Raw genomic sequence first — 57,671 nt, forward strand, 5'->3', positions numbered from 1 at the left:
CCACTAATCAACACTATACGGTAAATTTTTCAAGAAATCTATTCTTTTTTACCCTCTTTATTCGACGTTTTTGGAAATTATTAGATTACATTTATCGCTTATAAATGTAAATAATTTCTACAAAATAAATAAACAGCCGATTGAATCGGCTGTCTGTATTAGCGATTTATTCGATAAACTCTCGCTTCATAAGGCTTTAAATTGATCGAATCATTTACTTCTTGCACAACAGGATAGTTATTCAGAAGCAATTGATCTTGCTCTAGAACCAGTCTTGTTTCAAATACAGCTGGCTCTATTGATAGGTTCGTCACAACAAGAACTTGATCTTCTTCTGTTGTTCTCGTATAGGCATAAAGCTGCGGATGCTTTTCAAGAAGCAAATCATAGGTCCCGTAAGTGAAAACTAGGTTTTCTTTCTTCAGCTGAATCATTTTTTTGTAGAAAGTTAGAATAGAGTTGGCATCATTCTCTTGCTTTTGTACATTAATATCTACAAAATTCGGATTGACTTTTAGCCAAGGGGTCCCTGAAGAAAACCCAGCATTATAGTCGCTGTTCCACTGCATTGGTGTACGACTATTATCACGAGAAGAAGCCCAAATTACTTTCATGATCGATTCGTGTGATACACCAGCTTCACGTTGGATGCGATAGCGATTTTTATCTGCAACATCGTCATAATCTTCAATAGAAGGGTATTGAACATTTGTCATGCCGATTTCCTGTCCCTGATAAATGAAAGGCGTTCCTTGCATGAGGAAGTACATCGCTCCCATTGAAGTCGCACTTTCTCGCCAGTATTCCTTGTCGTTCCCCCATGTTGATACTACACGTGGCTTATCATGGTTCTCAACAAACAATGCATTCCACCCTTTGTTTTCAAGCCCCTTCTGCCAGCGTGTCAGCACCGACTTGAGAGATACGATATCAAGTTCAGGTTTATCTACTGCATCCCATAATCCAAGATGCTCAAATTGAAAAATCATATTCATTTTCCCATTTTTTTCGTCGACCCATTGATCAGCTTCATCAATGCTTACACCGTTGGCTTCTCCAACCGTCATCACGTCATAATTAGAATACGTTTCATCCTTAAATTCTTGAAGAAATTCTTGAATACCCTTCTGATTCATATGCATATCAAAGGAAGAGACGTATTTTTCATTTGCAGGATTGGGCATATCCGGAAATCCTGGGCGTTTTTTAATGTGACTAATGGCATCAATACGGAAACCATCAATCCCCTTATCAAGCCACCAATTCACCGCATCATAAAGCGCTCCACGAACAGCGGGATTTTCCCAATTTACATCCGGCTGCTTTGTTGAGAAAACATGGAGATAGTACTGATCTGTTTTCCTATCGTATTCCCATGCTGAGCCGCCAAAGATACTTTCCCAGTTATTCGGTTCTTTGCCATTCTTACCGTCACGCCAAATATACCAATCACGCTTCGGATCTTCCTTCGAGGACCGTGACTCGATAAACCATTGATGCTCATCACTTGTGTGATTCAATACGAGATCAATAATCAGCTTCATATCTCGCTTATGCACTTCCTCTAGAAGCGCATCAAAATCTTTCATTGTACCGAAATCTTCCATTATATCCTGATAATCAGAAATGTCGTATCCATTGTCATCGTTTGGAGATTTGTACATGGGACAAATCCAAATCACATCAATACCAAGATTTTTTATATAATCGAGTCTTTGAATAACACCTTGTAAATCACCTATACCATCACCATTTGAATCCTGGAAGCTACGAGGATAAATTTGATAGCCTACTGCTTCTTTCCACCAAATTCTATTCATGTCTCTACACCCTCATCTTTTAGTTAAAGTTAGTAAAGTGCAAACGTTTGCCTAATTTTCGATAAAAAAACGCTTTCTTTTGTCTATTTAGATGTTCTTACTTGTAGTTTACTTGTATTCCACCCATTTATCAATATGAATATGAAAGTATTTTTTCGAGATGATGACAGATGCTATTGACGAGAGTTCAAGAGATCTATAGAATACGCTAATAATGCGTACCAGGTTTCGTATAAATTTGGAGATAAGGTCCAAAGGTTTCTACCAAACTACCGTAAATGGTTTGACTACGATGACAATTCTGGCAATGTGAATATGTCATCCTCTGTCTAAATGAGAGGAGAATAATAATGGAGAAGTTAACCAGAAGAGTTCAAGCAGCTGCGGGGAAACGCCCTGCAGATCTTGTGATTAAAAATGGAATTGTATTAGATAGTTACAACCTAGAGCTGATTAAGACAGATGTAGCTATTGTTGATGGTGTGATTGCTGGACTTGGAGATTTCGAAGGTCATCATATTATTGATGCGGATGGGAAATACATCGTACCATCACTAATCGATGCTCATGTTCATATCGAATCCGCAATGGTCACCCCTTCCGAATTCGCCAATGCTGTTCTTCCTTGTGGAGTAACGACAATTGTCACTGACCCCCATGAAATAGCGAATGTCTGCGGATCCGAAGGTATTTCTTATATGCTTCAGGATTCTGAAAACGTTCCGATGGATATATTCTTTATGCTTCCCTCAAGTGTGCCTTCTACCTCCTTTGAGAATTCAGGCGCCACCCTTTCTGCCGAAGATCTCAAACCTTTCTATGAGCACAGCCGCGTCCTTGGCCTAGCTGAAGTGATGGACTATCCTTCAGTCGCTCATACTTCACCTTCTATGATGCAAAAGTTATTCGATGCACGAAACAAGAAAATAGACGGACATGCCGCCGGGCTCCATACCAATGCTCTAAACATTTATAAATCGGCAGGAATTACGACGGATCATGAATGCATCACGGCTGAAGAAGCGCTCGAGCGGATAAAACGTGGGATGTATGTATTCATTCGCGAAGGGTCCGTAGCCAAAAACTTAAAACAACTCATTCCTGCTGTAACTGAACGAAATGCTAGAAGATTCATGTTTTGTACAGACGATAAACATATCGATGACCTGATCAATGAAGGAAGCGTCGATCATAATATTCGACTTGCTATTCAAGAAGGTGTAGATCCACTTCTAGCCATTCAAATGGCATCATTAAATGTGGCTGAATGTTTTGGGTTATCAACGAAAGGGGCTATTGCGCCTGGTCTTGATGCTGATTTTCTTGTGCTCGATGACATTGAGTCCTTTTCTATCTCTCACGTTTATCGTGCTGGAGAACTTGTTGCAGAGTCTGGAAAGACAAAAATGGGATCAAAAGTTACTCCTTCGAATCGGATTACAAGCTCTGTTCATCTCCCCACACTAAGAAAAGATCACCTGAAACTAGCCGTTTCGAAGGAAGTAGCGAATGTTATTGAACTCATTCCTAATCAAATAGTTACAAATGCCAGAAAATTAACAGTTGATCATGATGAAAATGGTGGGTTTGTTTCTTGTTCTAGAAAAGACCTTATGAAGCTGGCTGTGATTGAGCGCCATCATCATACAGGCAACATTGGCCTTGGGGTTGTGAAAGGTTTTCAATTTCATGATGGGGCAATAGCAACAACCGTCGGTCATGATTCGCACAACTTAATTATGGCAGGAACGAATGATGAAGACATGATCAAGGCTGCAGAAGTCATTCAGGAAATGCAAGGTGGGTTGGCTGTTATTCGAGGAAAGAAAGTGATTGGTAAGCTACCGCTGCCAATAGCTGGACTACTTTCGGATAAAGACTACCCTACTGTCATAGAGGAACTTAAAGAAATCGAAAAAGCATTAAAGGAAATTGGTGCTCCAGATCACTTCAATCCTTTTCTTACCCTTTCGTTTTTAAGCCTCCCTGTTATTCCGGAGCTAAAATTAACGGACCTCGGACTTTTCCATGTAGGAGAGTTTCGCCATATTAATATAGATGAATAGACGATATGAAGAAAGCAGCATGGCAAAATCGCCATGCTGCTTTTGAATTATAGAGAACGTTGTAAAATATCTCGAACGCTCTCACGATCCAGTTCTTTATAAGTGCCAACGCCTGGTTTAATAAATGTTTTCTCAACCATACCATCAAATTCAGTCTCGTCAATTTCGTAATCAGCAAGACGTGATGGGGCGCCAAGTGAATTCCAGAACTCACGAAGCGCTTTCGCACCTTCAATTGCTACTTCTTGATCACTTTTCCCTTCTGATGAAACGCCAAGAACGTTTACCGCTAGCTGTTTCACGCGGGAAGGATCTTCTTCAAGAACATGTTCTAACCAGTTCGGGAATAGAATCGCCAATCCGCCCCCGTGAGGAATATCGTAAACAGCAGATACCGCATGCTCAATTCGATGTGTTGCCCAGTCCCCACCATCTGTACCATTGCTTAATGTTCCGTTAAAAGCTGTTGTACTAATGTACATCATCGTTTCACGATGTTCATATGATTCAAGATCATTTAGTAGCTTAGGACCAGTTTGAATTGCCGTGCGAAGAAGTGATTCAATAAATCCATCGATCATTGGTGTATTGTTTGTACGATGGAAGTAATGCTCTAGCGCATGTGACATACTGTCAACAATGCCATACACCGTTTGATTCTCCGGAACAGAGAATGTATAAGTAGGATCTAGTACTGAAAACGTCGGAAATACATGAGGAGAACCCCAACCGAGCTTCTCTTTCGTTTCCCAATTTGTAATAACTGAAACTGAATTCATCTCAGATCCAGTTGCAGCAAGGGTTAATACCGTACCTAGTGGGAGTGCTGATTCAATTGGCTCCTTCTGAGTGATTAAATCCCATGCAGAACCTTCGTAATGGGCACCTGCCGCGATCGCTTTCGTACAGTCAATTACACTGCCACCACCAACGGCTAGAAGGAAGTCTATTCCTTCTTTCTTACAGATGGCAGAACCTTTTTCAACTGTTGTTAAACGTGGGTTTGGTTCAACACCAGAAAGCTCATGCACCTCTGCATTTACTTTTCTAAGTTCTGTCATGACAGCATCATATACGCCGTTTCGTTTAATACTTCCTCCACCATAAACAACAAGAACTTTCGCACCATATTTAAGTTCACCTTGCAATTGGGTGATCTGATCTTTCCCGAAATAAAGACGAGTTGGATTGTATTGTAAAAATGTATTCATAAGACACCTCATTATCGTTAGTCGAAGTTAGTGTAACACATTCACTTCCTAAAAACGTACGTTAAACTATCGGTTAGTGATGACGACTTCACGCCTTTGCTCCTCTGCACGATAAGCAGCCTCCATCAGCACTGTTAATTCAAGGGCAAGTTCTAGGTTTTCATCAGTTTTGATATCCTTTTGAATGTGGTCGATCCACTGAAAGAATGGGGATGGGCGGTCATCTGGAATCGCTACCTCTTCCCACTGATCAGATACTTTCTTTAGTAAAACCTTCTCTGGCATGCCATATACCGCTGATCCTTTAGTTCCATTTATTTCAATGGTAAATGGAGAGTGATCATTTACAAACCCTGTTTCTGCAATACCGTAGGAACCGCTTTGATATCCAAATGTCACGACAGCATGGTCCTCTACTTCTTTCTCTGTTACATAACCGAACTGAGCTGTGACACGTTGCGGCATTCCTTGGAATAGCCTCGTTAAGTACACTGGATGACAGCCAAGATCGATTAATGCTCCGCCCTGACACTCTTCTTTCTGATAGAAGTGCTGTGGAAGCCAATCAGCAGTCGCTCCATTATGAGCAAGGCGTACACGTGTCTGTGTGATGTCGCCAAGATCACCTGATTCAATCAACTGCTGAATAGCTTCCGTATATCCATCATAAACGCGGGGTAATGAAACAAATAACTTTACCCCAGTCTCATTCATCGCTTCTAGAATCTCCAGCGCCTCATCTTCTTTAGCCGCTAGGACTTTTTCAGTAAAAATATGCTTTCCTGCCCTCGCTGCTCGAATGATGATCTCCTTATGCATGTTTGTAGGTGTGCTCACTACAACAGCATCGATATCTTCTCGATTAAGAAGGACGTCTAGATCACTTATGTACTCCACCGCTCTTTCCTGCGCTTCTTTTCTTCCACGTTCTTCGTTCTCATCCCAGATCGCTTTTATATCTGTATCAGGATGAATCTGCGCATCTTTGGCATAATCTTTTGCATGAACGTGCCAGAAACTAATCATTCCAATCCTCATTTTGTAAACGCCTCCATTATTAGTCAAACCTATATATGTCTATTATTGTAATGGAGTTTACACTGATCAATCAAACATACCGCACAACGAAAAAAATATTACATTCGTACAAATTAATTGTTTATGTTATAATAGTAGATGTGCTATAATTTATAAATTTGGGGGTGGGCGCTTGTTTGAGGTAGGCGATAAGATTTTTTATCCCATGTACGGTGCAGGTATAGTCGAAGCAATTGAGGAAAAAGAAATACTGGGCGAAACTCAGATCTATTATATTCTTAATATGCCTTTTCGTGATATTCAGGTGATGATTCCAAAAGGTAAGACGGAAAACCTGAAGATTCGTGAAGTGTCTGATGTCAGTACGATGGACGAAGTGCTAACTTCTTTTAATGAAGAAGTTGACGTAGAAGAGCCCAGTGCTAATAGGAACCAGCGTTACCGGGATAATATGAACAAGCTTAAAACGGGAGACATCCACAATCACGTGGAAGTGATCCGTGAGCTCGTTGCCCTTAACAAGAAAAGACCGCTCGGAACTGACGATAAAAAACTACTGGAGAATGCCCAGCAGTTTCTCATAAGCGAGATCGTTTTGACGAAAGACGTCGAGTTAGATCAAGCAACGGTAATATTGAAGGAAGCCATTAAGCATTAATGCTCGATGGATAACAAAAGACAGCCCAATCAGGCTGTCTTTTTGTGTGGTGTTGAAAGGCTCCAGCGCCTGCCGGTCCTAAACGGTGTGTTTCCGCTTTAGTTTTCATCCAGCTCCTGTGCCACAGACCCTCGGTCACTTCGGCATTCAACCTGAACACAAAGGGCGTGTTCATTTTGAATGCCTCCAGTGCCTAACGGGTCTAAGCGTGGCACATACGCTTTAGTTTTTCCCCAATTTTTTATTTTGGTAGTTGGCTATGGCTGTGTATTCTTCGGTTAGTTTTCTTGAGATTCTAATGTAGATTGGTAGTAGTTCGGCGTAGGTTTCTACGTTTTCTTTTTTTGGTTGATGGCTGAATGTGTCTCCGACGAGGTCGGATACGATGCTTAGTGAATCGATTTCGCCAAGTGCTTTTTTACCGAGAACGATTGCACCGAGGCAGGAGCTTTCGTAGCTTTCTGGAACGGTTACTTCTTGGTTAAAGATATCAGCCATCATCTGACGCCATAGTGCGGATCGTGCAAAGCCGCCTGTTGCTTTAATTTGTTTAGGCTCTCCAATTAGTTCTTCTAATGCAAGAAGAACGCTATATAAGTTATAAATTACGCCTTCTAGTACTGCTCGAATCATATGTTCTTTTTTATGGTGCATGGCAAGACCAAAGAAGCTTCCGCGTGCATCAGAATTCCATAGTGGTGCACGTTCACCCGCAAGATAAGGATGGAAGAGAAGTCCATCGGCACCTGGGTTAACCTGCTCTGCAATTCTTGTTAGGATTTCATAAGTATCAATTCCAAGTCGTTTCGCCGTTTCTGTTTCGGATGCGGCGAATTGATCACGAACCCAGCGGAATGTGATTCCTCCATTGTTCACAGGTCCACCAACTACCCATTTATCTTCTGTTAATGCATAGCAGAAAATTCGTCCTTTAGGGTCTGTTACAGGGCGATCTGTTACCGCTCGAATCGCTCCGCTTGTTCCAATTGTTACAGCAACGACACCTGGTTCAATTGCGTTAACGCCAAGGTTTGAAAGCACACCATCACTTGCACCAACTATAAAGTTCGTTGAAGAAGTTAATCCTGTCTCTTCAATATACGGCGCTTTTAAACCAGTCATCATATGAGTAGTTGAAACGGGTTTTGATAGTTGATTTGCTGTCACTCCAGCAATTTTTAATGCTTCATCGTCCCAGTCGAGCTGCTCCAAATTAAATAATCCTGTTGCTGAAGCAATGGAATAATCAATGACATACTCCTGGAAAAAGCGGTAGAAAACGTATTCTTTAATGGAAATAAACTTTGATATTGACTGAAACAATTCTGTTTCATCATTTTTTAGCCAAACAAGCTTGGACAGGGGAGACATTGGATGAATAGGCGTTCCTGTGCGGCGGTAAATTTCATGACCGTCCATCTCATTTTTAATTTTCTCTGCCCACTTCGCACTTCGATTATCTGCCCATGTAATGCAGTTTGTAAGTGGTTTTCCTTTTTCACCTACCCCAATTAAGCTGTGCATCGCTGAGCTAAATGAAACAAATTTTACCTGTTCTCCTTTTAATGAGTTATCTTGAATAACTTTTCGAATCGACTCCACTACAGCTAACAAAATTTCTTCAGGATCTTGCTCAGCTGTTGCTGGTGTTGGTGTATACAATGGATATTCCACGTTATGTTTTGAAACGGGTTGCCCATTTTCTTTATATAGAACGGCTTTTGTACTTGTTGTACCGATATCTACACCGATCATATATTGCTTGTTCATCGTCATGAGCCATTCCTCCTAAATCGTTATTGTAATCGATCTATTCACTGACTAGTATAGCTTTTCGTAGTCCTTATTACGAACTTGCCTATGATGAAGACCTGTAAGCGCGTTCAATTAACGCAAGATGTTTTGGGAAGAAAAGATCAGGAAGCATGTTTATATAAACATGCTCCCTCCTTTATCTTCTAAATTAATTGCTTTTTTCAGTTGCGTGACCGCCAAACTCATTACGAAGCGCGGCTACAACTTTACCTGTAAATGTATCGTCTTCTAAAGAGCGATAGCGCATCATTAATGCAAGAGCAATAACAGGCGTTGCTGTCTGAAGATCAAGAGCTGTTTCTACTGTCCATTTCCCTTCACCTGAAGAGTTCATAACACCACGAATCTCATCAAGGTTAGCATCTTTAGAGAATGCCTGCTCTGTTAATTCCATTAACCATGAGCGAATAACAGAACCGTTGTTCCATACGCGCGCCACTTTCTCGTAGTCAAAATCATATTCGCTTTTGCTTAATAGATCAAAGCCTTCTGCAATGGACTGCATCATACCGTATTCCACGCCGTTATGAACCATTTTTAGGAAGTGTCCACTACCTGATTCTCCCGCATAAAGGTAACCATCTTCTACACAAATATCTTTAAACAGTGGTTCGATCGTTTTGAAAACTTCGCTATCTCCACCAATCATTGTACAAGCGCCATTACGAGCTCCTGACTTACCACCGCTTGTACCAACATCAAAGAAAGAAATTCCCTTTTCTAGGAGCATCTCACCTCGGCTTTTTGAATCTTTGTAGTGAGAGTTTCCTCCATCAATGACAATGTCACCACGATCAAGAAGTGTCGACAATTCTGTTGTCACAGCTTGAGTAATCTCACCTGCAGGAACCATCATCCAAAGAATACGAGGCGTTTCTAGTGCTTCTACAACATCCTTAAGAGAAGACTTACCATTAAAACCTTCTTCGTTCATTTTTTGTACTTGCTCATCATTAGCATCATTTACAACAACGTTATGTCCATGATCACGTAAGTTTAAAGCAAGGTTGTATCCCATTTTACCTAAACCAATTAATCCGACGTTCATATTAAAAACTCCTTAAGTGAATGAAATATTTTTTCCTGTAATTTAATTATACATTAAATATTTTTTGTTTCAATTGGTTGAGTGGAATCTATTTTCATCTCAATTGTAATCGGTTACAATTATACAATCAGGAGTGATAGAGAGGAGAATGTAAATGTCCGATACGGAAACCCGTCACTGCCTTCCAAGAATTCGCTCTTCCTATTCGCAATTTAGCGAAAAAGAACGACAGGTGGCGGATTATATTTTGAACCATTCTAATAAAATTATCCATAGTACCATTAATCAGGTGGCAGAAGATTTAAACGTTGCAGATGCAACTGTTTTCCGCTTTTGTAAGCGAATTGGCTTTAAAGGCTTTCAAGCGATGAAAATTGCCCTTGCTGCGGAAATCGTGAATCCCATTCAGGATATCCATGAGACCATCACAGAAACGGATTCAACGAAAGAGGTAGCAGAAAAGGTCCTCCGTTCCAACATACGAACGCTTGAAGATACGTATCACATACTCGATAATGCAACCATTGATCAAGCTGTGCAGATTTTATTAAATGCAACTCATATTGAATTCTACGGAAATGGTGGTTCTGGGATTATTGCGATGGACGCCCAGCATAAGTTTATTCGAACAGGATTACGCTCCACCTCTTATAGTGATGCACATTTACAAATCATGTCCGCTTCTCAGCTATCAAGTAGCGATGTGGCTGTCTTAATTTCTCATTCTGGAACGAACAAAGATATGCTTCGTGTAGCTGACATCGCAAAAGAAACAGGTGCAACGACGATCGCCATCACAAATCTGGCGACATCACCGCTAAGTAAAAAAGTCGATATTCCTCTCTATACTGTTTCACAAGAAACCGATTTCCGCTCTGAAGCGCTCGCATCAAGAATTGCACAGCTAAGTCTCGTTGATGCGCTTTATGTGAACGTCATGATCGCACGAAAAGAAAAATCTAAGCACTCTCTTCAGCTTATGCGAGAGGCAATCTCTTCTAAGCGAATATAGCCTCATACTAAAACCCGCCATAATTGGCGGGTTTTAATATAGGTTTTACTAACACATCATAAAAGCACATTGAAAGACAAGGAAAGAGCTGTCATGCTAAACTGTAAGAGTTGTAATTACAGTACGTGTATTAAAAGGAGGACAACAATGACTATGAATCGAAAAATGCTTCAATCTTATACTCTACCTTCTGGCGTAGAATTAAAAAACCGTGTCATGCTTGCTCCAATGACAAACTTCTTATCAAATGATGATGGTACAGTATCCGCACAAGAGCTTGCTTATTATGAAAAGCGTTCTGGTGGAGTTGGCGCAGTTATTACGGCATGTGCTTATGTGCTCCCACACGGGAAAGGCTTTGCTGGTGAAATTGGCGCTAACCGTGATGAACAGATTCCTGGTTTGAAGAAATTAGCTGACACCATTCATGCAGAAGGTGCAAAGGCGATTCTACAAATATTCCACGGAGGTAGAATGTGCCCTCCTGAGCTCGTTCCGAATGAAGAAATTCTTAGCGCAAGTGCTGTACCCGCTGAGCGTGAAGGTTCGAAAACTCCTCGTGCAATGACAGAAGACGAAATTCAAGAAACAATCCGTGCTTTCGGCGAAGCAACGCGAAGAGCTATCGAAGCTGGGTTTGATGGTGTTGAGCTTCATGGTGCCAATACGTACCTTCTTCAACAGTTCTTTTCTCCGCATTCTAACCGCAGAGAAGACACATGGGGTGGCAGCCTTGAAAATCGTATGAAATTCCCATTAGCTGTTCTAGAATCTGTTCAGGAAGCAATTAAAAAGCATGCTAATGGCGCTTTCGTTCTTGGCTATCGGATCTCACCTGAAGAACGGGAAAATCCTGGAATCACAATGGATGATACGCTTCAGTTTGTTGATGAGCTTGCTTCACGAAACTTGGACTATGTTCACGTTTCACTATCTGACTTCTATCAAGGTTCAATGCGCGAAGAAGATGCTACACCACGCATGGAGATGATCAAAGAACGAATTGGTCACAACGTTCCTGTCATTGGTGTCGGCTCACTTCATACTCCTGATGAAGTGGAAAAAGCGCTTGAGACTGGTGTACCTCTTATTGCTCTTGGCCGTGAAATGATCATGGAGCCGAACTGGGTTGAGAAAGTTCAAAACGGTGACGAAGATAGCATTCGAGTGACGTTACGAAAAGACGCTCAGCAAGAACTTGTATTACCTGATCCACTCTGGAATGCCATTTTTAGCGTACCAGGCTGGTTCCCAATCGAAGAATAGAAAAAAGCAAAGCCCCCGCGTTTTAAAGTGCGGGGGCTTTGCTCATTTTAGAACGGGGCTTAAATCCTCTAACTTCTCAAATAAATGCCAGACAAAATCATCGACTCCAAGCTCACGATGTGGGTGCAAATCCTCAAGATCTGGATCACTTACATATTTGTATATACCTTCTTTGGATTCCCATTCAACAATCATCATCACTTGTCTCGGCTCGATATCCCCTTCTGGTGATGAATGTAACTTGCCAATCGCAACAACCTTCCCTCCGTATTTACGTACTGGCTCCTCTGCCCTTTTTGCGTATTCAGCATATTCTTCTCCATCTTTTACGTTAAATAGATTCAGAGCGTACAAAGCCATGTTCATTCCTCCCACTATTTGCTTTTCTAACGACAATCGGTATACCATTTAATACAGCTGTTCCTGAAACAGCATCACGTTTTTTTTCATTACTTAATATATTCATATTGACGCCTTTATTTTTCTTAGCCACCGTCATTTTCGTCCCATCTAGGTTATGACCATATCCATGTGGGATGCTGCCTACTCCAGGCATAATGTCTTCTGTTAATGCTACATTTACTTCAAGACTACCTGTATCTGATAGAACTTGTGCGAGGTCATCATCTTGAAGGTCAAGTCGCTTGCCATCTTCTGGGTGAAGCAATAACGTACAGCGATCCTTCCCCTTCATAAGAACAGGCAAATTATGCATCCAGGAATTGTTTGATCGTAAATTTCTTCGACCGATCAATACCATATCTACTTGTTCAGACGATTCTTCTTTAAGTCTTGCCACGTCTTTTACAATGACTTCAGGGGCTAACTCAACCTTACCTGTGTGAGTCAGTAATACTTCAGGAATTCTTGGCTTTAACGCTCCTAAATCAATTCCGTGCGGGTTTTGTTCAAGTTTATTTAGGCTTAAACCACCTTGCTTTTTGAAATGGTCTCCATAAGGACCTGACCTAAGCATATAATCAAGCATTCTCTCTGGACCAATTCTGCCCTCAAGGACGCTAATAATTTCTTTCGGATCCTGGTCGAAAAGTGGCGATTGTTCATTTTGCACGTCTTTTTTAATGAGGTAATGAATCGATTTCTCATCTAATTTCGCTGCTGCATTGTCATCAGGCTCTTCTTCTCCAACTAATGTCGCAAGCTTTAGGAGGATTTCCCACTCATCCAGCTGGGATTCTTTCTTTTCGAAAACAGGAGGCGAGTAGTGAGAAATGTTTCGAACAGACAGTTGATAAAATGAAAGATCATAGTGTGAGCGTTCAAGTGGTGTAGGAGCTGGAAGAATCACGTTAGCATTTCTTGTTGTTTCATTCAGGTAACAGTCAATGCTTACCATAAAGTCGAGATTTTTAATGCCGTTTTGTAAGCGCTCACTATTTGGTGTTGACAAGATAGGATTACCAGCTACAGTTACAAATGCACGGATCTGTCCTTCCCCTGGCGTATCCATTTCTTCTGCTAAACACGCAACTGGAAGCTCACCGAGTACTTCTGGCAGTTCGCTCACTCTGCTTCTAAAGCGATCAAATCGGTAGCCTTTTTTCTTAGATGTCTTGCCACCGGCTGCAGGTGTTGTGAACATAACACCACCTTCGCGATCAAGATTACCTGTCACAACATTGATCACATCAATCAACCAGCTATTTACTGTGCCAAATGTTTGTGTACATGTCCCCATTCTTCCATACACAGCAGCACACGTTGCGGAAGAAATATCCCTTGCAATGGTGCGAATCGTTTCTGAATCGAGACCACATATCGAAGCAACCTTATCAGGTGGAAAATCTTTCGCGAGCTCTTTCACTGTTTCAAGTCCATTCACATGACCCGATAGGTGAGCTTCCTTCGCTAACTTTTCATCAAACAACGTATGGAGGATACTAAACAAAAAATAACCATCTGTTCCTGGTTTAATAAAATGATGATCATCTGCTACTTTAGCTGTGGCTGTACGAATGGGATCAACAACAACAAGACGCCCACCGCGATCTTGTAATGCCTTCAGCCTTCCTCTCATATTTGGTCCTGTCATTAAGCTACCATTTGAAACAATTGGATTCGCTCCGATCACAAGAAAATACTGCGTTCGATCGATATCAGGGATCGGTATACTGAAATCACTACCATACATAAACTCAGCTGCTAGCTGCTTTGGAATCTGATCGACTGTGCTTGCTGAATATTGATTTCGACTACCGAGAGCACGAAGAAAGAGAGGTAAATAAAGTAAACCTGAGAGATTATGAACATTAGGGTTACCGAGGTAGACGCCCACTGCATCGCGACCATACTTTTCAATCACACGACGAAGCCCTTTCCTAACTTCCTTAAAAGCCTCCTCGTAGCTTACTGTAAACCACTCTGTTCCTTTTCGAATCATTGGCTCTCGAATGCGCTCTGGATCATGATGAAGTTCTTTTAAACTAAATCCTTTCGGGCACAAATATCCCTTACTGAAAGGATCTTTCTTATCACCCTCAATATGCGTTACTTCTCCATTCATCGTGTGAATTTCTAAGCCGCATGTGGCTTCACAGAGCGGGCAAGTACGGTAGTGAATCTTCTCCTCAGCAGTGGTCATCGCATATTCCTCCTTATGTTCGTTTAAATACCAACTGGTTAGTATTTAAAGTTTACTGAAAATTCCATCACTATTCAAGGGAAAGTAAAAGGATTCCGTTAGTTACAGAATCCATTTTTCTCTTAATGCTTTTGCAACTGCTTCGGCACGATGATTAGCTTGTAACTTTCGAATCGCCGTACTTATATAATCTCTCGCTGTAAAATCACTGATTCGTAATAACCTGGCCATTTCTTTCGTACTGCAGCCATCAGCTGCATATTGAAGAACTTCTGTCTCACGTTTGCTTAAGGGGTTAGGTGACTGAGAGATTGGTGGGAGCATATAAGCAATTGCCTGTTGAAAATAAATCATCACATCATCAATAAGCCCTTGATGAACCGTAACACCCTCTTCGTTTTCATCAATTAGGACACAGCCAATAGCAATTCGCTCAATGCTTAATGGAATAATTAAGACAGATGTTAAATTATAAGCTTCGATATATTCTGTGGGGAAGAGCTGATGATGCTGATCCATCACCAGGAAAGAAGGCTTGTTACTTAGAAGGACTCGTTGAATGGGTGGGATGCGCCGTATATCCTCACGTATAGCGCTCATAGAAAACACTCCACTACGATCAACGCGAAGAATGCCTTCTCCAACACCTGTAAAATAGGAAAAAGTAAAGAGACTGGCACGCATGAATGGAAAATGGGCAAGACATTGTTTCATCATTACTTCGCAACGTTGGATCGGATCTTTCATCTCTAACATCCGATGAAAAGATCGCATCCACGTTTCCTCATGCATCGACATGATTCACCCCTATCTTTTCAGGAATCGAACTGCCGTACAAAAATCGTTAAACTGTATATGTAAGCGTTTTCTCTGATAGCTCCTTCATTATAAAATTTGCTAGAATAAATCGCAAGTATTGAAAGGTGGTCAAAGATGCGGAAAGAAATGATAACGACAAGCAACCGCGGACTTCAGGAAGATTCCTTACCATTTCGTCTTTATCAAAAAGCGAAGAAATTTGGCGGATGGGACCCAAGAGAGATTGATTTTACACAAGACGTAAAAGATTGGCAGTTTCTAACCGGGGATCAACAAGAAGAGATACTGAGACTTATTTCTCAATTTCAGGCTGGTGAAGAAGCAGTCACATTGGACCTTCTGCCATTAATCATGGTGATCGCACAAGAAGGAAGATTAGAAGAAGAGATGTACTTAACAACTTTTCTTTTTGAGGAAGCAAAGCACACGGAATTCTTTCGTTTGTTTCTAAATAAGATTGGTCAAACCGGGGACCTGTCCCGTTTTCACTCCGACACCTATCGTAAAATTTTTTATTCTATATTACCGGAAGCAATGGGGAAACTCCACCAGGACCATTCTTCTGAAGCGCTAGCTGAAGCTTCTACTGTCTACAATATGTTTGTGGAAGGGGTTCTTGCTGAAACAGGCTATTTTTCTTTCTACGAATCTCTTGATAAAGCCAAGGTTATGCCAGGATTAATGAAAGGCGTTGGATTGCTTAAAAAAGATGAATCACGTCATATCGGCTATGGAACCTTCTTGTTACAGCGCCTGATTGCTGAACACCCCCACCTCTTTGAGATTGTGCAAAATAAGATGAATCAGCTCGCCCCACTTGCAGAGCAGTTAACACAGGAAGGAATAGGAGAAAAAACACATAGCGCATTCGGAAATACACTTGATGCCACAATGGCCTTTTCTATGAAACAGTTATCGGTAAGGATGGACATCCTTGCACGCGCAAAAGGAAAAGACATCAACGAGATTTACCGTACTTCTGAATCCGATGTTGGCGTTCTTTAAAGTAAAGGAGGAAGAGCTATGTCAGTAAACGTAGAAATAAAGTCATTTCCGCTTTTTATTAATGGAGAATGGTCTCCTTCAGAAAGTGGTCAACTGTTCGAGGTGATGAATCCTGCTACTGGAGATGTAATCGCAAAAGTAACGAGCGGTAACGCTAAAGATGTTGACCGAGCTGTAGAGGCAGCATCCAAAGCATTCAATAATGAAGAATGGCGTGAGATGCCTCCAAAAGAGCGATCGAAAGTCCTTTATTCCATCGCTCAGAAAATCATGGAAAATGCAGAAGAACTTGTTGCCTTAGAAGCGCTCTCTTCAGGTGGCACAGTTAGAAGACTTGGATCCAATGACATCATTCAGATGGTGGATCTATTCCAGACTCTCGGTAAATTTGTGCTCGATTACACCTATTCAGAAACACTGCCCTCTCCTCCCTTTCCAGGACCAGCTCATAACTTTATCTGGCGTGAGCCAATCGGGGTCTGTGCCGCCATAACGCCATGGAACATGCCTATGCTTATTGCAACGTGGAAGATCGCACCTGCCCTTGCCATGGGGAACACCATCGTTATTAAACCAGCGAGTTATACACCACTTACAACCCTCCGCCTCGCTGAAATTATTTCTGAAATAGTTCCCAGAGGAGTAATAAATGTTGTCACGGGTAGTGGAAAAGACGTTGGTGAACCACTCGCTACGCACCCTAAAGTCGATAAGATAGCTTTCACTGGTTCTACTGAAGTGGGACGTCACATTATGAGTCTAGCTTCTAAAACAGTGAAGAACACAACGCTTGAACTTGGTGGGAAATCACCTTCCATTATCCTGGATGATGCAGATCTTTCAATCGCCCTTCCTGGCAGTCTGTTCGGCGTCTTCCTTCACTCTGGTCAATTGTGCGAATCCGGAACGAGACTCTTTGTTCCAGATAAACTGTATGATCAGGTAATCAATGGACTCAAAGAGCTTTCTGAGAAGCTTGTGATTGGGAATCCAATTGATCAGGCGACAGATATGGGTCCGGTGGTTTCTGCTACGCAAAAAGAAGCGATCTTATCATATATTGAGAAAGGTAAGCGGGAAGGGGCTCGTCTTATTTGTGGCGGGAATGTAGTTAACGTGAAGGGCTGTGAGAAAGGACATTTTATTGCTCCAACAATTTTTGCCGATGTCACGAACGACATGACGATCGCCAAAGAAGAAATCTTCGGGCCTGTGCTTTCTGTTATCCGGTATAGCGATGTTGATGATGCCATCCGTATGGCGAACGATACGATTTACGGACTAGCAGCAGGTGTTTGGTCAACTGATGTGAATAAAGCCTATAAGGTGGTAAGAAAACTGCGTGCCGGTGTTGTTTGGATAAATGATTGGCATATGCTCAGAAATGATGCACCGTTTGGCGGATACAAACAAAGTGGTATTGGTAGAGAAATGGGCAAGCATTCTCTTGACGCATATACTCAGGTGAAGCATGTGCACACCTCCATGGTGCCAGAAATCGAACGGAGAAATTGGTACAGTCTTCTCTTGTCTAACCAATCTTAATAAAGGAGGTAAAACTGTATGACATTAACATATTCTCAATATATGCTTCGAACGGCCATTCATAGCGGGGCAGGAACTCGGGCACTTGTACCCGATCTGTTCAGAGGACTTCAAGCAAAGCGTGTGGTTCTCTTTAGTGACCACGGACTTGAAAAAGCTGGTGTCGTTGAAAAGATCAAAGAGATATTCGAGCTGACACCACATGGGACTGGCCCTGAACTTGCAGGGGTTTATCTTGATATCAATCAAGATGCAGGGAGTCATGATGTTAATGCAGCGCTTCAATTTGCCAGGGAAGTAAGTGCGGATGGGCTACTCGCTGTTGGCGGTGGCAGCGTGATGGACACCGTGAAAGGGGTGAAATACGCCCTTCACAACGGATTAACTGATATTAAAGAAGCTATTCCAGGAGGACTTCTCTATTTATCCTGGCCAGAGGCCACTCATATACCAATTCCCCACATCTCGATCCCTACAACCGCTGGTACAGGATCAGAGGTATCTCCTATTGCCGTGATTTATAACGAAGAAATCAAGATGAAGACAAACATTATTCATCCATTTATTAATGCCGATATGGCTATATTGGATCCAGAATTGACAACGGAATTACCACCTATCATTACGGCTTTTACTGGATTTGATGCGTTAACTCACGCAATTGAAGCATTCGCCTCACCATCAGCCACATCGCTAACTGATGCTTATGCCCTCCAGTCTATTCGCTTGATTGAGTCACATCTCTCAACTGCCGTCAACCAGGGAGATAACCTCACAGCACGTATGGAAATGCTCCAAGCGAGTATGATGGGTATAACGGCATTTAGCTTCGCCCTTAATGCCATTCCTGTGCATAATTTTGCGCATGCGTACGGAGCTCTTTTCCGCATTCCACACGGCCTTGCGAATGCCGTTTTTCTTCCAGTTGTGATGGAAATGCTCCCTAATCTCTATCTTCCAAAAATAAAGGAACTTGCTAGTGCCCTTCATTTAGAGACAACCGGCAAGAATAATGACACGTTGCTACAAGTTGTCATTCATAAACTAAAAGAAATGCAGCAGAACGTTGGTCTTCCAGCTAATTTCAAAGATTATGACATTAAGCCTGATGCACTTGACGCTACAATCGCAGCGGTAAAAATGGATCCTGCTGCTCTCAATTATCCACTTCCACCAGAATTAATTCGCGCAGTTGGCGAGCGCGTCATTCATTCCCAGAAGGTATCCGTATAACCGAAAGAACCGTGAAGCTTAAGCTTCACGGTTCTTAGTATGCAAGTCCGATCGATTCTCGAATGTAGAGATGATCTGTTACGGTATGAAGCATAAAATCAGCTACATCTGATCGAGCGATGCGACGTCCGCCTTTTGGAATGCCACTTCGCGCTTTCCGATACTCTCCAGTCCGATCATCATTCGCTAATCCCATTGGACGAGCCACTGTCCACTCTGCTTCACTTGCAGCAAGAAGGTCGACTGCTCTTCGATGATCAGCAAGGACGTTCTGCAACAGCTTGCCTGCAATAAACCCTGTCACTCCAGGAATCTCTTTATTAATCCCAGCAGAAGCCATATAAACGATCCGCTTTACATCATGAATACTCATCGCATCGAGGATATTTGCCATCATTGTAGAAAGATCTGTTGTTTTTCCAAGACCTTTAGCACCCAAACATGAAATAACGGCATCAACGTCAGAAGTTATCGCCTGCTTCACATCAGCAGACTGCATCGCATCGCCAATTTCAACTGATAAATTTTTGTGAGTCGTTTCAAGTTTTGAAGGTGTTCGAACAAATGCAGTGACGGTATGGCCCGCTGCAATGGCCTGTTTCACAAAAGCATTTCCTGTACCGCCTGTAGCTCCGAAAACAATTAGTTTCATGAGTACCACCTCTCCCTCTATTCAACGATCTTTCCTTTTTTATCCCCGTTAATAGTTATCAGTGAAACGCGAATAACCTATTTTATTTTCTTTATGAAAACAACCTTAAGATAGTTTCCTTCACGAAACTCTTTGATTGTACGAAAATCTTCAGGTAGTGTAAATTCTTCAAGCAGCTCATATTTGCCGTTCGTTTCTTTAAATGCCTGATCAATAAACCCTTTAAACTTCTTCATATCATAGCCGCTATAGTTCGTTGAAGCGACAATCACACCATTATCTTCCGTAATTGAAATTGCGTCTTTCAACAGATCTTTATAATCTTTAGCAGCACTAAATGTATGTTTCTTAGAACGCGCAAAACTTGGAGGGTCAAGAATCACCATATCAAAAGATAAATTCTTTTTAACGGCGTACTTGAAGTATTTAAATACATCCATCACGAGGATGTTTTGCTCTTCATAATCAATGCCATTGACGCTAAACTGCTCGATCGTCTTATTCAAGCTTCGATTAGCAAGATCAACGCTTGTTGTACCCGTCGCACCACCTTCAACCGCAAATACCGAGAAAGCACCTGTGTAGGAGAACGTATTTAATACTGTTTTTCCCTTCGCGTATTGATCACGGATTAGCTTTCGAACAGGGCGCTGATCAAGAAATACTCCAACCAAGGCACCTTCATTTAAATACACTGCAAAGTTCACGCCATTTTCTTTCACAATTAGCGGAAATTCGCCGCGTTCTCCTTCAACAAAATCATCATCTTCTACATACTGACCTTTCGCATCAAAGCGTTTCTTCTCATAGATACCTTTAAAATCCACAAGCTGTTTTAACGCCTCTACCACAACATTTTTAAACGAATAAATCCCTTCACTGTACCAGTTAATAAGGTAATAACCGTCGAAATAATCGATGGTTACGCCTCCCAGGCCATCTCCTTCCCCATTCACCACGCGAAATGCCGTTGTTGTTGGATCTTCAAAGAACGAAGTACGATGACGAAGGGCTTGCTGGATTTTCCTCACAAAAAAGTCCTGATCAATTGCTTCTTGTTCATTTTGTGAGAGCACCCAGCCATACCCCTTGTTTTGCCTTCCATAATAGCCTCTAGCAATAAACTGACCTTTCTCATCTTCTAGTCTTAGAATCGTCCCTTCTTCTTTCAAGACGTCTGCATTCACAATCGCTTCCTTGAATATAAGGGGATATCCTTTATAAAATTTCTTTTGATGCTTTACTTGCACCTGCACGCTTCGTTCGTTCCTCATCGTGTCATCCTAACTTTTCAAGTTTTTTAATCTGCTTGCATTATATCACGTATCCTACCTGCTCCATAAACCGAACTTCCCTCTGGATAAATAGGTTGATTCATTCAGAAACTAATGACGAAAGGTGGTGATGAATGGTGAAAACGAAAACAGGAACGGATATTGAGACAGTGAAACGTCTCAATGCAAATTCAGGGCTTACCTATAACCAGGCAAAAGAAATGTTGGCTAAAAAGACGCTGAAAGAAAAGAGTTAATTTCATTGAAACCGTGAAATGAGACGAATCATGCGCTTATCGTTTACAATAAGCTGGTGCTTTACTAACGCATCAGGAGGGTTTTAATGAACGAGAAAACAACTTCAAGCTATTTCAAAACCATTCTTCTTTTAAGTGTGGCGGTCTGGCTTGTTGTCATGAATACAACAATGTTTAATGTTGCTTTACCAAATGTATTAACTGAATTTAACCTTTCCCCTGCAGATGGCGCCTGGATTGTGTCTGGATACTCCATTATCCTCGCAATTTTCACGATTACGTATACTCGTCTATCGGATTATTTACCGATCAGACGCCTCTTAATTGCAGGGATTGTCATATTTGGACTCGGATCAGTTCTTGGCTTCTTTTCAGAGACATTTCCACTACTATTAGCTGCACGTCTTTTACAAGCAACCGGAGCAGCTGCAATACCTGGACTATCTATGGTTTTTGCGGGACGATTTATTCCATTCTCAAGTCGCGGACGGGCGATGGCCATGATTGCTTCAGCATCATCGCTCGGGTTCGGACTTGGCCCTGTCGTTGGGGGAGTCGTAACGGAGTATCTTGATTGGAATTATCTTTTCACTGTAACTTTATTTGTAGTTTTACTCATACCAATTCTCTTTCGTCGTCTTCCGGAAGAGGAGGTTCGTAAAGGAAGCTTTGACATTATAGGAGGACTATTGACAGGGGCTACTGTTACAAGCTTTCTACTCTATATTTCAACTTTTAATTGGCTGTTTTTAGCTCTGGGCATTATCATAGGCGGACTCCTCTGGCTTCGAATTACAAGAACAGATATCCCTTTTATTCAACCGTCTCTTTTTAAAAACAAGGGATATCGAAAGCTATTGTATATGAGCTACCTTGGGTTCACGACCCACTTTGCCATTTTACTTCTTATGCCACTCATGCTTCAGAACGTTTATGAAAAAGGACCTTCTGTCGTAGGGTATATTATTTTTCCAGGCGCCATGCTTTCCGCAGTTGCCGCTATTTATGTTGGTAGACTACTTGATCGATACGGAAACATGAAAGTGATTTATCTTGCTCACGGTCTGCTTCTCATCTCCACCGTGATTTTCTATTTCCTATCACCTCTAAATGAGTACATGATTATGATTGGCTATATGTTCACAAGCTTTGGCTTCTCAAGCCTTTCATCTAGTACTACAAACGAGGTGTCACGCATTCTTCCTTCTGAAGAAATCGCCACTGGCATTGGTATGAAACAGCTCATACAATTTGTCGGGAGCGCCTCAGGATCTGTAGCTGGTGGGATCATGCTTGAACTTAACGGATTAACGTATAGCACACAATCATTCCAGCTAACGTATATCTTCTTATTGATCCTAATGGCACTATCAGCCATCATCATGTGGGTATACGCCCGCAAATTGAAAACCTCAGTATAGATCATATAAGCACTAGAAAACTAAATAACCCACCTCATGATGAGGTGGGTTTTTGATTCGACAGGAATCGGGGAGTGCCTGTCACTCGCTATGTTTCAATCCCCGATTCCAAATAAGCGGTAAGATAAGCGCGAGAACAAGGAGATACGCCCACGTACCGAATGGAACTTTTGTTAGAATGAAGTGCACTCCCCAGAATACAGGAATTAATAACGCAAATGGGATAGTCTTCCAACCATCACTTTGCCCGGCTGATTCAAAAGGCTCTGAAAAAGGAAGCGTGCCTTTCAATATTCGAAAACAAATGACACTATAAATAAGAGCGATTAAGCATACAATGATCAAATCTGGAATGATTTGAACACCGAATAAAAAGGTATAAATCGCACTGATAGCCACAAACACAGGTGCAAATAGGCGAAGTAGAAAAGCCTTTAACGTACCCTTAATAATCACGCCAGAATTTTGTATAGGTGTGACATGATAAATCCATGACCCTTTACTTTTACTCGAATATTGAAGCATGATCACTATTCCCGGAACCATCATCATGCTCGCATAAATCGTTAAATAGGAGTTACCTGAAGTAAGGGCTTCAAATGACTGCCCAGCAGAATAGCTATTATATAGAAAAACAAAAGGAAAGATCATAGCAAACCCGAGAGAAGGATAGATCTTTAGTTTTAAATCACGTTCATTCTTTAGCATTCTCCCCGCAAATTGATAAAACGCATGCTCTTCTCTGCTTCGCGTGATAAATGAAGCTAAACGTTCCATTCCCTTAAATGTCTTCTTTTTCGATGGACCAGTCTGATCGATGAGCTTAAGAAGGTTCTTCTCAAACGTAGGTAACAATGATGAATATAGCCACAGAGCGATTAGTGGTATCAATATAGCTAATGCGATAAAGATATAGTAATAAGCTCCGTTAGCCCCATTCAACACTACAGCAAACGGTGCGCCAAACCAAACTGGCGGTAAAAGGAGATTCCACCATGTTGGTGAAAAGCCTACCTCTAATCCTGCAAATTCAAAAGCACGAGCAAGTACTTGATAACCGACTACGATGGTGATCGATAGGCCAATTTGCACATAATTAATGACATCCCTTAAGCGTTCTCCGCCAAAAAATTTTAAGATGATGTAATACAGCAACGCTGTAAGCGCAACAATTAACAAATCACTAAAAAACACTGTAACGACAAATAACACTCCAAATAAAATTCCATACTGCACAGTTCCTACAATAAATGGAACAGCAACAATCGCAGCCGTTAAGAAAAATAAATATATCGTAACGTGGACAGCCCGTGCTGCACTGATCGTTCGACGATCGACAGGTCTTGTGCCAATAACCGTTTGGTCTCGTACGTCTAAAAGAACAGAAGAGAAATCTGAGATCATCGCCGTCATAATTTAAAACATTAAAACACCGAAAATCAAGCTCATCTGAAACATAAAATTGTCACCAAAAAACAGAATCGGAATCAACGTTAGGCCAATAAAAGCATAAAACCAGAGTGATTTCAAAAACTGGTTGGAATCTTTCTTTTTGTTCCCACTCATGTTCTGACTCATTATCGTAGTAGGGCGTCTCCCATCCATCGTTAGCTTTACCTGAAGTATTCGACGCAAGGTAGGATAATCAATATCCAGCCGCTCAAATAGGAACCGAAAGAGGTCAAGAATCTTTAGTGTTGGAAAGTTCTTCATACATCTTCACGCTGCACGATCTGCACAAAATCCTCCGCAAGATTTTGATGCTCATTAAAACCTGTTAATTGATTAAATATCTCCTCAAGTGAGCCCTCTTTATTTTTTTGACGAAGCTGTTCAAAGCTTCCATCCGCAACAATCTTGCCATCATTTAGAAGGAGAATACGGCTACTAATTTTCTGAACGACCTCCATAATGTGCGAAGAGTAGAAAATCGTTTTCCCCTGAGCCGCAAGCTGAGCAAGGATTTCTTTAAACACCATGACACTATTCGCATCAAGACCATTGATCGGTTCATCGAGAAAAAGAATATCAGGGTCATGAAGCAAGCTAGAAATTAGTAAGACTTTTTGCTTCATACCTTTTGAGTAGGATGAAATACGAGATTCATAAACGTCTTCAAGCTCAAACACTCTCATCAGCAATCTAGCTTTATATTCCGCTGTATCAGCATCTAATCCGTAGAGTTCACCTGTAAACGTTAGGTACTCCTGCGCAGATAAGTTATCATAAAGGTCCGCCGATTCTGGAACATACCCGATTCTCTTTTTATAATTAACGCTATTCTTTTTAATATTTTCTCCAAATATCTCTACTTCACCAGCGTAAGTAGCTTCTAATCCGAGCATGATTTTAACAGTGGTACTCTTACCAGCCCCATTCGGACCAATGTAACCAATAATTTGCCCTTCATAAACATCAAGATCAATATTATCTAGAACGAGCTTTTCTCCGTACCACTTCGTCAATCCTTTCAAAGAAAGTACTTTTCCCGGTCCGTGTTCCATACAATCCCCTCCATATGTAAACTTCTACTTATTTCTACGAAACTTACAATAAAAGGTTTCATCCTGTCCACAAACCCTTTAGGTACTATAATCAGGTACTTTCCCACCGAAAATTCATTTCGTCAAAAAAAAGACGATGCTACTCACATCGTCTTTCCAGCTATTCGCCCTCTCTACTTAACATTCGATTGGCCTTCTCTGTCAGCCCATAGCCTTTGGAGATCTTAAGCAGCAAGCCGTCTTTCTCCATGTATTTGATCCCTTTGACAACATGTTTTTCTTGCCAATTCTGTAAAAGACCGAACACCTCATTTTCATGTAGTCTCTGTGCTCGTATCGCATTTGTTGCTTGTCCGGTAAAAACTTTTGAGAGTACATGAAGTGGCTCATTTTCATGCCTGATAATGAAGTGAAGCAAGATCTTCATCTCGCCAATTGTCATCGTATGTTGCTTTACATTCATGTAATCTTCCTCATTCGAAGGGACATTTTGACTGATTGACTTTACTTTTTCAAGGTAGTCTCGAACAAAGGTGATTTCCCTTTGATTCAAATTCGGAAAAACTGTCCGAGGCTTAAAAGGTGCTATGGTATCGGTTAATACATGGGAAAACCAAATAAGTGGTGAGCCTGATCGATCTTCTGGCAGTCTCACGCATTTGAACTGCTGATAAACCGTAACCGTAGATGGCGCTTCAAATAACGCAAGTTCTTCTTCTGATAAAGTATGCTGAACTTGTAGCACTTCAGCATAAAGCGGTACATACGGCTTGAATGCTTGAATCGCTTGAGACACTTCCTCTATTTTTTCTACTAAACGTGGGGTATTGTCTACCATTTCATTGAATTGTCGTTCAATCGTTCCGATACGTTTCTTAGCACGATCCATGTCAATTTCCTCTTTAAAATGGACATGGTTTTCCTCTATGTCATAATAAATCGCACATCCGCAGGCCTCACAATAAAATTCAACATCACTACTAGTTGGGTAAAGCCTCATCTTCTTCTCATGATGACAAACTCCCTTTTCGGTCCATAACCATTCATCTGGAACTTCGCGGTAAGGTCTCATCACAATGTCGACTCGGTGTCGCCAGTAAGCAAGATCTTCAGGAGAATTTAAAAGGGAGATAAGAGGCGAGTGATTCATCCTTTCAACCGCTTTTACAACGGTTTCTTTCTCTCTAGCCAATTGAATAAACGGATGAAGTTGATACGCCTCTATAATGCGCTCTTCCCATTCTACACGAGACTTTTCAGCTAACTCCGCGCAAAAAAGGTAATCTCGAATAACCCGATCGAGATGACGATCAAGATCTTCCGTTGATAACTGTAAATAAAACTCTTGGTAAGTAGAATTGTTATGGATGGGGAGGCCATGCATCGCCGAAAAGGTTTGCCACAATAATTGCTCTGGTTTGATAAGATGTGGGTAAAGCTCATCTTCTTTATTTAAAGGAATCGGTAAAACGGCTTCGTTTTCCTGTTCAAGAAACGTTTGCAACTTCTGCTTCTCTTCCTGGGTAAGAGCGCCAATCTTCCGTTTCACATTTTCGTGAAGACGATGAATCATGCCTTTTTGTACTTTCTGACCTACCGTTCTAATTCGTTTATTTTTCTTTCCCATTGGAACAAACGCAAACATCGGATAGGCATCAAAATGATAAGTATGATGTTCAACTGTCATTATGCAAAACCCGCTTTCTGTCTTTCAGCTGTTTATCCAACAGTATACGGCGGAAATTGGTATGGAAACAACCTTACAGCATGCAAAAAAACACATTCAGAGGAGGGATACAATCGTACGGCGCGGGGTATATAAAGAGAAAATAGAAATTGAGGAGCACTACATATGAAGAAACGATCATGGTATCGCAAAAAACGTTGGATGATATTCATTATATTTTTAGTTATTTATGTAGGCGTTATCACTTATCACCGCTTCAAGCCTTTACCTGAAGGCGTATCCTACGCAGGTGAAGTTCATCAAATAAATGATGAAGACATCGAGTTTCTTTTTGACTTAACTTACGACAAAAAGGAGAAAGAAGTTTATGATCATAGTATTTTTGATGAAATCAACAGTACGATTCAAGAAGCCGATGATTTCCTTATTTTAGACCTTTTCTTATTTAACGGATACACGGATGGGAAAAGAGATTATCCAAAAATCAGTGAAGACTTAGCGAATACAGTAGTTGAAGTAATGAAAGCGAAGCCTAACCTGAAGGTTATCCTCATTAGCGATGAAGTGAACACAACATATGGATCTCACGAGGCTGACCAAATAAATAAGATTAAGGAAATGGGCGCCGAAATTATTTTCACTGATCTTGATCGGCTACGAGATCCAAACTTATTTTATTCAGGGCTTTGGAGAATGGGGATCACCTGGTTTGGGCAAGAAGGCAAAGGATGGCTTCCAAACCCAATGGCTCCTTCAGCACCAAAAGTCACTGCACGATCTTATCTAGAGTTGCTTAATGTGAAAGCGAACCATCGTAAAACGGTGATTACAGAAGATGCGGGTATTATCATGTCTGCAAATCCTCATGATGCGAGCGGTTTTCATTCTAACATTGCCTTTAAAGTGAAGGGCGAGATTCTAAATGACCTTATCGAAACTGAAAAAGCAGTTGCCGCCTATTCTGGAGGAAACGTATCGTCATTTCCAGACACTAAGTTGACCGATGAGAGTCCCGAGGATGCTTCTAATGTTAAAGCTCAAATTGTGACAGAAAGTAAAATTCAGGATAGTGTTGTGACAGCTATTGATGATGCCAAAAAAGGAGAGCTTATCTATATTGGAATGTTTTATTTGGCCGACCGGGATATCGTTGATGCGCTTGTTGACGCAACCGAACGAGAGGTCGACGTACGTCTAGTACTAGATCCCAATCAAAATGCCTTTGGACAGCAAAAAATCGGCTTACCTAACCTTCCTGTGACAGCTGAGCTAGAGAAACAAGGAAGTGAGCATCTTACAATCCGCTGGTATGACACAAATAAAGAGCAATTTCACACAAAACTATTGTATATAAAAGGAAATAAAGAGAGCACAATCATCGGTGGATCAGGCAACTATACCTCTAGAAACCTGGATGATTACAATATGGAAACGAATATTCATTTAAACGCACCTAACGATACTAAAGTCGTCCAGGATGTTGACCGCTATTTTGAGCGAATTTGGTCAAATAAAGATGGAACTTATACAGCTGACTACGAAAAATATCAAAACTCTCTTTCCCCCTATAAATATGTCATGTATATTCTTCAAAAATTATTCCAAGTAACCACATATTAACTATCATTAAAAATCCCCGGGAAAGATTTCCCGGGGATTTTTAGATTACCTTGTTCTTCTTTTATTTCGCATTTTCTTTACAATCGGATAAATAATGGGACCGTATTTAATCGCTTTTTTAATCAAATTTCTCATAAAAGGATACCCTCCTCTAGTACTATTCGTTATTCCCGATTTCTTATTACTTAAACGAAAGATTAGAGGAGATTCAATGGACTAGAGAGAAATAGAAAATAACCAGATAATTAGGAGGACGATTTCTCTTATGATCAAACAGGTGAGCCAAATAGCGATTCCCGTCAAAAAGATGGAACGAGCGGTTCAATTCTACAAAGAGCATTTGGAACTTAAATTATTATTTGAAACAAATCAGATGGCTTTTTTTGATTGTAATGGGCTGCGCTTGCTACTAAGTATTCCAGAGAAAGAAACTTTCGCACATGCAAGCTCAGTTCTTTATTTTGAAGTAAGTCATATTGAGAAAAGCTACGAACGTTTAATGAAGAATGGGGTGATTTTCATTAGTAAACCTCACCTAGTTGCGAAAACAGATGACGTTGAAACGTGGATGGCGTTTTTTGAAGATAGTGAGCAAAACACACATGCCATCATGAGTGAAGTGCTAACAAAATAAAGAAAGGATGCCGGTGGCATCCTTTCTTACTTAAGTTCTAAACCTTACTTAATCTTCATCTTTTACATCTGGATCTTCTGGAAGCGGCTCATTGGCTTCTTCTTCTAATCGTCTCTTCATTTTTTCCAACTGTTCAAAATGAGCATTAAACTGCTCTTTATATAGCAAATATTGCTCACCATCAAAAATAGTGCGAACGCGCTTCTCTCGAATGAGCGTTTCGATATAGGATTCTGGTAAAGATAAATATTCTGCCGTTTCTTTAATAGTGAGGTACATGCGCCTGCCTCCAATATACGTCATTAAGTCTCAAGTCTTATTCCAATTTAATACTCTAGATGATGTTTAGATGACTTGAACTACTATAAGATTACCATAGGGAATAGCATAACGAAGGAAACACGGGGAGGAAATATAGTGAGAAGTGGATTTGTGGTCATTGTTGGGTTGCTTGCAGTAGGGGCGGTTTTATTAATTTTATTTGAAAACACCTCTCTTTTTGCACGAGGAAGTGATGAAAACAGCATTGAGTTAAGTGAAAAAATTAATCAAGTTAGTATTTTGACGCACAGCAGTGATATGAACATAGTCACATCATCACGTGATGATGTGAAAGCAACCTTAAATGGTAGTGGAGAGCTTTCGGTGAGAAAGAAAGGAAATGCAATTGAAGTTGAAGTGAAGCGAAAGTGGTATAAGTTTTTTAACTTTAACGGGGGATCAGATGTTACTGTTTACCTCCCAGAAGACTTTAAACGCAATCTCAAGCTTGAGGTTGGCTCAGGAAGTGTTGTCTTCAATAATGAAGAAAACCTTACCATTTTAAACGAAGTAGATATTGATATGAGTTCGGGTGATGTTGAACTTTCCAACCTGGAAACAAAAAGCTTCGAGCATGACGGCTCATCTGGTCGTCTTATCATTGATCGACTTTCAACCGAAAAGGGAAGCTTTGATATAAGTTCTGGAGACGTGATTTTAACCCATTACTCTGGCCCACTTGAAGGAGAAATGTCATCAGGTGACATGAAAGTTCAAATGGATCAGTTAACAGGGGATGTATCGTTTGACCTTAGTTCAGGTGATGTTGATTTGGACCTTCCGGACAATGCTGATTTCACATTGGATAGTGAGGCAAGCAGCGGGGACATCTCAACCAAATTCACTTTAGAAGAGCAGACGATTAGCAATAAGGAAATATCGGGAGTACATGGTTCAGGGAAGTATCACGTGAAGATATCCCTTTCAAGTGGAAGCGCTAGCGTTTATTAAATAGTAACACCTGCTTTCCAATAGGACGGCAGGTTATTTTTGAGTTTTTAATTGAAAATAAACGATTTGGTTTACTCGTCGGTTACTATAACGGCATTTATCATTTCACATCACCAAATTATTTCCATGAAAATATTCCTTAATATGTTCTAGGTAATAGTTATAGCCCTGCCTTCGTAATTATACTAGGTGGAATGCTCATTACCATTATAGGAATCTTGAGCATTCTCTTCATTCAAAAATCAGAAACAAAGCATAAAAAGCAAGCTTACAAAATACCTCGCTATAAAGAAAAAAACCACTTTTCAGCTTTGCTGAAAGGGCGCCCTATGATGACCAATCCGACTGGACATCATAGGTCATAAATGAGTCTAATATCAACAACATTCAATTACATAGTCTTAAAAATAAGAGATTGTTTTGCTAAAAACCTTGATTGCCTTCGAGGAGCGGAATACGTGATTTGTATCTCTCAATCAATGTCTGATTCGATTCATCTGACCCGTCTACATTCCCGCTCTTAAACACAGGAGGAGTTATTCCCCGTGCAATCAACTGATGAATAGTTTCTACAGTAATACCGTTCAGGATCCCCATTCCAATTACGGTAGAGATTGAACCAAATGCGACTTGATTCTCTGTATCTTGAATCACCGCATCACCTACCTCAACATGGTTATCAATCACTTGATCTACTACATCGTATAAATACTTTCCTTCTTTATGACGAGATGATTGTCCATTTGAAGCTTTTCGTGAGGTTAAGCCGATAACGTACGCCCCTCTTTCTTTACTAAGAAGGGCAACATCAATTGGAACAGGATTACGACCTGATGTCGATACAACGATCACTACATCGCCTTTTTGAATATCCTGGTCCACCATGAATTCCCTAGCTAATCCATTCGTTCGCTCTAGAGCAGAAGATCTCGTTCCGCCTCTATGGAGCATTAAGTCTTCAATAAAAATAGGACGAACTGGCACAAGCCCACCTGCACGGTAAAAAACTTCTTCCGCCATCATGTGAGAATGTCCACATCCAAATACATGAATGATTTTTCCGTTTTCGATGCTATCAGCTAGAGCGACTGCTGCTCGCTCGATAGAAACGGCTTCTTTCTCTTCAATTACTTGAAGGGATGTTCTAATTTTGTTGAAGTAATCATGAAACAAATGAACGCCTCCTCAATGAAATTAACGCTTAAGTGTAATCATAAATTTATATCGATCTGCTCTGTACGAAGACTTCACTACTTCAAGCGGTGTATTATCCGCTAGTTTCGTATTCCTCTGAATGAGCAGTATCGGTGCTCCTTTTTGTATATTTAGGTATTCTGCCTCCTGCTGAGTTGCTACAGAAGACTCTAACACTTGGGTCGCTTCCTCAATCTTGATCGCTAGCTGATTTTCAATGTGATGATATAAAGAGTGCTGTACAGTTTCTTCCGTCAACCCTTTTACGAGATTAGCCGAGATGTACGTTTTCTCAAGTGCCATTGGGATACCATCAGCAAGCCTGATCCGTTTAATTTCGTAAACAGGTGCGTGATCCTGTATTTTTAACTGCTCTGATATATAAGGTGGAGCAGGTACAATTTCAAAGCCTACTAGTTTACTACTTGGTTCCATGCCACGTGATTTCATATCTTCGGTAAAACTTGTTAACCCCATCAGCTGTTGCTCAATTTTTTTCTCAGCAACAAAGGTACCTACTCCCTTTTGTCGATAGAGGTAACCCTCATTAACAAGCTCTGTAATGGCCTGTCTTACTGTCATGCGACTAATGCCAAAGCGCTCTGCATATTCTCGCTCGGATGGAAGCGAATCTCCTGGGGTTAACTCGCCTCTTGCAATCAGTCCTTTTATCCACTCAACTAACTGATAATAAATAGGTAATGGGGACGTCTTATCAATCATCGGAAATAACTCCTTTCAGCGCAATGTTACGCCTGATAACGCTTTTTTATCAGCAATAATTGTAACATGAGAATGCCTGTTTAACACCGATGCAGGAAAGGATTCGTCCACTTCACCTTCCACCAATTTCCTCATTGCCTCATTTTTTGCTTCTCCTGCAACAAGTAGCAAAATCTCTTTGCTTTTCATGATGGTTGCAATCCCCATCGTAATAGCTTCATGTGGTACTTCGTTAATATCCTGAAAAAAACGAGCATTGGCTTCTCTAGTAGATTGAGCTAGCTGAACTATTTGTGTTGTAGCTTCAAAAGAAGTCCCAGGCTCATTAAATCCGATATGCCCGTTACTACCCATTCCGAGTAGTTGCACATCGATTCCACCTGACTCTTTAATGCTTTCTTCATATGTTTTACATTCCTCATCAAGATCAATCGCCGTACCATTTGGAAGATGTATATTCGCACTTGGAATATCGATTTTCCCAAAAAGTTTCTCATACATGAAAGCATGGTAGCTGTTCGGATTATCAGCTGAAAAACCGACATATTCATCAAGGTTATAAGTAGTAATTTCCTTGTAGGTAGTATAATTTCGTTGATGATCCTGAATTAAATGCTTATAAGTCCCTTGCGGAGTTCCTCCAGTCGCAAGTCCCAAAACCATACTTGGATTTGTACGGATTTTATCAATAAGATAATTCGCTGCCAGTTCACTCATATGCTCATAGTCATGTGCTTCAATGATTCTCATTTTCTACATCCCCTTTATTCGTATATGCAAGATGTCCATTACAAAATGTCATCATCACTTCTCCATCAATGGATCGTAAGAAAAAGTCTGCATCTTTTCCCACGGCAAGGCTTCCTTTTCGATCAAAAACACCAAGCTGTTTCGCAGGATTTTCCGATGCCATTTTTATCGCGTTTTCAAGAGTACAGCCGGTAAAAGCCTGGATGTTAGCAAGTCCATCCTTCATTTTCAGCACACTACCTGCCAAAGTTCCATTATCTAATAGCGCTTTACCATCTTTCACTTCAACATCTTGTCCACCCAAATCATAGCGACCATTTTTTAGACATTTGGCTCTCATCGCATCGGTGATTAAAATCATCCCAGCATCTGATTTTTGAAAATAAGCTAACTTAATCATTTCAGGTCTCACATGATACCCATCTGCAATCACTTCTGTTTTCAACTGCTTACTTAACAGAGCAGCACCTGCTACACCCGGTTCACGATGATGGAGACCTCTCATCCCATTATAGAGGTGTGTAACGTGAGAGGCACCACATTCAACTGCCTCCATGACCTGCTCATATGTTGCATCGGAATGACCTATTGAAGCCACAATACCTCTTTCTGTTAAATATCGAACAAGTTCCATACCACCTTCTATTTCAGGTGCCAGGGTAACTAGCTTAATCGTGTTGTTTGCTAGTTTATTCCACGTTTTAAATACATCCACATCTGGTTGCTGCATGGCATGTGGCGGCTGTGCACCTGCCCGCTTACTATTAAGGAATGGACCTTCTAAGTGAATGCCAAGTACTTCCGCATGTCCTGGTTGTTGTCTCTCCATTAAGTACTCGCCTGCATTCTGAATAGCACACTCAATCGCCTTTGCTTCCTGAGTAATAGTCGTTGCTAGAAAGCTCGTTGTTCCTTCAGCTGGAAGTGCTTTCGTAATAGTATCAAGCGCTTCAGTAGAAGCGTCCATCGTATCGGCTCCATTCACGCCATGAATATGGACATCAATCATTCCAGGAAGCACAGATACACTTTCATTAAACGAATAGACTTTTTCTTGTCCTGCTATAGTACGTTCATCTGTATGACCTATTTCAATAATTTTACCGTTATCGACTTTAAGATAGCCGTTTTGGATCGTTTGTTCTTCGCTATAAACTGTCACATGATCAATAACAAAACACGCTTCATTCACGATGAGACACTCCTTTTTTCGGTTCATCTTGTTATTAAAATCGTACCACCATTAAGTACAGTTGTCTATACCAGTATAGAACCGATTTTACGACGCACAAGGGAATTGGTATAGACAACTATATTTAGTGCTGTTATGATGAACATGACAATAAAACGTTTTCAAATTTCGAAAGGGGTTGAACGTAAATGCTCGGAGCTTTACAACGTATTGGTAAGTCCTTAATGCTACCAATTGCTGTACTTCCGGCTGCTGCCTTGCTATTGAGGTTAGGGCAGGATGACTTACTTGGTATTCCATTTGTAGCAGCAGCAGGGGGAGCCATATTTGATAATCTCGCACTTATCTTCGCAATAGGTGTAGCCATTGGATTCTCTAAAGACAGCAATGGTGCGGCCGGACTAGCCGGTGCCATCGGTTACCTTGTTCTTACACAGGGGACTCAAGCAGTTAATGAGAATATTAATATGGCGATACTTGGAGGAATCCTTTCTGGTATCGTTGCGGGACTTCTTTATAATCGATTTCATGATATTAAACTTCCAACCTGGCTTGGTTTCTTTGGTGGACGACGCTTTGTCCCTATCGTCACAGCCACAGCAATGGTTATTCTAGCAGGGATATTTGGATTTGTTTGGCCTCCAATTCAAGAGGGCATTAATTCGATCGGACAATGGATTATCGATGCAGGAGCACTTGGTGTTGGTGCATTCGGATTCTTAAACCGACTCCTTATTCCATTCGGACTACACCACGTTCTAAATAGTTTAGTTTGGTTTGTTTTTGGTGATTACAATGGTGCAACTGGGGACTTGAATCGATTCTTTGCTGGAGATCCAACCGCTGGCATATTTATGGCTGGTTTCTTCCCAATTATGATGTTCGGACTTCCAGCAGCGTGTTTTGCAATGATTGCAGCTGCTAAAAAGGATAGAAGAGCAGAAGTAAGCGGAATGTTAATTGGTATCGCATTTGCATCCTTCTTAACAGGGATTACTGAACCAATTGAATTTGCCTTTATGTTCTTATCACCATTATTATATGGGATTCACGCGCTATTAACTGCCAGTTCGATGGTTCTCGCGTATGTGCTGGATATCCATCACGGCTTCGGTTTTTCTGCAGGAGCCATTGACTTTTTCCTAAATTACGGCTTGGCACAGAAGGCAGGTCTACTCCTTGTTATTGGGATCATTTACGGAGGAATCTATTTTGTTGTATTCTATTTCCTTATTAAAAAATTAAATCTCAAAACACCTGGACGTGAAGATGAAGACATGTCATATCCAACAAATGCACCAGCTACAAAAGAAGACAAATACGATGTAATGGCAGGTCACTTTATCCGCAGCATTGGTGGCATTGATAACATCTCATCTATTGATAATTGTACAACAAGACTCCGCTTACAAATGAATGACATGGCAAAAGTAGACGAAGCAGAATTAAAGCGTCACGGTGCTCGAGGTGTAGTGAAAGTTAACAACCGCAACTTGCAGATCATCGTAGGAACTGATGTGGAATTTGTTGCAGATGCAATGCGCGGAACAAATTCACATGCTTCTAAAGAGAGCAACGATACAACTATCAATCTTACAAAAACGCTAGCTGAGCAAGATTTCGTCATGCCAGTCAAAGGGAAAATTATTCCACTGCAGGAGGTTCCAGACGAAGTGTTTTCTGCAGGTATGATGGGGGATGGCTTCGCAATTCTTCCTGAAGACGGTCATTTCGTTTCACCTGTTGATGGTGAGATTATAAGCATCTTCCCTACAAAGCATGCAATCGGTATTAAGTCGAATAGCGGCGTTGAGATATTGATCCATGTAGGAATTGATACCGTCAACTTAAAAGGAGAAGGCTTTACAACACTTGTAAACGAAGGGGATACAGTTAAGAGAGGCGATAAGCTTATGACGGTCGATTTAAGTAGCGTCAGACGTTCAGTACCTTCAGTTGCAACTCCAGTCATTTTCACGAATTTACAAAAGTTGAAAATCAAAAAATCCGGTAATATTAATCAAGGCGATAGCGGAATCATTTCGATTGATTAATCGCCAAAAACGAAGAAAGGCAGCGGATATCCGCTGCCTTTCTTTTTTATTTATTCATTTTATCAAGAAATCCGCCGAGCAAATCATCTGCGCTTTCTTCTTCCTCCACCGCTGAACTTTGCTCCTGTTGCGCCTGATCCCAATCAAAATTCATCAAATCATCATCAGACGACGTGGAAGAGGCTTCAATCGGTTCATAAACGTCTTTTGGCATAGTTCTTTTCGAAACCTCATCTTGCAAATAAAGCGCCTGATCAATATCAATCGAGTTGCTGTTAAAAGATGCAAGGAGTGATGCAGCCCGCACTGGATCAGATAAAATTTGGTAAACGATGTTGCCAAGAAGCGCTTCTGAATGCTCATGCTTAAGCCAATCTCGTTGTGCTTTGCTTAATCCCTTAGGCAAAGGCACCGTAATAGCATCATTATCGCGCCTTATCGTTTGCGTGACACCATCTAACACATACTCCGCAACGCGGCTTGAGAAGTTACGCTTTTCTTCGTCCTTTAACTTCTGAAGCTGCTTTAGAATATGATCAGGTGTATCAGAGGGAAGACGAAATGTAATCGCCTGTCCTCTCTGAATCCCCGTCATCCCCGCCTTTTTCATCAAATCACCCTACTAGTTTTTGACCTTGTTCTTTTCTTCTCTCTTTTCCTGGGGCTTGTCTTTATTATTCTTACGATTAAAGTCAGAGATGAGCTTGTAGTAAGCATTCGACATCATCCAAATGCTTTCTTTTTCATCTTCAAAGAAATCAATATTGTAGCCATCAAGGTTGTTATTCAATGTTTTAAGGTAATCTTTTAGAACAATGGAGCCACCACCAACGAAATAGCAGATTTCAGATTGAGAGTTCTTCTGCCAAACGTTACGAAGATGGCGATATTGCTTCTTAGCTAGTTCTAGTAAAATGCGATCCGTAATATCATGAACGCTTGTACGACTTCCGCGAACCATAATATGATTACGATCGTTTTTCTTCGTAATAATATCTACTACGTCTCGACGGCTGTCGAGCTCCACACCATGCTTAGATCGAATTTCCTCACGAATGGCTTCTAGTGACTCAGCAACTCCTAGATTAAAGCCCTGCGCCTTATCATCGTCGACATTACGATTCTTAATAACCGCGATGTCAGTGGAAAGACCACCGATATCTTGAATCAAAATACGCTTATCAATTAAGTCTTTATTGATGATGTTTAAATCGCTGTCCATTACAAGATTAATGTAAGCAGCAAAACCTTCAGGGTAGACCTTTACTTCATCAAATTTAATATTAACTTTCTTTCCTTGGTACTTAGGCGTTACAAGAAATTCTACCTGGTGAACGGATCCTAGAAGTCTTGAGCGATATCCAACGTCCTTTCCTTCTTTCACTTCACGTAGTGGAAGTCCTGTACCAAGCGTGTAATTCGCATCCACAACGCCGTTCTGATTTCTGAAATTTGCTGAGTTTTTTGGATCAACGGCATCTAGTGCAAGTGATGCAAACAACATTACAAGAGTTTGATCCTCTTCTGATTTTGCGCTTCCTGGATCTAATTCTGTTGGGTTGTCACTCTTTGTCGCCAGATTGCCAACCCGATAGATCGCGTTGTTATCTTGTAGAGCAGGGGAGTGTACACGAATATGAATACCATCAAGCGGATCTTTAGTATCCAACTCTTCAATTCCAATTACAGGACGATCTTCTATATCTCTAGCAATTACGTTTGGTATGTATAGATCAGATTCAAGTTTTCCATAGATTCCTTTTAACGAGTCGTTACCTACATCGACTGCTGCAATTCTTGAATTACTCATAAAATAATCCATCCTTTCATATTTGAAATCTAGTATTTCTACTATTAACTTAAAATTTATAGAAATTTGCAAATGAAGTCAATGAGTCATTCTATCTAGTTTACAAATTTGTGTACTTGTATACAAATACGTTTACAAGCGTACATTTTACGTATACAAGTATACAATTTCGTTTACATCCCCACAAATCAATATGCGTACACTTTTGTGTACTTGTGTACATTTTACGTATACAAGTGCACGGTTTTGTTTACATGTATACGTTTACTGTATACATTACTTTTTTAAGTTCTATTCGTCTTTTTAAGGGCCCTAATATTCTTTACAATCTATAGATTTTATGCAGAAACTGCAGAAACACTAAATCAACTTATTGAAATTCTAGAGAAAGGAAGAGTAAAACAAACTAAGTCTTTTCTGTAAATGTTCGGAAGTAGAAATAGAAAAAGGAAGATGAGAGAAACTAATCCCTCCCCTTCCCTTCAAACATGTTACATTAATGAGGCAACTCCTGCCCAAAACCATATTTTCAAACCTAACGTAACAATTCCCGTAACTAACCCTGTAACGGCAAATCCTTTCTTAAGAGGGTTTTTCTTCGCAATTACTCCAAAAATGATGGCCAATATTGCCAAAGGATAAGGAATAATTGGCACTAGAAAAAGCACAAGTCCAATAATACCTAACACCATCGAAGACACCGCAAGACCATTGCTCTCTGGTTGTGGAGCTACATTCATATTTCCTTCCATATCATTTCCCCCCCTAAAAATCATCTCTTTTTAGAAACCTATTTTTTTACATAATTGAATTTATTAGAGTGGCATTGATTTTATTCCATTAAAAAAAGCATGTAGCAATTAATTGCTACATGCTTTTTTTGTGTATTTATCCACTAAGCCAAATATAATCAGGGTTTCTCTAGCAAATAAGGCTACAGATCCTCATTTATTTCATCACAAATTAACTATAAGCGGGCTCACTTTCATTGAGAGCAAGCGTCTGTACAATTGAGGCATTGATCTCATTGAATAATTCAGGATTTTCTCCTAGTAACTTGCCATATGAAGGTATTATTTCTTTAATTTTGGGTTCCCAATCAGCCATCATCTCTGGGAAACATCGCTCGAATATCTCAAGCATAACGTGTACAGCAGTAGAAGCACCTGGAGAAGCGCCAAGAAGCGCAGCAATGGAACCGTCAGAGGAACTAACAATCTCTGTTCCAAATTGAAGCGTTCCTTTTCCTCCACCTTCCGTATCTTTAATTACTTGCACACGTTGACCAGCCGTTACGATATCCCAATCTTCACTTTTGGCAGTTGGAATAAATTCACGTACTTCTTCCATACGTTTTTCATCTGATAACATGACTTGTTGCACTAAATATTTTGTAAGGCCCATCTCTTTTAAACCAGCAGCCATCATTGTTAACACATTATTGGGCTTAACTGAGCCTATTAAATCTAAATTTGACCCGCCTTTTAAGAACTTTGGTGAAAAGCCCGCAAATGGTCCAAACAACAAGCTTTTTTTATTATCAATATATCTTGTATCAAGGTGAGGAACAGACATAGGAGGAGCGCCAACTTTGGCTTTTCCATACACTTTTCCATGATGTTTCTCAATCACCTCAGGATTATTGCATACCATGAAGAGTCCGCTTACCGGGAATCCGCCAATATGCTTTGATTCAGGAATACCAGTCTTCTGTAATAGTGGTAGACTACCTCCTCCACCGCCGATAAAGACGAAATCAGCTGTGTGATACTCAAGATTGTCGTTGTCGATATCCTTTACCTTTACTTCCCAGATACCTTCACTATTTCGTTTAATATCTTCTACGCTATGCTTATAGTGAAGTTCTACATTTTCACCCTCTAAATGCTCAAACAGCATCCGAGTTAACGCTCCGAAATTGACATCTGTACCAGAATCAATTTTTGTCGCAGCAATCGGTTCATCTGACGTTCTTCCATCCATGATGAGTGGAATCCATTCTTTCAGTTTCTCAGGATCGTCCGAAAATTCCATTCCTTTAAACAATGGGTTAGCTGACAACGCTTCCAATCTCTTTTTCAAAAATTTCACATTATCTTCTCCATGAACAAGGCTCATGTGAGGAAGAGGCTTGATAAAGTCCTGAGGTTTATCAATCAATTGATTATTTACTAAATAAGACCAAAATTGTTTTGAAAGCTGAAATTGCTCATTGATTTTGACAGCTTTCTCAATGTCTATCGACCCATCGGTCTTTTCAGAAGTATAGTTTAGTTCACATAGTGCAGAATGGCCTGTTCCTGCATTATTCCATTCATTAGAACTTTCTTCTCCTGCACTTCCTAGTTTTTCAAATACTTTAACGTTCCAATCAGGTGCTAATTCTGTCAGTAATGATCCCAAAGTCGCACTCATGACTCCAGCACCAATTAAGATAATGTCTTTTTTTTGATTCTTGCTCATGATACCCTTCCTTGTCTCATTTATTTGTAATAAAAAGAATAGGCGCTCATGCTCACATGTCATAAAAAGCAAGGCGACTCTTAGGTACACAACATGTTCTATCTTAATTATACCTTATCATAGTCAATTGTTATAATTGTAGAAAAAATATCTAATAATCTGATGCGTTTTTACTAATTTTTACACATTATTTGAAGAAAAAGAGGCTTAAAAAACAATACAGAAACTAACAACGGAAACTATAATGTTAAATAAGGCAGGATCATTCTTTTTAAAAAAATTTACTATCCCAGGTAGCTTAAAGACCAACTTCTACCATGAAAACTAAATATTATACGAGATAGAATTCCTAACAAACCAAATTCTTATTTAAAATCCCACTAACCATTTTCCCTTTTAGCCCCGTCATTAACCGTTTTGAAGTCTGTTTGTTCTTATCCAGAGGTTAGAGAGTTTTAATTTATTTCTATGTCGATTTACTTGAACACAAGACAACTCTTCCTCTTGCACTTTTCATTGAATGCTTTTAAAGTATATAATGGTTAAATTCAGTCTAACTAGTAATGGATAAGATAGAAACATTATTACTTTTTAATTTTGGGAACTTGTTTTCCCTTAAGGAAAGGGTTCAGATATACTATGAAAGATAATTTTTGGCACGAGTTGCCTCGACCATTTTTTGTTCTTGCTCCAATGGAAGCTGTGACGGATGTTGTTTTTCGACATGTTGTGAGTGAAGCAGCGAGACCTGACGTGTTTTTTACCGAGTTCACCAATACTGCAAGCTACTGCCATCCGAGAGGAAAAGACAGCTTAAGAGGACGATTGACATTCACAGAAGATGAACAGCCAATTGTTGCCCATATTTGGGGAGACAAGCCCGAATACTTCCGAGAAATGAGCATTGGCATGGCAGAAATGGGTTATCGTGGAGTGGATATCAATATGGGCTGTCCTGCTCCTAATGTTGCCACTAAAGGGATGGGATGCGGACTCATTCGTCGTCCTGATGTTGCAGCGGAAATCATCCAGGAAGCGAAAGCGGGGGGATTGCCCGTCAGCGTAAAGACTCGCCTTGGTTATACGGAAGTGGAAGAATGGCGTCACTGGCTGAAGCACCTTCTAGAACAGGATATTGTTAATCTTTCCATCCATCTTCGTACGAAAAAGGAAATGAGTAATGTTGATGCGCATTGGGAGCTGATTCCGGAGATCAAGAAACTTCGAGATGAAGTTGCACCAAATACGCTTCTGACGATTAACGGCGATATTCCAGACCGTCAAAAGGGACTTGAACTTGTTGAGAAGTATGACGTGGATGGCGTTATGATCGGCCGTGGGATTTTCCATAATCCGTTTGCTTTTGAAACAGAGAAGAAAGAGCATACGAGTGAAGAATTGCTTGATCTTCTTAGATTGCAGCTCGATTTACATGATAAATATTCAGCAGAACTAGAAACACGTCAGTTTATAACACTTCGCCGCTTTTTTAAGATCTATGTAAAAGGATTCCGTGGCGCAAGTGAATTAAGGAATCAGCTTATGAGCACTGAATCCACTGATGAAGTGCGTGCTCTTCTTGATGAGTTTAAAGAAAAAGAAAGATCAAATGAAAGTGAAAATTTTTCTGTTTCTTGAGTAAAGTTTGAGTCATTTGAACCAAATCGATCTTAGATTGTTACAGGAGAGGAGAGCCATTCGTGCTTTTCTCTCTTTTTTTATAAGACTATTTAAATAATCCATTTTGATTTTTGCCTCATTGAAACTCTGTGATGACCAATCGCATTGAGCAAAAACGGAGAATCAACAGAAGAAAACTGGTCTGGCTTCAATATGGAGGCTTGACCCTATTTCTTTAAAGGATTATCAAATGTGATGTCAGACAACTTATATCTGTTACTTTTAAAAATTTAATATAAAAGCCGGTTTCTCCCGCACTTTTCAAGTATAATGGACCATATTCTGATAATGCATATAATATTTCTTGGAGAGAATTCTATACATATGACGAAAAACCAAAAACGAGGTTGAAAAATGACTAAAAAAAGTTTTGCAGAATATCATCTTAGCGAAGAAATAAAAAGAGCACTAGATGTGCTAAAATACGAAACGCCAACAGAAGTTCAAAGTGAAGTTATTCCATTAGCATTAGAAAATCAAGATCTTGTCGTAAAAGCTCAAACTGGAAGTGGAAAGACTGCTTCCTTTGGTATTCCTGTTTCCGATATGATTGAATGGGAAGAAAAAAAACCACAGGCCTTAATTCTTACTCCAACGAGGGAGCTTGCGGTTCAAGTCCGCGAAGACATTACGAATATCGGAAGGTTTAAACGCATTAAAGCAGTGTCCGTTTATGGCAAAGAACCTTTTACGAAACAAAAGGATGAATTGAAACAAAAAACTCATTGCGTCGTTGGTACTCCTGGACGGGTCATGGACCATATTGAACGAGAAACTCTAGCTTTGGATCAAATAAAATATCTTATCATAGACGAAGCTGATGAGATGCTTAATCGAGGTTTTATCGATAAAGTAGAAGCGATTATTAAAGAGCTGCCTTCAAACCGAGTAACAATGGTTTTTTCTGCTACCTTGCCTAAAGATGTTGAAAATCTTTGCCATAAATATATGAATGATCCGATTCAGATTGAGATTGAATCGGACGGTATGACAGCCGATACCATTGAACATTCTTTAATTGAAGTGAGAGAAGAAGAAAAGATCTCACTGCTTAAAAACATCACGGTTGTAGAAAATCCAGACAGCTGCCTCATTTTCTGCAGAACCAAAGAACACGTTGATTCTGTGTATAGCGAACTAGAGAAATCTGGATACCCTTGCGAGAGGCTCCATGGGGGGCTAGAACAAGAAGACCGGTTCTCTGTTATGGAAGGTTTCAAACTGGGGAACTTCCGCTATCTGGTGGCTACCGATGTAGCTGCGAGAGGTATTGACATTGATAATGTGACACTTGTTATCAACTACGACGTTCCTATGGAAAAAGAAAGCTATGTACACCGAACAGGAAGAACCGGTCGCGCTGGAAATAAAGGAAAAGCCATTACGTTTTCGACGCCTTTTGAAGGAAAGTTCATTAAAGCAATTGAAAGATACATCGGCTTTGAGCTACCAGCTATAGAAGCTCCAAGCCATCTGGAACTGGCTGGCAAAAAAGCAGCTTTCGAAGAAAAACTTAACAGCCGACGCATTGTAAGAAATAATAAAACAGCCCGCATCAATCAAGATATTATGAAACTTCATTTCAACGGCGGTAAAAAGAAGAAAATTCGTGCTGTTGATTTTGTTGGAACGATCGCAAAAATCTCTGGAGTCACTGCAGAGGATATCGGCATTATAACCATCCATGATCATATGTCCTATGTTGATATTCTGAATGGCAAGGGCTCACTAGTTCTACAGGCCATGGAGAATGCGACTATCAAAGCAAAGAAGTTAAAAGTGAGCATAGCCATTAAATAAAATATTTATAGAAATTCTTAAATCCCCCTCACTTTAAAAAATGAGGGGGATATTTGCTTCTATATGAAATTAAAAGAGACATGATGACCACAGTGTTCGGTCTAGCCAAGTGTAGCTCCTACTGTACTGAATACAATGCGAACAAAGTAATATGTTTTTTCCTAAAAAACTTGAGATTTTGACTCTTTTCATTAATATCCTCATTTACTTATGATACGGTTCGCCTCTATTAATCTTAAACGCACGATAAACCTGCTCAACTAGAATAAGCCTCATTAGCTGATGAGGAAAAGTCATCTTAGAGAAGGAAAGCGTGTCATTTGCTCTCTTGAGAACATCATCACTTAAACCAAGGGAGCCTCCAATAACAAAAGCTATTTTACTCTTTCCATATGTTGCGAGCTGGTCAAGGTCGCGTGCTAACTGTTCAGAAGTTTTCATTTTTCCTTCAATAGCTAAGGCAATTACGTGAGCATCAGATGAAATTTTGCTCATAATGCGATCACCTTCCGCCTTTTTCACCTGAAGCATTTCGGTGTCACTTAGGTTCTCTGGAGCTTTTTCATCTGAGACTTCGATCACTTCTACTTTTGCGAAAGGACCGAGACGTTTCGTATATTCCGCAATCCCCTGCTTTAAATATTTTTCTTTCAGTTTCCCCACAGTAACAATACTTATGTTCAAAAGTTATCCACACCTATCCTTTTTTCTTAAATCCACAGCAGACAAACAAGTTATCCACAGAAATTATCCACATATACACATTTTTCACCCACATGTCGTGACCGAATATTAGTTCGATACCATATATGTTGCGCTGTTTTTGCAATACTCACATGTTGTGGACAACTCATTTGATTCTTTCTCAAGCTCTTCTAATACAGGGAAACTTTCAGTTTCATCAACAATTACATCAAGAGCCAATTCAACATGATCTTTACAGCAGTATATTTTCATTCTATCTCTCCTTCATTTCACTTATCCACTGTGCATAAGTTTCTCCAAAAAGAAACAGGAGAGTTCCCCCTCCTGCGCTATTTAAGAGCTTTGCTGCTCGGCAAGTGTCACTTCTACTTCTTGTTTCGTACCTTCACGATAGACTGTTAATTTCACTCGGTCTCCAATTTCTTTTTTTGTGTAAAGAAATTTACGAAGGTCGATTGAATTCTTAATTTTTTCTCCATCCATTGCTGTTATAACGTCAAGCTCTTTTAAGCCCGCAATATCACCTGAAGAAGTAGGGAAAACACTCATAACTACGACTCCATAATCGACTTTATCTGGCAACTTTAGTGATTCACTCCAGTGATAGGTAGGAATCTCCGAGAGTGATTTTGTTCCTATTCCTATTTGAGGCCTTCTGACTTCGCCATACGACTCTAGATCATTAATGATAGGCTCAGCGATATTGATTGGAATCGAGAAGCCAATTCCCTCTACGCTTGATTGAGCGATCTTCATTGAGTTAATCCCTACTAATTGACCTGAGATGTTAATTAACGCTCCTCCACTGTTACCTGGGTTAATAGAAGCGTCTGTTTGAATTACATCAGCATTCCAATCAATTGTCCCATTCTGATCAGTATCTACTGGAAATGAACGCTCAGGGTTGCTAATAATACCTTGTGTGACGGTCCCTTCAAGAAAGCCTAATGGATTACCGATGGCTATAGCTGGTTCACCTGGCTTGAGGGTATCCGAGTCACCAAATTCAGCAACCATTGTAACGGCCTCAGAAGGGATTTTAAGGACGGCAAGGTCCATTAGAGGGTCAGTACCTACAAGCTCTGCAGAAACGCGCTTTTCGGCGTTTAAGCTTACTTCAAGCTGCCCTGCACCTTCAACTACGTGATTGTTAGTAACAACAAATGCCTCTCCGCCTTCTTTTTTATAAATAACGCCTGATCCTGCTCCTGCTTCTCCGTAATCCTCTGCCCAGAAATCTGTTTTTTGTAAATTAATCACTCCGACAACCGCTTCGCTTACATTCGCAACAGCTGAGGTAATGTCATTTGTTACATCAATACTAATATCTTTAGTAATCGCCCGCTGTTCCGACTTCACTTCCGCTTCTTCATCTTGCGGAGGTTGAATATCAGGCAGCACGCCTACATCCGAGAGAGCAGGCACAGTAAAGAGAATAAGTAATGCGCCTAGAATGGCACCAATCAGTCCAGCCATAAATGCACCGCCGCGATTACCTTTCTGTCGCATCGGTCGATTGTTTTCATCACCATCATAATAGCCCAAATTCTTCACCAATCCTTTCAGTTAAAAAAGGAGACCTCAGAATCAAGACTAATCTATCTTACTTGCCCTCACTCAAGCTTCTCGTCATAACTTCGTAACAAGTGTTGGCGCAACAGGATCTGTATCATATAGAGCAATCTGCTCTCCGATTGCAAAGCCGTTTTGTTCAAGGGTTTGTTGGACAGAAAGTCTTGCCAGGTCTTTCATGTTATTATCTTTACTTAAATGGGCTAAATAAATACGCTTTGTTTGATCACCAATTATATCTGATAGGGCAGCTCCCGCATCTTCATTCGAAACGTGACCCATGTCACCTAAAATTCGTCTTTTCACATTCCATGGATAGCGCCCCATCATAAGCATATTGATGTCATGATTTGACTCAAATACAAGCATATCTGAATTGCGAATCGTTCCTTTGATTCGATCACTTACATATCCAAGGTCTGTCGCGATACTAAGTTTCTTACCTTCGTGATGAAAGGTATAAAACATCGGCTCGGCTGCATCATGGGAGACACCAAATGATTCGACATCAAGATCGTCGAAAGTTTTCACAGTATCCATATCAAACTGAAACTTTTGTTCTACTGGTATTGCACCAATTAGACTTGACATCGCTTCCCACGTTTTTGCATTTGCATATATAGGCAGCTTATACCTTCTTGCAAATATGCCAAGACCTTTAATATGATCGCTATGTTCATGAGTCACAAGCAACCCATCTAGATCCTTTGGATCGAGATGGGCTTTTGCGAACAGTTCTTCAAGTTTTTTTCCACTTAATCCGGCATCTACAAGAAGCTTATGCTTCTCTGTACCAACATAAATGGCGTTACCAGTGCTTCCGCTTGCAAGCACACTAAATTCAAGAGACATATTCCATTCCTCTCCTACTTATCGCTTGTTACCGTTTTAGGCTTAGAAGGATCCGGTTTCTCACTGTCATCTGAATCCTCCTCATCCTCTTGCTCATTGGTTTCGACCTCTTTAGGATCACTAAAGACTGTTTTCTCAATCGCATTAACATAATAGTTCTGAATTGGTTTATCCTTGTTTTCGTTCTTAACGACAACATGCCACGTTGGAACGAAAACAAATGTATCGCGGTCATCCTCGTTCGTAACTGTTGTGTAATAGCCAATTGACATGTCTTCTACTTTGTCATTTAAAGAAATATCCTGCTGATTCACAAGAAGCCCAATCGTTTCAGAAGCTGGATCGATTTTACGTTCTTTGCCGATTTTCTTTAAGTTCAAGTATGTTTGCGTATAAGAGACAACCTTGTCATCTTCAAGCGTAACAATTAGCATACCTGAATCCTGGCTATAAATAGGACGATCTTCAAAGGTTTCCGCGAAATAAATAATGTTTGGATTATTCTCATCACGGGCGTAAAACTGATACTTCCCACCTTCATACACATACGTCTCTAGAAATATTGAAAAGGCAGAAGGCTCGTCCGGATCGCTTATCGGGAACGGCTTCTTAAGAGTGGAGATTAACTTTCGTCCATCAAGCGTAATGTCCTGACTTGTTCCCTCTTCTAACGTTTTCTCTTCTTGCTCTGTAAATTCATGAACATCTCCACTAATGAAAGACATCTTCTCCGTTTGAACAGGAAGGTTTTTCTCATACGTTACGTTTAAATTTTTTAATTGATCTTCAATCGTAACCTGCTCATACTGCTCGAGATCACTTAATTCGGTTTGCTTCTTAAATAAATCACTAGCTAGAAAGATATTAAACACAAGAAACGTTAATATTAATATCGTTTTCGTTCTATTCCAATCCAACTGATTCCCCTCCCTGTTCATTGCTAATGGATTGTAGCGGTGTCCAGGAATTGTTCAACTTCACATACCATTGGGGAATAAGCGTAAACTCATAATTTTGTTCTGCTGACCGGTCAATTGTGAAACCCATTGTTATGTTTTGTATTTCGGTTTTCTTAAAACTTCCCTCGTCTAGTAGAGAAAGGACTTCTTCATAATTCGGTAGCTTACGATCTCCAATTTCTCTAGCGTATTGAATAACCTTCAACATTCGCTTGTACGTGCTAACATCATCATTTTCAAGAGTTACATCAATCTCATCAAGATCTTCTGTTGAAGAGCTATAGACTGGATAGCCACCGGTATATAGTCGGAAGGTAATTTGATCTGTATTGTTATCAGAAGATCTGATCCATTCGTTCAGCACATATTCATCATCATCGTAATCGGTGATACGAAAACCAAAATGCTTATTGATAAATCCATAGGCATCCAGAATAGGAGATTCATTCGATACATACCGACTTGTTGTAGAAGGTGGATTCTTAAACACCATAAATTCATTTTCATGACTAAACGTTAAGTCTCGGCTTCCGTCAGTATAAAGATCAGAAATATTGTTGAATGAGTTCTTCTCAACACGATCTTGTTCAGGAAAAAGCGCTTCTTTAAAATCTTCTTCATTTGCTAGCTCATCGGAACTTCCTCCGAACGTCGTTAAAGAAGGACCTTGTATCGGAATATAAAAGGTCGGTAGCTCGTCAGAAACTTGAAACGGTTTGGCACGAAAAATCTTATTTTCTTCAGCTTCACTACTATTAACCTCAAAAGAAGAGAAGACGTTTGAATACCATTCTTTTATATCATTCGAGGCTTCAACCGTAGCTCGCATTCCATCACCATTGGCTGTATTGAGGAAAATGATTTCATTGTTTTTACCTGATGCAATGGACGGAATGATAATGCGATCGAATGTCGACAAAGGAATATCGTCTTTCGAAATGCTCACTAGTTTCTTCAAAACGTCATTTGAAAGCAATGTTGGAAAAATAAGCTCTACGCTATTGCCGGTCTCCCGTATACTTTTCATATCATTCTCCATCGTAAAGGACTTGATTTTCATTCCGGAGATAAATTCATTGTAAAAAGAATCAATGGTATTGGAATAAAAGGAAGTAAAATGTTGATTATCAATGTGATAAACGAGCTGATTTGGTTTTACAACTTCATTGATACTTACTTCCTTAATACCAACAGGACTTGCTTCTGTAGGAGCAGCTTCCTTTTCGTACTCAGGTTCGAATGTCCAAATCTGCCACGTTAGAAACAAGCTAGTTAAAACGAGAACATTGAGTAAAACGGTTTTAAAGTTCTCAAATTGTTTCTTCGTCATTCTCACTTGTCTTCGACCTCCCTTATTCGCTTATAAGGGAGAGTAAAGTAGATCGTTGTTCCATGTCCCCACTTACTCTCTGCCCAGATATCCCCATGATGGGCATGGATCATTTCCTTGGCAATAGCCAAACCAAGTCCAGTTCCTCCAAGCTGCCGTGAGCGAGCTTTATCTACACGATAGAACCGATCAAAGATCTTCGAAAGATTATTTTTGGGTATGCCAACACCTTCATCACTGATGCTGATTCGGATCTTCTTCCCAATCGTCCAGCATCTTGCTGTGATAGTACCTCCATCCGGGGAGTACTTAATCGCATTAGAAATAATGTTATCAAGCACCTGTGTCATTTTGTCTTTATCCACTTTTGTGTAAATCGCTAAACGCGGAAGCTGCCTAACAATTTCAATATTCTCTCGCTTCGACATCTCAAAGCGATCAAGCACATGATCAAACATCTCAACGAAATCGACTTCCGTAAACTCAAGATGATACTCTTTCTTATCCATTTTAGAAAGCTGTAATAGATCATTAACTAACCTGATCATACGCTCTGTTTCATTTTGCGTGACGCTTAAGAAGCGCGGAGCAATTTCAGGATCCTGTAATGCTCCCTCCTGAAGCGCCTCAAGGTAACTTCTCATCGTTGTAAGAGGCGTACGTAACTCATGTGACACATTCACTACAAATTCACGTCGTTCCTGTTCAAGCTGTTCTTGCTCTGTAATATCATGAAGGACAGCAATCAATCCATTAATTGGACCGTCTTCTTTATGGATAATAGAAAAGTTAACTCGAATAATAAACGTTTGTTGATCATCACTTAAATCTAGAATCATTGAGTCAGGACCATTGTAAACATCATCCCACGTCTTCTCTTCAGCGAACTGAAGAATTTTGTTTAGTGATGTTCCAAGAACCGTTTCACGTGAAACGTTCATCATTTCCTCAGCACGATCGTTCATTAGAATGATCATACCTTCTCGGTCTGTAGCAATAACACCATCCGTCATATAAGCAAGCACAGATGTAAGTTTACGTCGCTCACCTTCTGTAATGGCATTAGCTTCTTGAAGCCTTCTTGTTAAATCATTAAAGGCTAACGCAAGCTGTCCAATCTCATCTTCTCCGTACACCTTCACTTTTCGAGTGAAGTCGCCTCGGGCCATCACAAGTGCTTGTTTTCTCATATCCGAAATTGGCCTTGTTATCGTACGAGAGATAATAATACCAAGTAGGCCTGTCAGTACCAGGGCAATCAAGGCAGATTGAGCCAATAAACTATTCACTTCATCTGCTTGTTCAAATACCTGATTCATATTTGCCTGAATATACACCGCTCCAACAGTGGTGTTCGTTTCACCTTTAATAGGATAGCCATAAGCTAAAAACCGCTCTCCTTCACTATCAAGAAGAATTTCTTGTTCAGCTACACCATTTAGTGCACTATCCACGAAATCATTCGTCGCACGTGTTCCTTCGAGACCATCATCATTAAGCGTTCCGACTACTTGACCTAATGAATCAACTACTAGAATTTGACGAATTTCATTTTGGCTAAAATTTCTAATCAAGTTATTAATCGTATCATCTTCTTCATCGCTCTTACTATTCACCTGATCAGAGACATTATCAGCTAGAAGTTCAGCACGATCGCGAATGGAACTAGCGTAGTTACTCTGAAACTGCTCTTCTAACTTGTCGTTAAAATAAACAGAGATAAACTGGATGGCCACAAGAATAAGAAGAACATAAACAATCGCAAACTTAAAATGAATGGATTTAAAAAAACCGACCTTTCCCATCTAAAGTTTACTGCTCCTGTTCCGGTTCACGCATATAGTAGCCAACGCCACGTCTTGTAATAATCCATGTCGGATGGCTTGGATTATCTTCGACTTTCTCGCGTAATCGACGTACTGTTACATCTACTGTTCTAACATCGCCAAAATAATCATATCCCCAAACAGTTTGTAACAAATGCTCTCGGGTCATAACTTGACCTATATGTTTTGATAAATAATGTAGCAATTCAAATTCTCTATGTGTTAACTCAATTGATTCTTCACGCTTCGTAACAAGATAAGCATCTGGATGAATCGTTAGCGCACCCACTTTAATAAGCGAATTCGGTGAAGATTCTTTCTCAGGCTCCTGTTGACGACGGCGCAAATTAGCTTTCACACGCGCAATAAGCTCACGTGTACTGAAAGGCTTTGTGACATAATCATCAGCACCAAGCTCAAGACCTAGCACTTTATCAATTTCAGAATCCTTTGCCGTTAGCATAATAATTGGCATCTCATACTTTTTACGAACTTCACGACAAACTTCCATTCCGTCACGTTGAGGTAACATAATATCAAGAAGAATCATATCCGGATTCTCTTCCTCAACTTTAGCAATGGCCTCGTCTCCATCGTAAGCACAAACCACTGTAAAGCCTTCCTTCTCAAGATTAAATTGCAGAATATCTGCAATTGGTTTTTCATCATCTACAACAAGAATTTTCTTGTCCATTATGAACGCTCCTTCTTTGATATGACAATATCAATTTACCGTTGATATGAAACATGCATACTTTTGTCTATTTTATCATATTATGTAGGTTTTATTACGATTCCCTACCGCTCTTCCCTTAACTTCTATAAGAGAAACGCTACGTCCTTTCTCTTTCGTCTTATAACACCGTTGTCTAATGGCTTATGAAATCCTACTAATACATTCGCCATTCAAACACATCTTTCGCCAGGAAGTCATAAAAGAAACCTTCAGTTTTCACTGAAGGTTATTTTTTCACGTAATTCATTGGATTTTCAAGATCACCGTTCTTATATACTTCAAAATGAAGATGAATACCTGTTGAATCCCCTGTAGTACCCATAACTCCAATTTTATCACCTTTCTGAACCGTATCGCCAACTGAGACAGAAATGGACGCCAGGTGAGAATAAGTTGTTTTTAAACCATTATTGTGATTAACAGTAACCTGGTTGCCATAACCACTTCGCGTACTTGCAGCTGTAACCTTTCCATTATCCACTGTACGGATTGTTTTATCCGATACCCCAGCAATATCGATACCTTTATGGTAAGATCCCCAGCGATCGCCCTGCTTACTTGTAATTGTTCCTCCTACAGCAGGCCATGCAAATGAACCAGTTCCTTTTGATGGAATTACCTTTGTTCCAATTTTAATTACCTCATCTACAGGTTCCTTAGATACGTCTTCTTTCACTACTTTCTTTTCAACGGCTTTTCCATTTTCACGTTTTACTTTATAAGTAACAGTCTTCTTACCCTTTTCTCCAACTTGCGTTACTTTCTTCTCACCCTTTAAGAGAGAATCACTTTTCTTTTTAGTAACTTGATATGGAATTTCTTTTGTTTTTTCAATTTCTACCGTTTCTATCACGTTTACAAATTTATTCTTCTCAAGAACGTTTAATTGATCACCCTTCTGTATCTCATCCTCACTAGAAAGGTTGTTTTTCTCCATTAGATCTTTAACATCCATCTTAAACTTTTTAGCTACTTGTTTAAGAGATTGGTTTTCTGTAACTTTATATGTTACCTCTTCTTCAAAACCTGATTTAAGGAGGGACACTCCTTCCTCCTCCGTTAAAATATCCTCTGGATTCACTTCATTCTTTTCAACTGTAAACGGTTGTGAGAGCTCAACAGCATCGATCGGATGAGGCTTTTCACCTGATTCGAATACATTCATACTTGTTTTCTCAATTTCCTTCACTTTATCATCAGTAAGTAAGGACTTAGCGTACTCCCATAGAGCATCTTTTGCTTGTTCCTCACTCACGAAGCTCCCTACCTGCTCTCCATCAAAAGATAGGGTATACCCTTCACCAGTAAACGTAATTTCTTTATCTAATTGCTCGAGTGCTTCCTTATTATCAACTGAAGGTTTAAATAAGCGTTCCGTCACAACCTCCACGTCATTCTCAACTGATAACTTCACACCATTTGCCTTTTGTTCGTTTTTTAATTCCTTTATATTTTCGTTCAACACCGCTCGACTATCTACAGTGCCTACGTTTTCTCCATCTATATAAACGTGATAAACAGGCTTCATGAGATTATAAACTGATGCACCAACTGGTTCTATCCAAAAAAGTGTACTAACACTCGTTACTATGACCGAAAGTTGTATAAAACGACGTACATTTATTTTTTTCATGCGACTTCCCCCTGCTATAGCTAAAACTATCTTTTTTACTCATGTTTCGCACTTTATCATATACAGGAAGTCACATGGGTACAAATACTCAACTTGTAATAAAAATGTAGTCATTTCGTCACGATCGTGGCAACTCATACCAGAAAATTGGAAGGTTTTTCATCAATTGTCTTACACTTTAAATAAGGATCACGTCTGCAGTAAATAGTTCGCTTTTAAAAAATCTACAAAAAAACGCATACCCCTCAATGAGAGATATGCGATATATGTACGTTGTTAATTGAAAAATAATGGTGGCTCCGGACGGAATCGAACCGCCGACACGTGGATTTTCAGTCCACTGCTCTACCGACTGAGCTACAGAGCCATATAAGTTATACTGTCCATCAGCTTATGCTGTGTAAAACCTCTGTCCCTTCCTCTACAAGCCTTGCTTTGAAGCTAGCTGTGTCGGGACAACTCGTCGGAAATTCAATGAAGCTTTGCTCGTTGCTCTACCGACTGAGCTACAGAGCCATATTACTAATTCCATTTAATAGATTAAATGGCGGTCTCGACGGGAATCGAACCCGCGATCTCCTGCGTGACAGGCAGGCATGTTAACCGCTACACCACGAGACCATTCAAATATTGTTCACTTACGTTTGAGAGAAATCATACCAAGTTATGCGTTTAGGTTTCCCCTGAAGGGACTCCGATAAAAATTTAACAAGGAAGATTAATCGACGCAGTTAAATTTTTGGTTGCGGGGGCAGGATTTGAACCTGCGACCTTTGGGTTATGAGCCCAACGAGCTACCGAACTGCTCCACCCCGCGACGATATGAATGAAGGTTTGCTGCACCTGCTTCTTTATGCTGTGCACTGTTTCTTCCTCTGCAAGATTATGCTCCGATGCGTATCCGTCGAAACAACTCGATGTTGATTCAATGATGTAACGCTCGTTGCTCCCCCCCGCGACGATATGTATCATTTTCATCTAAAGAAAATGGTGAGCCATGAAGGACTCGAACCTTCGACCCTCTGATTAAAAGTCAGATGCTCTACCAACTGAGCTAATGGCTCGTCATAAGTATCTTGTAACGACGACAAGATTTATCATATCATTGGATTTCATAAAAAGCAAGAGATCTTGAAAAGAAAATAAAAAAACAGCCATGGAGTAAGTTAACCCTGTCTTAATTTACCCCTTTGCCTGTTTATTTAATCGCTCTTTCATCAATTCACGAATTTCTTGTTTCCGACGATGACGTTTAATGGCGAAACGATTGACCTCTTGAAAAATGAGTGAGGATTCTTTATCCGTTTTGAGATGAAACTTTACACCAAAAAAGTGACTTGCTCTTGTGTTTGGATCATTAGGATTGTTTGGCTTCCCCCAGACCACTTCACCTGTAATGCGAAATGGTTCATCATTTAACTTAATCGAAAACTCCATATTCGTATGCATTGGCGCTTCGAAATCTACAGAAAAACCAATACCTTCGAGTCCAATATCATGAATATAAATTTTATGGTTAAAATCCGTAGCGACAGGTTTGTTCTTTTCAATAATTCTCATCCTTGCAGCAAAAGGAACGTCAAGCTGCTGACGAAAGACCTGTCTTTTATTGCGACTCATGCGAACACCTCATCAAAGTTTAACAATTTTGATAGTCCAAGTTTACCACAAAAATCGTTTTTCCGCAGAATTTTCCAACTTCTAATGTTCTAAAAAAAGCTGGCAGTCTCAGCTGCCAGCTCGATCAATTAAGCAAAAACCCCACGAATCATATTTGTTTGATTACGGTCTGGACCTACTGAGAAGATTGATAATGGAATACCTGTCAATTGTGAAACACGCTCAATGTAGTGACGTGCGTTAGGTGGTAAATCACCAAGGTTTTTCACACCAGTAATATCTTCTGTCCAACCAGGCATTTCTTCATAAACAGGTTCACATTCAGCAAGAACCTTAAGGCTTGCTGGGAACTCTTCAATAACTTCACCTTTGTACTTATAGGCTGTACAAATTTTAAGCGTTTCGATGCCAGTCAGTACATCAATGGAATTTAGAGAAAGATCGGTAATTCCGCTTACGCGGCGAGCATGTCGTACTACAACGCTGTCGAACCAGCCAACTCTGCGCGGTCTGCCAGTCGTTGTACCATATTCATTTCCTACTTCACGAATTTGGTCGCCTACTTCATCATGAAGCTCAGTAGGGAACGGGCCGTCACCTACTCGTGTCGTATAAGCCTTCGAAACACCAACAACGTGATTGATTTTACTAGGTCCTACACCTGAACCAATTGTAACCCCACCAGCAATTGGATTTGAAGATGTTACAAACGGGTATGTACCCTGATCGATATCAAGCATGACACCTTGTGCACCTTCAAATAGAACACGACGCCCTTCATCAATGGCATCATTAAGGACCACCGAAGTATCTACAACATACTTTGCAATCTTTTGGCCGTACTCGTAGTATTCTTCAAGAATATCTTCTTTTTTAAAGCCTTCAACTTCATACATTTTCTCTAGAAGACGATTTTTATCAGTTAGGTTACGCTCCAGCTTCTCTTCAAATACTTCTCTGTCAAGAAGATCACAAATACGGATTCCCACTCTTGCAGCTTTGTCCATATATGCTGGGCCAATTCCTTTTTTCGTTGTGCCAATTTTATTTTCGCCTTTGTACTCTTCTTCCACGACATCAAGCTTCAAGTGGTAAGGAAGAATAACATGTGCGCGATTGCTAATGCGCAGGTTATCTGTATTAATATTGCGTTCATGTAAATAGGCAAGTTCTTCAAGAACAGCTTTTGGATCAACAACCATTCCGTTTCCAATGACACAAATTTTATCGTCATAAAAAATTCCTGATGGAATCAAGTGAAGTTTGTACTTCGTATCATTAAATACAATTGTATGTCCTGCATTGTTTCCACCCTGATAACGAGCGACAACTTCTGCATTTTCCGAGAGGTAATCCGTAATCTTTCCTTTACCTTCATCGCCCCACTGTGTTCCTACCACAACTACTGATGGCATTTGAGCACCTCCAGATGCTTCCTACGATTAATTCATCAAGAAGCATACTTCTTTTTTTAAAAAACCCAGGGTAAGTGTACCAATTTGATGGTTGTAAGTCAACAAACCCGAACAATTATATAAATAAATATAATTATGTTCGTTATTTAGTTATTCCCTTCGAATAAAAATAAGACAAATGTAGTGCTTTTATTATGCTCATTTTTGTGAACTATAATAAAAAAGCCTCATAAAAGAGGCTTTTTTAGGCACCTGGTGGCATGTCACCTTCATCATGACGCCTTTCCAGGTTAACGAATTTATTGTATTCTTTCACAAACGCAAGCTCTACTGTTCCAACTGGACCATTTCGCTGCTTTGCAATAATAATTTCAATAATGTTTTTATTTTCCGATTCCTTATCATAATAATCATCTCGGTATAAGAACGCGACAATATCAGCATCCTGCTCAATACTTCCAGATTCACGTATATCAGACATCATTGGTCTTTTATCCTGTCTCGACTCAACTCCACGAGAGAGCTGTGATAGTGAAATGAGAGGTACTTCAAGTTCACGTGCTATGCCTTTTAAGGACCTCGATATTTCGGAAACTTCTTGTTGTCTGTTCTCCCCAGATCCATTACCACGTATAAGCTGCATATAATCAATTAGAATCATGCCAAGGCCCTTCTCCTGCTTCAAGCGTCGACATTTAGCACGAATATCACCAACTCGAATACCAGGAGTATCATCGATATAAATACCGGCATTTGAAAGACTCCCCATAGCCATCGTCAGCTTCTGCCAGTCATCTCCTGTCAGTCCACCTGTTCGAAGACGTTGTGCATCAATATTCCCTTCCGCACAGAGCATACGCATAACAAGCTGTTCAGCACCCATCTCAAGACTAAAGAT

50 protein-coding genes, 4 tRNA genes and 1 riboswitch (1 of these 55 only partly in view) are annotated in these 57,671 nt (G+C 40.3%); of the genes, 15 read left to right on the forward strand and 39 right to left on the reverse strand.

Annotated elements, in window-relative coordinates; genetic code table 11:
* Window positions 1-158: 158 nt before the first annotated feature.
* Window positions 159-1,820, reverse strand: a complete 1,662-nt coding sequence (locus tag ABVF21_RS07790) for a glycoside hydrolase family 13 protein (protein ID WP_371017923.1) — start codon at window positions 1,818-1,820, stop codon at window positions 159-161.
* A 208-nt stretch (window positions 1,821-2,028) separates the two neighbouring features.
* Window positions 2,029-2,130: riboswitch (purine riboswitch) on the forward strand.
* Between the two features lie 40 nt (window positions 2,131-2,170).
* Here ABVF21_RS07790 and ade point away from each other — a divergent pair.
* On the forward strand, window positions 2,171-3,886 hold the full coding sequence (gene ade / locus ABVF21_RS07795; RefSeq protein WP_303532728.1) for an adenine deaminase: 1,716 nt from the start codon (window positions 2,171-2,173) through the stop codon (window positions 3,884-3,886).
* A 47-nt stretch (window positions 3,887-3,933) separates the two neighbouring features.
* On the opposite strand, the gene ABVF21_RS07800 is transcribed toward ade, so the two are convergent.
* Together ABVF21_RS07800 and ABVF21_RS07805 are read right to left on the reverse strand one after the other, a co-directional pair.
* The gene (locus ABVF21_RS07800; protein ID WP_303532730.1) at window positions 3,934-5,097 is read right to left on the reverse strand and encodes an iron-containing alcohol dehydrogenase; all 1,164 of its coding nucleotides are present in this window, start codon (window positions 5,095-5,097) and stop codon (window positions 3,934-3,936) included.
* A gap of 66 nt (window positions 5,098-5,163) precedes the next feature.
* Window positions 5,164-6,135, reverse strand: a complete 972-nt coding sequence (locus ABVF21_RS07805) for a Gfo/Idh/MocA family protein (RefSeq protein WP_371017924.1) — start codon at window positions 6,133-6,135, stop codon at window positions 5,164-5,166.
* A gap of 172 nt (window positions 6,136-6,307) precedes the next feature.
* Between ABVF21_RS07805 and ABVF21_RS07810 the strand changes: the two genes are divergently transcribed.
* Window positions 6,308-6,793 carry a CarD family transcriptional regulator gene (locus ABVF21_RS07810; protein WP_194218204.1) on the forward strand — a complete coding sequence of 162 codons (486 nt, stop codon included), beginning with the start codon at window positions 6,308-6,310 and terminating at the stop codon, window positions 6,791-6,793.
* A gap of 222 nt (window positions 6,794-7,015) precedes the next feature.
* Here ABVF21_RS07810 and gntK read toward each other — a convergent pair whose 3' ends face one another.
* Both gntK and gnd read right to left on the reverse strand, forming a co-directional pair.
* A complete protein-coding gene (gene gntK / locus ABVF21_RS07815) occupies window positions 7,016-8,548 on the reverse strand; it encodes a gluconokinase (protein WP_371017956.1) in 1,533 nt (510 codons plus the stop codon).
* 208 nt (window positions 8,549-8,756) lie between these two features.
* On the reverse strand, window positions 8,757-9,656 hold the full coding sequence (gene gnd, locus ABVF21_RS07820; RefSeq protein WP_303532733.1) for a phosphogluconate dehydrogenase (NAD(+)-dependent, decarboxylating): 900 nt from the start codon (window positions 9,654-9,656) through the stop codon (window positions 8,757-8,759).
* Window positions 9,657-9,810: 154 nt separating this feature from the next.
* On the opposite strand from gnd, the gene ABVF21_RS07825 reads away from it, so the two are divergent.
* A complete protein-coding gene (locus tag ABVF21_RS07825) occupies window positions 9,811-10,668 on the forward strand; it encodes a MurR/RpiR family transcriptional regulator (RefSeq protein WP_194218202.1) in 858 nt (285 codons plus the stop codon).
* A gap of 153 nt (window positions 10,669-10,821) precedes the next feature.
* A complete protein-coding gene (locus ABVF21_RS07830) occupies window positions 10,822-11,934 on the forward strand; it encodes an NADH-dependent flavin oxidoreductase (protein ID WP_371017957.1) in 1,113 nt (370 codons plus the stop codon).
* Window positions 11,935-11,976: 42 nt separating this feature from the next.
* On the opposite strand, the gene ABVF21_RS07835 is transcribed toward ABVF21_RS07830, so the two are convergent.
* The 3 genes from ABVF21_RS07835 to ABVF21_RS07845 form a co-directional block, all read right to left on the reverse strand.
* A complete protein-coding gene (locus tag ABVF21_RS07835) occupies window positions 11,977-12,294 on the reverse strand; it encodes a DUF1330 domain-containing protein (RefSeq protein WP_371017925.1) in 318 nt (105 codons plus the stop codon).
* The gene (locus tag ABVF21_RS07840) at window positions 12,266-14,536 is read right to left on the reverse strand and encodes a molybdopterin-dependent oxidoreductase (RefSeq protein WP_371017926.1); all 2,271 of its coding nucleotides are present in this window, start codon (window positions 14,534-14,536) and stop codon (window positions 12,266-12,268) included. Before ABVF21_RS07840 ends, ABVF21_RS07835 begins: the two co-directional genes overlap by 29 nt.
* A 102-nt stretch (window positions 14,537-14,638) precedes the next feature.
* Entirely contained in the window at window positions 14,639-15,334 is a 696-nt protein-coding gene (locus ABVF21_RS07845; RefSeq protein ID WP_371017927.1) for a LuxR C-terminal-related transcriptional regulator, read from the reverse strand.
* 135 nt (window positions 15,335-15,469) lie between these two features.
* On the opposite strand from ABVF21_RS07845, the gene ABVF21_RS07850 reads away from it, so the two are divergent.
* From ABVF21_RS07850 to ABVF21_RS07860, 3 genes are read left to right on the forward strand one after another with little or no spacing between them, the layout of a single operon-like run.
* Window positions 15,470-16,360: a R2-like ligand-binding oxidase gene (locus ABVF21_RS07850; protein WP_371017928.1), complete on the forward strand. Its 891-nt coding sequence runs from the start codon at window positions 15,470-15,472 to the stop codon at window positions 16,358-16,360.
* Between the two features lie 18 nt (window positions 16,361-16,378).
* The gene (locus ABVF21_RS07855; RefSeq protein ID WP_303532741.1) at window positions 16,379-17,905 is read left to right on the forward strand and encodes an aldehyde dehydrogenase family protein; all 1,527 of its coding nucleotides are present in this window, start codon (window positions 16,379-16,381) and stop codon (window positions 17,903-17,905) included.
* Window positions 17,906-17,923: 18 nt separating this feature from the next.
* The gene (locus ABVF21_RS07860) at window positions 17,924-19,138 is read left to right on the forward strand and encodes an iron-containing alcohol dehydrogenase (RefSeq protein WP_303532742.1); all 1,215 of its coding nucleotides are present in this window, start codon (window positions 17,924-17,926) and stop codon (window positions 19,136-19,138) included.
* A gap of 34 nt (window positions 19,139-19,172) precedes the next feature.
* Here the strand turns inward: ABVF21_RS07860 and ABVF21_RS07865 are convergent, their stop codons facing one another.
* Both ABVF21_RS07865 and ABVF21_RS07870 read right to left on the reverse strand, forming a co-directional pair.
* Window positions 19,173-19,790: an NAD(P)-dependent oxidoreductase gene (locus tag ABVF21_RS07865; RefSeq protein WP_303532744.1), complete on the reverse strand. Its 618-nt coding sequence runs from the start codon at window positions 19,788-19,790 to the stop codon at window positions 19,173-19,175.
* A 77-nt stretch (window positions 19,791-19,867) separates the two neighbouring features.
* The gene (locus tag ABVF21_RS07870; protein WP_371017929.1) at window positions 19,868-21,064 is read right to left on the reverse strand and encodes a class I SAM-dependent rRNA methyltransferase; all 1,197 of its coding nucleotides are present in this window, start codon (window positions 21,062-21,064) and stop codon (window positions 19,868-19,870) included.
* A gap of 134 nt (window positions 21,065-21,198) precedes the next feature.
* Here ABVF21_RS07870 and ABVF21_RS07875 point away from each other — a divergent pair, with 134 nt between their 5' ends.
* Window positions 21,199-21,321 carry a hypothetical protein gene (locus tag ABVF21_RS07875; protein ID WP_371017930.1) on the forward strand — a complete coding sequence of 41 codons (123 nt, stop codon included), beginning with the start codon at window positions 21,199-21,201 and terminating at the stop codon, window positions 21,319-21,321.
* Window positions 21,322-21,407: 86 nt separating this feature from the next.
* The gene (locus ABVF21_RS07880; RefSeq protein ID WP_303532749.1) at window positions 21,408-22,742 is read left to right on the forward strand and encodes an MFS transporter; all 1,335 of its coding nucleotides are present in this window, start codon (window positions 21,408-21,410) and stop codon (window positions 22,740-22,742) included.
* Window positions 22,743-22,823: 81 nt separating this feature from the next.
* On the opposite strand, the gene ABVF21_RS07885 is transcribed toward ABVF21_RS07880, so the two are convergent.
* From ABVF21_RS07885 to ABVF21_RS07900, 4 genes are all read right to left on the reverse strand, one after another.
* Window positions 22,824-24,155, reverse strand: a complete 1,332-nt coding sequence (locus tag ABVF21_RS07885; RefSeq protein WP_371017931.1) for a hypothetical protein — start codon at window positions 24,153-24,155, stop codon at window positions 22,824-22,826.
* Between the two features lie 3 nt (window positions 24,156-24,158).
* A complete protein-coding gene (locus tag ABVF21_RS07890; protein ID WP_371017932.1) occupies window positions 24,159-24,455 on the reverse strand; it encodes a hypothetical protein in 297 nt (98 codons plus the stop codon).
* Entirely contained in the window at window positions 24,452-25,246 is a 795-nt protein-coding gene (locus tag ABVF21_RS07895) for an ABC transporter ATP-binding protein (protein WP_303532752.1), read from the reverse strand. Before ABVF21_RS07895 ends, ABVF21_RS07890 begins: the two co-directional genes overlap by 4 nt.
* 160 nt (window positions 25,247-25,406) lie before the next feature.
* A complete protein-coding gene (locus ABVF21_RS07900; RefSeq protein ID WP_371017933.1) occupies window positions 25,407-26,933 on the reverse strand; it encodes an RQC-minor-2 family DNA-binding protein in 1,527 nt (508 codons plus the stop codon).
* A gap of 165 nt (window positions 26,934-27,098) precedes the next feature.
* Here ABVF21_RS07900 and ABVF21_RS07905 point away from each other — a divergent pair, with 165 nt between their 5' ends.
* Both ABVF21_RS07905 and ABVF21_RS07910 read left to right on the forward strand, forming a co-directional pair.
* Complete coding sequence (locus ABVF21_RS07905) at window positions 27,099-28,553, forward strand: phospholipase D family protein (RefSeq protein ID WP_371017934.1); 1,455 nt, start codon at window positions 27,099-27,101, stop codon at window positions 28,551-28,553.
* Window positions 28,554-28,818: 265 nt separating this feature from the next.
* Window positions 28,819-29,187 carry a VOC family protein gene (locus ABVF21_RS07910; protein WP_303532760.1) on the forward strand — a complete coding sequence of 123 codons (369 nt, stop codon included), beginning with the start codon at window positions 28,819-28,821 and terminating at the stop codon, window positions 29,185-29,187.
* Between the two features lie 48 nt (window positions 29,188-29,235).
* Here ABVF21_RS07910 and ABVF21_RS07915 read toward each other — a convergent pair whose 3' ends face one another.
* Window positions 29,236-29,466 carry an excisionase family DNA-binding protein gene (locus ABVF21_RS07915; protein WP_303532761.1) on the reverse strand — a complete coding sequence of 77 codons (231 nt, stop codon included), beginning with the start codon at window positions 29,464-29,466 and terminating at the stop codon, window positions 29,236-29,238.
* Between the two features lie 138 nt (window positions 29,467-29,604).
* Here ABVF21_RS07915 and liaG point away from each other — a divergent pair, with 138 nt between their 5' ends.
* Window positions 29,605-30,459, forward strand: coding sequence for a LiaG family protein (gene liaG / locus ABVF21_RS07920; RefSeq protein ID WP_303532763.1), 855 nt, complete (start codon window positions 29,605-29,607; stop codon window positions 30,457-30,459).
* Between the two features lie 423 nt (window positions 30,460-30,882).
* Here the strand turns inward: liaG and ABVF21_RS07925 are convergent, their stop codons facing one another.
* The 4 genes from ABVF21_RS07925 to nagA are packed head-to-tail and all read right to left on the reverse strand — an operon-like array spanning window position 30,883 to window position 34,321.
* Window positions 30,883-31,632: an SIS domain-containing protein gene (locus ABVF21_RS07925; protein ID WP_303532764.1), complete on the reverse strand. Its 750-nt coding sequence runs from the start codon at window positions 31,630-31,632 to the stop codon at window positions 30,883-30,885.
* A 21-nt stretch (window positions 31,633-31,653) separates the two neighbouring features.
* Window positions 31,654-32,376: a GntR family transcriptional regulator gene (locus ABVF21_RS07930; RefSeq protein WP_303532766.1), complete on the reverse strand. Its 723-nt coding sequence runs from the start codon at window positions 32,374-32,376 to the stop codon at window positions 31,654-31,656.
* A gap of 15 nt (window positions 32,377-32,391) precedes the next feature.
* Window positions 32,392-33,126 (reverse strand): glucosamine-6-phosphate deaminase, encoded by a 735-nt coding sequence (nagB, locus tag ABVF21_RS07935; RefSeq protein WP_303532768.1) that lies wholly within the window; start codon window positions 33,124-33,126, stop codon window positions 32,392-32,394.
* On the reverse strand, window positions 33,113-34,321 hold the full coding sequence (gene nagA / locus ABVF21_RS07940; RefSeq protein WP_371017958.1) for an N-acetylglucosamine-6-phosphate deacetylase: 1,209 nt from the start codon (window positions 34,319-34,321) through the stop codon (window positions 33,113-33,115). The genes nagB and nagA overlap by 14 nt, the downstream gene beginning before the upstream one ends.
* A 185-nt stretch (window positions 34,322-34,506) precedes the next feature.
* Here nagA and nagE point away from each other — a divergent pair, with 185 nt between their 5' ends.
* Window positions 34,507-36,372: an N-acetylglucosamine-specific PTS transporter subunit IIBC gene (nagE, locus tag ABVF21_RS07945; protein ID WP_194218182.1), complete on the forward strand. Its 1,866-nt coding sequence runs from the start codon at window positions 34,507-34,509 to the stop codon at window positions 36,370-36,372.
* A gap of 46 nt (window positions 36,373-36,418) precedes the next feature.
* Here the strand turns inward: nagE and ABVF21_RS07950 are convergent, their stop codons facing one another.
* The 4 genes from ABVF21_RS07950 to mqo all read right to left on the reverse strand — a co-directional run bounded on the left by ABVF21_RS07950 (window position 36,419) and on the right by mqo (window position 40,708).
* Window positions 36,419-36,982: a hypothetical protein gene (locus ABVF21_RS07950; RefSeq protein ID WP_303532770.1), complete on the reverse strand. Its 564-nt coding sequence runs from the start codon at window positions 36,980-36,982 to the stop codon at window positions 36,419-36,421.
* 12 nt (window positions 36,983-36,994) lie between these two features.
* The gene (locus ABVF21_RS07955; RefSeq protein ID WP_194218180.1) at window positions 36,995-38,182 is read right to left on the reverse strand and encodes a ParM/StbA family protein; all 1,188 of its coding nucleotides are present in this window, start codon (window positions 38,180-38,182) and stop codon (window positions 36,995-36,997) included.
* Window positions 38,183-38,673: 491 nt separating this feature from the next.
* Window positions 38,674-38,934, reverse strand: coding sequence for a DUF4190 domain-containing protein (locus tag ABVF21_RS07960; protein WP_371017935.1), 261 nt, complete (start codon window positions 38,932-38,934; stop codon window positions 38,674-38,676).
* A 211-nt stretch (window positions 38,935-39,145) separates the two neighbouring features.
* Window positions 39,146-40,708: a malate dehydrogenase (quinone) gene (mqo, locus tag ABVF21_RS07965; protein WP_303532775.1), complete on the reverse strand. Its 1,563-nt coding sequence runs from the start codon at window positions 40,706-40,708 to the stop codon at window positions 39,146-39,148.
* 576 nt (window positions 40,709-41,284) lie between these two features.
* On the opposite strand from mqo, the gene ABVF21_RS07970 reads away from it, so the two are divergent.
* Both ABVF21_RS07970 and ABVF21_RS07975 read left to right on the forward strand, forming a co-directional pair.
* Complete coding sequence (locus tag ABVF21_RS07970; protein ID WP_303532776.1) at window positions 41,285-42,283, forward strand: tRNA dihydrouridine synthase; 999 nt, start codon at window positions 41,285-41,287, stop codon at window positions 42,281-42,283.
* 396 nt (window positions 42,284-42,679) lie between these two features.
* Window positions 42,680-44,125, forward strand: a complete 1,446-nt coding sequence (locus ABVF21_RS07975; protein ID WP_303532778.1) for a DEAD/DEAH box helicase — start codon at window positions 42,680-42,682, stop codon at window positions 44,123-44,125.
* A gap of 204 nt (window positions 44,126-44,329) precedes the next feature.
* On the opposite strand, the gene rlmH is transcribed toward ABVF21_RS07975, so the two are convergent.
* From rlmH to dnaB, 16 genes are all read right to left on the reverse strand, one after another.
* Window positions 44,330-44,809, reverse strand: a complete 480-nt coding sequence (rlmH, locus tag ABVF21_RS07980) for a 23S rRNA (pseudouridine(1915)-N(3))-methyltransferase RlmH (RefSeq protein WP_303532781.1) — start codon at window positions 44,807-44,809, stop codon at window positions 44,330-44,332.
* Window positions 44,810-44,917: 108 nt separating this feature from the next.
* Entirely contained in the window at window positions 44,918-45,082 is a 165-nt protein-coding gene (locus ABVF21_RS07985; protein ID WP_226615923.1) for a CxxH/CxxC protein, read from the reverse strand.
* Window positions 45,083-45,163: 81 nt separating this feature from the next.
* Complete coding sequence (locus tag ABVF21_RS07990) at window positions 45,164-46,375, reverse strand: S1C family serine protease (RefSeq protein ID WP_371017936.1); 1,212 nt, start codon at window positions 46,373-46,375, stop codon at window positions 45,164-45,166.
* An 84-nt stretch (window positions 46,376-46,459) separates the two neighbouring features.
* Window positions 46,460-47,254 (reverse strand): MBL fold metallo-hydrolase, encoded by a 795-nt coding sequence (locus ABVF21_RS07995; RefSeq protein ID WP_371017937.1) that lies wholly within the window; start codon window positions 47,252-47,254, stop codon window positions 46,460-46,462.
* 14 nt (window positions 47,255-47,268) lie between these two features.
* Window positions 47,269-48,171, reverse strand: coding sequence for a two-component system regulatory protein YycI (locus ABVF21_RS08000; RefSeq protein ID WP_194218170.1), 903 nt, complete (start codon window positions 48,169-48,171; stop codon window positions 47,269-47,271).
* Complete coding sequence (locus ABVF21_RS08005; RefSeq protein WP_303532844.1) at window positions 48,158-49,543, reverse strand: YycH family regulatory protein; 1,386 nt, start codon at window positions 49,541-49,543, stop codon at window positions 48,158-48,160. The genes ABVF21_RS08000 and ABVF21_RS08005 overlap by 14 nt, the downstream gene beginning before the upstream one ends.
* A gap of 2 nt (window positions 49,544-49,545) precedes the next feature.
* Complete coding sequence (gene walK / locus ABVF21_RS08010; protein ID WP_194218168.1) at window positions 49,546-51,348, reverse strand: cell wall metabolism sensor histidine kinase WalK; 1,803 nt, start codon at window positions 51,346-51,348, stop codon at window positions 49,546-49,548.
* A 7-nt stretch (window positions 51,349-51,355) separates the two neighbouring features.
* Window positions 51,356-52,063 carry a response regulator YycF gene (gene yycF / locus ABVF21_RS08015; protein WP_098445599.1) on the reverse strand — a complete coding sequence of 236 codons (708 nt, stop codon included), beginning with the start codon at window positions 52,061-52,063 and terminating at the stop codon, window positions 51,356-51,358.
* A 268-nt stretch (window positions 52,064-52,331) separates the two neighbouring features.
* A complete protein-coding gene (locus tag ABVF21_RS08020) occupies window positions 52,332-53,738 on the reverse strand; it encodes a peptidoglycan DD-metalloendopeptidase family protein (protein ID WP_371017938.1) in 1,407 nt (468 codons plus the stop codon).
* Between the two features lie 291 nt (window positions 53,739-54,029).
* Window positions 54,030-54,105 (reverse strand) — tRNA-Phe (locus ABVF21_RS08025).
* Between the two features lie 178 nt (window positions 54,106-54,283).
* Window positions 54,284-54,359, reverse strand: a tRNA-Asp gene (locus ABVF21_RS08030).
* Between the two features lie 119 nt (window positions 54,360-54,478).
* Window positions 54,479-54,555: transfer RNA gene (locus tag ABVF21_RS08035), tRNA-Met, on the reverse strand.
* 171 nt (window positions 54,556-54,726) lie between these two features.
* A tRNA-Lys gene (locus ABVF21_RS08040) sits at window positions 54,727-54,802 on the reverse strand.
* A gap of 118 nt (window positions 54,803-54,920) precedes the next feature.
* Window positions 54,921-55,358 (reverse strand): PilZ domain-containing protein, encoded by a 438-nt coding sequence (locus ABVF21_RS08045; RefSeq protein WP_303532791.1) that lies wholly within the window; start codon window positions 55,356-55,358, stop codon window positions 54,921-54,923.
* A gap of 128 nt (window positions 55,359-55,486) precedes the next feature.
* On the reverse strand, window positions 55,487-56,773 hold the full coding sequence (locus tag ABVF21_RS08050; protein ID WP_194218165.1) for an adenylosuccinate synthase: 1,287 nt from the start codon (window positions 56,771-56,773) through the stop codon (window positions 55,487-55,489).
* 244 nt (window positions 56,774-57,017) lie between these two features.
* Window positions 57,018-57,671, reverse strand: the final stretch of a protein-coding gene (gene dnaB / locus ABVF21_RS08055; RefSeq protein ID WP_194218164.1) for a replicative DNA helicase. It continues 708 nt past the right edge of the window; the window shows 654 of its 1,362 coding nt (coding positions 709-1,362); its start codon lies beyond the right edge, outside the window; it ends in the stop codon at window positions 57,018-57,020.

The organism is Pseudalkalibacillus sp. JSM 102089 (assembly GCF_041366475.1).
GTDB lineage: Bacteria > Bacillota > Bacilli > Bacillales > Guptibacillaceae > Guptibacillus > Guptibacillus hwajinpoensis_B.

Coding starts and splice junctions, on each gene's coding strand:
- ABVF21_RS07790 (WP_371017923.1), bottom strand. CDS start 1,820: ATGAATAGAATTTGGTGGAAAGAAGCAGTAGGCTATCAAATTTATCCT.
- ade (WP_303532728.1), top strand. CDS start 2,171: ATGGAGAAGTTAACCAGAAGAGTTCAAGCAGCTGCGGGGAAACGCCCT.
- ABVF21_RS07800 (WP_303532730.1), bottom strand. CDS start 5,097: ATGAATACATTTTTACAATACAATCCAACTCGTCTTTATTTCGGGAAA.
- ABVF21_RS07805 (WP_371017924.1), bottom strand. CDS start 6,135: ATGAGGATTGGAATGATTAGTTTCTGGCACGTTCATGCAAAAGATTAT.
- gntK (WP_371017956.1), bottom strand. CDS start 8,548: ATGATCGGTGTAGATATCGGTACAACAAGTACAAAAGCCGTTCTATAT.
- gnd (WP_303532733.1), bottom strand. CDS start 9,656: ATGAACGTCGGATTAATTGGTTTAGGTAAAATGGGATACAACCTTGCT.
- ABVF21_RS07825 (WP_194218202.1), top strand. CDS start 9,811: ATGTCCGATACGGAAACCCGTCACTGCCTTCCAAGAATTCGCTCTTCC.
- ABVF21_RS07830 (WP_371017957.1), top strand. CDS start 10,822: ATGAATCGAAAAATGCTTCAATCTTATACTCTACCTTCTGGCGTAGAA.
- ABVF21_RS07835 (WP_371017925.1), bottom strand. CDS start 12,294: ATGGCTTTGTACGCTCTGAATCTATTTAACGTAAAAGATGGAGAAGAA.
- ABVF21_RS07840 (WP_371017926.1), bottom strand. CDS start 14,536: ATGACCACTGCTGAGGAGAAGATTCACTACCGTACTTGCCCGCTCTGT.
- ABVF21_RS07845 (WP_371017927.1), bottom strand. CDS start 15,334: ATGTCGATGCATGAGGAAACGTGGATGCGATCTTTTCATCGGATGTTA.
- ABVF21_RS07850 (WP_371017928.1), top strand. CDS start 15,470: ATGCGGAAAGAAATGATAACGACAAGCAACCGCGGACTTCAGGAAGAT.
- ABVF21_RS07855 (WP_303532741.1), top strand. CDS start 16,379: ATGTCAGTAAACGTAGAAATAAAGTCATTTCCGCTTTTTATTAATGGA.
- ABVF21_RS07860 (WP_303532742.1), top strand. CDS start 17,924: ATGACATTAACATATTCTCAATATATGCTTCGAACGGCCATTCATAGC.
- ABVF21_RS07865 (WP_303532744.1), bottom strand. CDS start 19,790: ATGAAACTAATTGTTTTCGGAGCTACAGGCGGTACAGGAAATGCTTTT.
- ABVF21_RS07870 (WP_371017929.1), bottom strand. CDS start 21,064: ATGAGGAACGAACGAAGCGTGCAGGTGCAAGTAAAGCATCAAAAGAAA.
- ABVF21_RS07875 (WP_371017930.1), top strand. CDS start 21,199: ATGGTGAAAACGAAAACAGGAACGGATATTGAGACAGTGAAACGTCTC.
- ABVF21_RS07880 (WP_303532749.1), top strand. CDS start 21,408: ATGAACGAGAAAACAACTTCAAGCTATTTCAAAACCATTCTTCTTTTA.
- ABVF21_RS07885 (WP_371017931.1), bottom strand. CDS start 24,155: ATGACGGCGATGATCTCAGATTTCTCTTCTGTTCTTTTAGACGTACGA.
- ABVF21_RS07890 (WP_371017932.1), bottom strand. CDS start 24,455: ATGAAGAACTTTCCAACACTAAAGATTCTTGACCTCTTTCGGTTCCTA.
- ABVF21_RS07895 (WP_303532752.1), bottom strand. CDS start 25,246: ATGGAACACGGACCGGGAAAAGTACTTTCTTTGAAAGGATTGACGAAG.
- ABVF21_RS07900 (WP_371017933.1), bottom strand. CDS start 26,933: ATGACAGTTGAACATCATACTTATCATTTTGATGCCTATCCGATGTTT.
- ABVF21_RS07905 (WP_371017934.1), top strand. CDS start 27,099: ATGAAGAAACGATCATGGTATCGCAAAAAACGTTGGATGATATTCATT.
- ABVF21_RS07910 (WP_303532760.1), top strand. CDS start 28,819: ATGATCAAACAGGTGAGCCAAATAGCGATTCCCGTCAAAAAGATGGAA.
- ABVF21_RS07915 (WP_303532761.1), bottom strand. CDS start 29,466: ATGTACCTCACTATTAAAGAAACGGCAGAATATTTATCTTTACCAGAA.
- ABVF21_RS07930 (WP_303532766.1), bottom strand. CDS start 32,376: ATGATTGATAAGACGTCCCCATTACCTATTTATTATCAGTTAGTTGAG.
- nagB (WP_303532768.1), bottom strand. CDS start 33,126: ATGAGAATCATTGAAGCACATGACTATGAGCATATGAGTGAACTGGCA.
- nagE (WP_194218182.1), top strand. CDS start 34,507: ATGCTCGGAGCTTTACAACGTATTGGTAAGTCCTTAATGCTACCAATT.
- ABVF21_RS07950 (WP_303532770.1), bottom strand. CDS start 36,982: ATGAAAAAGGCGGGGATGACGGGGATTCAGAGAGGACAGGCGATTACA.
- ABVF21_RS07955 (WP_194218180.1), bottom strand. CDS start 38,182: ATGAGTAATTCAAGAATTGCAGCAGTCGATGTAGGTAACGACTCGTTA.
- ABVF21_RS07960 (WP_371017935.1), bottom strand. CDS start 38,934: ATGGAAGGAAATATGAATGTAGCTCCACAACCAGAGAGCAATGGTCTT.
- mqo (WP_303532775.1), bottom strand. CDS start 40,708: ATGACATGTGAGCATGAGCGCCTATTCTTTTTATTACAAATAAATGAG.
- ABVF21_RS07970 (WP_303532776.1), top strand. CDS start 41,285: ATGAAAGATAATTTTTGGCACGAGTTGCCTCGACCATTTTTTGTTCTT.
- ABVF21_RS07975 (WP_303532778.1), top strand. CDS start 42,680: ATGACTAAAAAAAGTTTTGCAGAATATCATCTTAGCGAAGAAATAAAA.
- ABVF21_RS07985 (WP_226615923.1), bottom strand. CDS start 45,082: ATGAAAATATACTGCTGTAAAGATCATGTTGAATTGGCTCTTGATGTA.
- ABVF21_RS07995 (WP_371017937.1), bottom strand. CDS start 47,254: ATGTCTCTTGAATTTAGTGTGCTTGCAAGCGGAAGCACTGGTAACGCC.
- ABVF21_RS08005 (WP_303532844.1), bottom strand. CDS start 49,543: ATGACGAAGAAACAATTTGAGAACTTTAAAACCGTTTTACTCAATGTT.
- walK (WP_194218168.1), bottom strand. CDS start 51,348: ATGGGAAAGGTCGGTTTTTTTAAATCCATTCATTTTAAGTTTGCGATT.
- yycF (WP_098445599.1), bottom strand. CDS start 52,063: ATGGACAAGAAAATTCTTGTTGTAGATGATGAAAAACCAATTGCAGAT.
- ABVF21_RS08020 (WP_371017938.1), bottom strand. CDS start 53,738: ATGAAAAAAATAAATGTACGTCGTTTTATACAACTTTCGGTCATAGTA.
- ABVF21_RS08045 (WP_303532791.1), bottom strand. CDS start 55,358: ATGAGTCGCAATAAAAGACAGGTCTTTCGTCAGCAGCTTGACGTTCCT.
- ABVF21_RS08050 (WP_194218165.1), bottom strand. CDS start 56,773: ATGCCATCAGTAGTTGTGGTAGGAACACAGTGGGGCGATGAAGGTAAA.